Source organism: Streptomyces angustmyceticus (assembly GCF_040701845.1).
Lineage (GTDB): Bacteria > Actinomycetota > Actinomycetes > Streptomycetales > Streptomycetaceae > Streptomyces > Streptomyces angustmyceticus_A.
In genome coordinates this window covers 57,672-99,039 of record NZ_JBFBHQ010000008.1, presented here as the reverse complement: position 1 = coordinate 99,039, position 41,368 = coordinate 57,672, and the positions used below count along the sequence as shown (strand labels likewise).

General features: G+C 71.8%; 32 protein-coding genes (1 of these 32 running past the window's edge). 21 read left to right on the top strand and 11 right to left on the bottom strand.

The window, feature by feature from the left end; translation table 11 throughout:
• From AB0411_RS19845 to AB0411_RS19825, 5 genes are all read left to right on the top strand, one after another.
• On the top strand, positions 1 to 881 hold an 881-nt coding region (locus tag AB0411_RS19845; RefSeq protein ID WP_366418596.1), incomplete at its 5' end, for a hypothetical protein.
• A gap of 20 nt (positions 882 to 901) precedes the next feature.
• Entirely contained in the window at positions 902 to 2,008 is a 1,107-nt protein-coding gene (rlmN, locus tag AB0411_RS19840) for a 23S rRNA (adenine(2503)-C(2))-methyltransferase RlmN (protein WP_159469665.1), read from the top strand.
• A gap of 256 nt (positions 2,009 to 2,264) precedes the next feature.
• On the top strand, positions 2,265 to 3,341 hold the full coding sequence (locus tag AB0411_RS19835; protein WP_366418595.1) for a thiamine ABC transporter substrate-binding protein: 1,077 nt from the start codon (positions 2,265 to 2,267) through the stop codon (positions 3,339 to 3,341).
• A 38-nt stretch (positions 3,342 to 3,379) separates the two neighbouring features.
• Entirely contained in the window at positions 3,380 to 5,047 is a 1,668-nt protein-coding gene (locus AB0411_RS19830) for an ABC transporter permease (RefSeq protein WP_366418724.1), read from the top strand.
• Positions 5,048 to 6,121 carry an ABC transporter ATP-binding protein gene (locus AB0411_RS19825; RefSeq protein ID WP_366418594.1) on the top strand — a complete coding sequence of 358 codons (1,074 nt, stop codon included), beginning with the start codon at positions 5,048 to 5,050 and terminating at the stop codon, positions 6,119 to 6,121.
• Between the two features lie 182 nt (positions 6,122 to 6,303).
• Here AB0411_RS19825 and AB0411_RS19820 read toward each other — a convergent pair whose 3' ends face one another.
• The 3 genes from AB0411_RS19820 to AB0411_RS19810 all read right to left on the bottom strand — a co-directional run bounded on the left by AB0411_RS19820 (position 6,304) and on the right by AB0411_RS19810 (position 8,985).
• Positions 6,304 to 7,233, bottom strand: coding sequence for a hypothetical protein (locus AB0411_RS19820; RefSeq protein ID WP_366418593.1), 930 nt, complete (start codon positions 7,231 to 7,233; stop codon positions 6,304 to 6,306).
• 176 nt (positions 7,234 to 7,409) lie between these two features.
• The gene (locus tag AB0411_RS19815) at positions 7,410 to 8,576 is read right to left on the bottom strand and encodes an LOG family protein (protein WP_366418592.1); all 1,167 of its coding nucleotides are present in this window, start codon (positions 8,574 to 8,576) and stop codon (positions 7,410 to 7,412) included.
• Position 8,577: 1 nt separating this feature from the next.
• Positions 8,578 to 8,985, bottom strand: a complete 408-nt coding sequence (locus tag AB0411_RS19810; protein WP_366418591.1) for a MarR family winged helix-turn-helix transcriptional regulator — start codon at positions 8,983 to 8,985, stop codon at positions 8,578 to 8,580.
• 117 nt (positions 8,986 to 9,102) lie between these two features.
• On the opposite strand from AB0411_RS19810, the gene AB0411_RS19805 reads away from it, so the two are divergent.
• Positions 9,103 to 9,543, top strand: a complete 441-nt coding sequence (locus AB0411_RS19805; protein WP_366418590.1) for a RidA family protein — start codon at positions 9,103 to 9,105, stop codon at positions 9,541 to 9,543.
• Positions 9,544 to 9,936: 393 nt separating this feature from the next.
• On the opposite strand, the gene AB0411_RS19800 is transcribed toward AB0411_RS19805, so the two are convergent.
• The 4 genes from AB0411_RS19800 to AB0411_RS19785 form a co-directional block, all read right to left on the bottom strand.
• Positions 9,937 to 11,100: a hypothetical protein gene (locus tag AB0411_RS19800; RefSeq protein WP_366418589.1), complete on the bottom strand. Its 1,164-nt coding sequence runs from the start codon at positions 11,098 to 11,100 to the stop codon at positions 9,937 to 9,939.
• A complete protein-coding gene (locus AB0411_RS19795; RefSeq protein WP_366418588.1) occupies positions 11,082 to 11,822 on the bottom strand; it encodes an ABC transporter ATP-binding protein in 741 nt (246 codons plus the stop codon). The genes AB0411_RS19800 and AB0411_RS19795 overlap by 19 nt, the downstream gene beginning before the upstream one ends.
• 214 nt (positions 11,823 to 12,036) lie before the next feature.
• Positions 12,037 to 13,398, bottom strand: a complete 1,362-nt coding sequence (locus tag AB0411_RS19790; protein ID WP_366418587.1) for an aspartate aminotransferase family protein — start codon at positions 13,396 to 13,398, stop codon at positions 12,037 to 12,039.
• A 2-nt stretch (positions 13,399 to 13,400) separates the two neighbouring features.
• Positions 13,401 to 13,874 (bottom strand): Lrp/AsnC family transcriptional regulator, encoded by a 474-nt coding sequence (locus AB0411_RS19785; protein ID WP_018087114.1) that lies wholly within the window; start codon positions 13,872 to 13,874, stop codon positions 13,401 to 13,403.
• 179 nt (positions 13,875 to 14,053) lie between these two features.
• Between AB0411_RS19785 and AB0411_RS19780 the strand changes: the two genes are divergently transcribed.
• Together AB0411_RS19780 and AB0411_RS19775 are read left to right on the top strand one after the other, a co-directional pair.
• Positions 14,054 to 15,508: a gamma-aminobutyraldehyde dehydrogenase gene (locus AB0411_RS19780; RefSeq protein ID WP_366418586.1), complete on the top strand. Its 1,455-nt coding sequence runs from the start codon at positions 14,054 to 14,056 to the stop codon at positions 15,506 to 15,508.
• 142 nt (positions 15,509 to 15,650) lie between these two features.
• Positions 15,651 to 16,832, top strand: coding sequence for a polyamine ABC transporter substrate-binding protein (locus tag AB0411_RS19775; RefSeq protein ID WP_366418585.1), 1,182 nt, complete (start codon positions 15,651 to 15,653; stop codon positions 16,830 to 16,832).
• A gap of 110 nt (positions 16,833 to 16,942) precedes the next feature.
• On the opposite strand, the gene AB0411_RS19770 is transcribed toward AB0411_RS19775, so the two are convergent.
• The gene (locus tag AB0411_RS19770; protein ID WP_366418584.1) at positions 16,943 to 17,965 is read right to left on the bottom strand and encodes an adenosine deaminase; all 1,023 of its coding nucleotides are present in this window, start codon (positions 17,963 to 17,965) and stop codon (positions 16,943 to 16,945) included.
• 113 nt (positions 17,966 to 18,078) lie between these two features.
• A complete protein-coding gene (locus AB0411_RS19765) occupies positions 18,079 to 18,702 on the bottom strand; it encodes an NADAR family protein (protein ID WP_366418583.1) in 624 nt (207 codons plus the stop codon).
• Positions 18,703 to 18,903: 201 nt separating this feature from the next.
• On the opposite strand from AB0411_RS19765, the gene AB0411_RS19760 reads away from it, so the two are divergent.
• From AB0411_RS19760 to AB0411_RS19735, 6 genes are all read left to right on the top strand, one after another.
• A complete protein-coding gene (locus AB0411_RS19760) occupies positions 18,904 to 20,421 on the top strand; it encodes a gamma-aminobutyraldehyde dehydrogenase (RefSeq protein WP_366418582.1) in 1,518 nt (505 codons plus the stop codon).
• 103 nt (positions 20,422 to 20,524) lie between these two features.
• The gene (locus AB0411_RS19755) at positions 20,525 to 21,772 is read left to right on the top strand and encodes an ABC transporter substrate-binding protein (protein WP_366418581.1); all 1,248 of its coding nucleotides are present in this window, start codon (positions 20,525 to 20,527) and stop codon (positions 21,770 to 21,772) included.
• Positions 21,773 to 21,830: 58 nt separating this feature from the next.
• Entirely contained in the window at positions 21,831 to 22,994 is a 1,164-nt protein-coding gene (locus tag AB0411_RS19750) for an ABC transporter ATP-binding protein (protein ID WP_366418580.1), read from the top strand.
• Positions 22,991 to 23,929 carry an ABC transporter permease gene (locus AB0411_RS19745; protein WP_366418579.1) on the top strand — a complete coding sequence of 313 codons (939 nt, stop codon included), beginning with the start codon at positions 22,991 to 22,993 and terminating at the stop codon, positions 23,927 to 23,929. Before AB0411_RS19750 ends, AB0411_RS19745 begins: the two co-directional genes overlap by 4 nt.
• Positions 23,929 to 24,777: an ABC transporter permease gene (locus AB0411_RS19740; RefSeq protein ID WP_086718798.1), complete on the top strand. Its 849-nt coding sequence runs from the start codon at positions 23,929 to 23,931 to the stop codon at positions 24,775 to 24,777. The genes AB0411_RS19745 and AB0411_RS19740 overlap by 1 nt, the downstream gene beginning before the upstream one ends.
• 5 nt (positions 24,778 to 24,782) lie before the next feature.
• On the top strand, positions 24,783 to 26,201 hold the full coding sequence (locus AB0411_RS19735; protein ID WP_403149639.1) for an NAD(P)/FAD-dependent oxidoreductase: 1,419 nt from the start codon (positions 24,783 to 24,785) through the stop codon (positions 26,199 to 26,201).
• Positions 26,202 to 26,412: 211 nt separating this feature from the next.
• On the opposite strand, the gene AB0411_RS19730 is transcribed toward AB0411_RS19735, so the two are convergent.
• Both AB0411_RS19730 and gabT read right to left on the bottom strand, forming a co-directional pair.
• Positions 26,413 to 27,213, bottom strand: coding sequence for a phosphatase PAP2 family protein (locus AB0411_RS19730; RefSeq protein ID WP_366418578.1), 801 nt, complete (start codon positions 27,211 to 27,213; stop codon positions 26,413 to 26,415).
• Positions 27,214 to 27,930: 717 nt separating this feature from the next.
• On the bottom strand, positions 27,931 to 29,280 hold the full coding sequence (gene gabT, locus AB0411_RS19725; protein ID WP_366418577.1) for a 4-aminobutyrate--2-oxoglutarate transaminase: 1,350 nt from the start codon (positions 29,278 to 29,280) through the stop codon (positions 27,931 to 27,933).
• A 278-nt stretch (positions 29,281 to 29,558) separates the two neighbouring features.
• On the opposite strand from gabT, the gene AB0411_RS19720 reads away from it, so the two are divergent.
• The 7 genes from AB0411_RS19720 to ispG all read left to right on the top strand — a co-directional run.
• The gene (locus AB0411_RS19720; RefSeq protein WP_366418576.1) at positions 29,559 to 31,775 is read left to right on the top strand and encodes an ATP-binding protein; all 2,217 of its coding nucleotides are present in this window, start codon (positions 29,559 to 29,561) and stop codon (positions 31,773 to 31,775) included.
• Between the two features lie 327 nt (positions 31,776 to 32,102).
• Entirely contained in the window at positions 32,103 to 33,749 is a 1,647-nt protein-coding gene (locus tag AB0411_RS19715; RefSeq protein ID WP_366418575.1) for a PucR family transcriptional regulator, read from the top strand.
• Between the two features lie 340 nt (positions 33,750 to 34,089).
• Entirely contained in the window at positions 34,090 to 35,550 is a 1,461-nt protein-coding gene (locus AB0411_RS19710; RefSeq protein WP_366418574.1) for an aldehyde dehydrogenase family protein, read from the top strand.
• Between the two features lie 504 nt (positions 35,551 to 36,054).
• The gene (locus AB0411_RS19705) at positions 36,055 to 37,974 is read left to right on the top strand and encodes an acyl-CoA dehydrogenase family protein (RefSeq protein WP_366418573.1); all 1,920 of its coding nucleotides are present in this window, start codon (positions 36,055 to 36,057) and stop codon (positions 37,972 to 37,974) included.
• 145 nt (positions 37,975 to 38,119) lie between these two features.
• Positions 38,120 to 39,394: a 1-deoxy-D-xylulose-5-phosphate reductoisomerase gene (gene dxr, locus AB0411_RS19700; protein ID WP_366418572.1), complete on the top strand. Its 1,275-nt coding sequence runs from the start codon at positions 38,120 to 38,122 to the stop codon at positions 39,392 to 39,394.
• A complete protein-coding gene (locus AB0411_RS19695; RefSeq protein WP_366418571.1) occupies positions 39,391 to 40,692 on the top strand; it encodes a M50 family metallopeptidase in 1,302 nt (433 codons plus the stop codon). The genes dxr and AB0411_RS19695 overlap by 4 nt, the downstream gene beginning before the upstream one ends.
• A gap of 173 nt (positions 40,693 to 40,865) precedes the next feature.
• Positions 40,866 to 41,368 carry the 5' end (the start) of a flavodoxin-dependent (E)-4-hydroxy-3-methylbut-2-enyl-diphosphate synthase gene (ispG, locus tag AB0411_RS19690; protein WP_366418570.1) on the top strand. 655 nt of this gene lie beyond the right edge of the window, so only the first 503 of its 1,158 coding nucleotides appear in the window; its start codon is at positions 40,866 to 40,868; its stop codon lies beyond the right edge, outside the window.

The window sequence follows — 41,368 nt, the reverse complement described above, 5'->3', positions numbered from 1 at the left end:
CGGGCGGTGCCGTGGTGCTGGGCGGAGCGGTGGTGCTGGGCGGTGCCGTGGTGCTGGGCGGAGCGGTGGTGCTGGGCGGTGCCGTGGTGCTGGGCGGTGCCGTGGTGCTGGGCGGAGCGGTGGTGCTGGGCGGTGCCGTGGTGCTGGGCGGAGCGGTGGTGCTGGGCGGAGCGGTGGTGCTGGGCGGTGCCGTGGTGCTCGGCGGAGCCGTGCCCCCGCCCGGAGTGGTACCGGCGCCGGTCGTCGTGGTGGCGCCCGTCGTCGTGGCACCCGTCGTGACGCTGGCGCCGGTCGTGGTCGTGGTGGCGCCTGTGGTCGTGGCACCCGTCGTGACGCTGGCGCCGGTCGTGGTGCTGGTCGCGCCCGTGGTCGTGGCGCCGGTCGTGCTCCCGCCGCCGACCCCGCCACCGAAGCCGCAGAGCCTCGGGTTCCTGACGAGCCTGCCGGTCCTGACGTTCACCAGGAGGACCCTGCCCGAGCTGTCGCGGATGAACTTGCAGATGATGTTCGGCCTCGTGTCCGGCTTTGTTGTCGCACTCTTCGTCGTCTGCGGTGCCGCCGCCACGTCCATCACGCCTGCCGTGCCGGCCATGACCGCGGCCAGGAGGGACGCTCCGATCACGCGGGGAAGATGCTTCCGGATGCCCGTCGCCATGATGCCTCCTCGAGGGAATTGCTACGTACCCCCAGCCTGGGAAACCGGCCATGACCGAGGCGTTGATCCGGCGCGACCCCGGCGTGACGCTGCTCGGGAGGGCCCGATGAACCGAGCGCATAGTGGGAGGGGCAGGGCACGGCGGACCAGGGGCCAACAGACAGGACGCGGGACCACAGGGGGTGACTGCCCGCTCACCGGCTCCGACCAGGGCGCCCCAAGATGATCTGCCACACTGGACGCACCATGCCTGCACCCGGAGAACTCACTTTCGTCGCGCCGCGCGGGGCCAAGAAGCCCCCGCGGCACCTTGCCGATCTCAGCCCCGTCGAGCGTCGTGAAGCGGTGGCCGCGATCGGGGAGAAGCCGTTTCGCGCCAAGCAGCTGTCGCAGCACTACTTCGCCCGCTATGCGCACGACCCGGCGCAGTGGACCGACATCCCAGCGGCGGCGCGCGAGAAGCTGGCGACCGAGCTGCTGCCGGATCTGATGAAGGTCGTCCGGCACATCTCGTGCGACGACGACACCACGCGCAAGACCCTGTGGAAGCTGCACGACGGCACGCTCGTCGAGTCCGTGCTGATGCGCTACCCGGACCGGGTCACCATGTGCATCTCCTCGCAGGCCGGCTGCGGGATGAACTGCCCGTTCTGCGCCACCGGCCAGGCGGGCCTGGACCGCAACCTCTCGACCGCCGAGATCGTGCACCAGATCGTCGACGGGATGCGTGCGCTGCGCGACGGCGAGGTGCCGGGCGGTCCCGCGCGGCTGTCCAACATCGTCTTCATGGGGATGGGCGAGCCGCTCGCCAACTACAAGCGGGTGGTCGGCGCGATCCGGCGGCTGACGGACCCCGAGCCGGACGGGCTGGGCCTGTCCCAGCGGGGCATCACCGTCTCCACCGTCGGCCTGGTCCCGGCGATGCTGCGGTTCGCCGACGAGGGCTTCAAGTGCCGGCTGGCCGTGTCGCTGCATGCGCCCGACGACGAGCTGCGCGACACCCTGGTGCCCGTCAACACGCGCTGGAAGGTGCGCGAGGTGCTGGACGCGGCCTGGGAGTACGCCGAGAAGTCCGGGCGGCGGATCTCGATCGAGTACGCGCTGATCCGGGACATCAACGACCAGGCGTGGCGCGGTGACCTGCTGGGACGGCTGCTGAAGGGCAAGCGGGTCCATGTGAACCTGATTCCGCTGAATCCGACGCCCGGTTCGAAGTGGACCGCGTCGCGCCCCGAGGACGAGCGGGCGTTCGTCCAGGCCATCGAGGCGCACGGCGTGCCCGTGACCGTCCGTGACACCCGCGGCCAGGAGATCGACGGCGCCTGCGGGCAGCTCGCGGCCTCGGAACGCTGACCGCCCGCTGGTACCGTGTGATCGAACAAATGCACATTCCGACAGGGGAGCGCCACAGCGCTGAGAGTGCGGAAGCGCCGTAGTCCTACGGTGCCCGCAGACCCTTGAACCTCGCCCGGGTCATTCCGGGTAGGAAGTTCGGTCGTCACTCATGCTGTTGCGCCCTGCCCGAAGTCCCCTCACCGCGCCGTCCGGCGCGGTGGGCCGCGGACACCGGGCAGGGCCGCGTCTCTTCCTGGCCAGCCAGGAGGAATCAGTGAGCACCATCAGCAGGATCACCGTCACGGCGCTCGCCGCCGCGGTCGGCATGTCCGCGCTCGCCGCATGCGGGGACCCGGGCGGCGGGGCCGCGGACGCCAAGACCGTCACGCTCGTCAGCCATGACTCGTTCAACATCTCCCGGTCCGTCCAGGCCGCCTTCGAGAAGGAGAGCGGCTACAAGGTCAAGATCCTCAGGGGCGGGGACGCCGGCAAGGCCGTGAACCAGGCGATCCTGTCCAAGGGCAACCCCCAGGGCGATGTCTTCTTCGGCATCGACAACACCCTGCTCTCCCGCGGCCTGCACGAGGGCCTCTTCAGCCCGTACCGCGCCAAGGGGCTGGACAAGGTGCCCGCGGCGCTGCAGCTCGACAAGGGCGAACACCGCGTCACCCCGCTGGACTACGGCGACATCTGCGTCAACTACGACCGCGACTACTTCGCCCGGCACAAGACCGCGCCGCCGAAGAGCTTCGCCGACCTGCTCAAGCCCCGGTACAAGGGACTGCTCGTCACGGAGAACCCCGCCACCTCCTCCCCGGGGCTCGCCTTCCAGCTCGGCACCATCGCCACCTACGGGGAGCACGGCTGGCAGGGCTACTGGAAGAAGCTCAAGGCCAACGGCGTCGAGGTCGTCGACGGCTGGGAACAGGCCTACAACGACCGGTTCTCGGGCTCCGCGGCCGGCAAGGGCAAGGGCGACAAGCCCCTGGTGGTCTCCTACGCCTCCAGCCCGCCCGCCGAGGTGCTGGGCAAGAAGCCCGCGCCGAAGGAGGCACCCACCGGGGTCGCGACCGGCACCTGCTTCCGCCAGATCGAATTCGGCGGCCTGCTCAAGGGCGCGAGGAACGTCAAGGGCGGCAAGGCGCTGCTGGACTTCCTGGCCGGCCGGGAGTTCCAGGAGGACGTACCGCTGCAGATGTTCGTCAACCCGGCGCGTGCGGACGCCAAGGTGCCGGAGCTGTTCACCAAGTACGGCACCACGATCGGCAAGCCCACGACGCTGCCGCCCGAGACGATCACCAAGAACCGCGAACAGTGGATCAAGCAGTGGTCCTCGCTCGTTCTGAAGTAGCCCGCACCCGGCGCCTCGTGCCCGTACGGGGAACGGCGGTGCGGCTCGGCCTGATGGCGGTGCCGCTCGCCTTCTTCGCGTTGTTCTTCGCCTATCCCGTCGTGGCGATCGTCGGACGGGGGCTCAAGGACGGCGGGCAGTGGCAGCTCGGCCGGTTCGGCGCCGTGCTCGGTGACCCGGACATCGCCCATGTGCTGTGGTTCACCGTCTGGCAGGCGGCGGCCTCCACGGGTCTGACCCTGCTGATCGCGCTGCCCGGCGCGTATGTGTTCGCGCGCTTCGCCTTCCCCGGCAAGCAGTTGTTGCGGGCGGTGGTGGCGGTGCCGTTCGTGCTGCCGACCGTCGTCGTCGGCTCGGCCTTCCTGGCGCTGGTCGGGCGCGGCGGGCTGCTGGACGAGCTGTGGGGCCTGCGCCTGGACACCTCGGTGTGGGCGATCCTGCTGGCGCACGTGTTCTTCAACTACGCGGTGGTCGTACGGACCGTCGGCGGGCTCTGGGCCCAGCTCGACCCGCGTCAGGAGGAGGCCGCGCGGATGCTGGGCGCCGGGCGGTTCGAGGCCTGGCGGCGGGTGACGCTGCCGGCGCTGGGGCCCGCCGTCGCGGCCGCCGCGCTGATGGTCTTCCTCTTCACCTTCACGTCCTTCGGGGCGGTGCAGATCCTGGGCGGGCCCACCTTCGCGACGCTGGAGGTGGAGATCTACCGGCAGACCGCGGAGTTCCTCGATCTGCCCACGGCCGCCGTCCTCACCATGGTCCAATTCGCCGCGGTGCTGGGCGTGCTGGCCCTGCACGCCCTGGCCGTGCGCCGCCGGGAGAGCGCCCTGCGGCTGGTGCCCGCCGCGCAGACCGCGCACCGGCCGCGCGGCCGCGGCCAGTGGGCGCTGCTGTGGGGGACGCTCGGCGTCATCACCGTCCTGCTCATCGTGCCGCTCGCGGTGCTCGTGGAGCGGTCCTTCGACGGACCGGACGGCTACGGAGCGGGCTTCTACACCTCGCTGCGGTCCGCCGCCACCGCCGACAGCACCTTCGCCGTCGCACCCCTGGACGCCCTGGGGAACTCCCTCGCCTACGGGGCGGCGGCCACGGCGATCGCGCTGGTGGTGGGCGGGCTGGCGGCCGCCGCGCTGACCCTCCCCCGGCTCCGGCGGGGGCCGTCGGGGCGGACGGCCTGCGTCAGCCGGTTCGTCCGCGGCTTCGACGCGCTGCTCATGCTGCCCCTCGGGGTGTCCGCGGTGACCGTCGGCTTCGGATTCCTGATCAGCCTCGACACGCCCCCGCTCGACCTGCGCGCCTCATGGTGGCTGGTGCCGCTCGCCCAGGCGCTGGTGGGTGTGCCGTTCGTGGTCCGGACGATGCTGCCGGTCCTGCGGGCGGTCGACGGACGGCTGCGGGAGGCGGCCGCCGTGCTCGGCGCCTCGCCGTGGCGGGTGTGGCGCGAGGTCGACCTGCCGATGGTGCGGCGGGCCCTGCTGATCGCCGCGGGCTTCGCCTTCGCCGTCTCGCTCGGCGAGTTCGGCGCGACGGTCTTCATCGCGCGGCCGGACCAGCCGACCCTGCCGGTCGCCGTGGCACGCCTGCTGGGGCGTGCGGGAGAGCTCAACTACGGGCAGGCGATGGCTTTGTCGACCATCTTGATGGTGGTGTGCGCCGCCGCCCTGCTGATACTGGAGCGCCTGCGCCCCCTCGACCACTCCGGGGAGTTCTAGATGACGGCACGGGCCGGGACCACTGCGCAGGAACTGCTGCGGCTGGGCGGGGTGACCGTCCGCTTCGGCACGGCGGGGCGCCCCGCGCTGGACGCGGTCGACCTGGACGTCGCCGCGCACGAGATCGTGTGCGTCCTGGGGCCGAGCGGCAGCGGCAAGTCCACCCTGCTGAGGGTGGTCGCAGGACTCCAACGGGCCGACGCGGGGACGGTGTTGCTGGAGGGCCGGGACCAGTCCGGGGTGCCCGCGCACCGGCGAGGGGTCGGCCTGATGTTCCAGGACCACCAGCTCTTCCCCCAGCGGGACGTCGAGGGGAACGTCGCCTTCGGGCTGCGGATGCGGCGTGCCGCACGCGGGGAGCGGGAGCGGACGGTCGCCGAACTCCTCGACCTCGTCGGCCTGCCGGGCGCCCAGGGGCGCGCCGTGGCCTCGCTGTCCGGCGGCGAACAGCAGCGGGTCGCGCTGGCCCGTGCGCTGGCCCCCCGCCCCCGCCTGCTGATGCTGGACGAGCCCCTCGGGCAGCTCGACCGCGGGCTGCGCGAACGGCTGGTCGTCGAACTCCGCCGGCTCTTCCGCGAATTGGGCACCACCGTATTGGCGGTCACCCACGACCAGGGCGAGGCCTTCGCGCTCGCCGACCGGGTCGTGGTGATGCAGGACGGCCGGATCGCGCAGACCGGCACCCCGCTGGAGGTCTGGCAGCGGCCCGCCACCGAATTCGTCGCCCGCTTCCTCGGCTTCGACAACGTGGTCGGAGCGACGGTGCAGGGCGAGGCCGCCGCCACCCCCTGGGGCAAGGTGCCGGTCCCGGACGGCACTGCGGACGGACCGTGCCGCCTGCTCGTCCGCCCGGCCGGGGTGCGGCTGACCGCCGCCCCGGAGGGCCTGCCCTGCACGGTCGCGGCCCGCACCTTCCGCGGCACCCATGTCGCGCTGCTGCTCCGGCCGGCCGCCGGACCGCAGGTGGAGGCGGCCTGCGCACTGCGGGACGCGCCGGAGGTGGGGGAGCGGGTGGGCATCGCCTTCGCGGCCCAGGAGGTGGTGGTGCTGGACGCGCCGGAATCGGCGGAATGAGTGTGGCGGGTGTGAGTGTGACGCGTGGGGTCGGCTGAGCGGGCCGGGTGAAGCGGGCTGAGCGGGCCGGGTGGGGTCGGCCGAGCAGCGTGTCGGCTGAGCAGCGTGTCGGCTGAGCAGCGTGTCGGCCGGGCACGCGGAGAGGGGCCGGGCCGGTCCCGCCTCCCCGCGTCCCTAGGGCCTCAGCGGGCCGCCACCTCCGTCTTCGCCTCACCCGTCCCCGGCGCAGCGGCCTCCGCCCCCGGTTCCGGCTCGCCGAACCAGGCGACCGCGACGGCGCCCGCCACGGCCACCACGAACCCGAGGGCGGCGACCCAGGCGAACCCCGGGCGGGAGGAGTCGCCCAGCCACAGCACCCCGAGAATGCCCGGGACCACCGTCTCGCCGACCACCAGCGCCGCGGTGGCACCGTTCACCGACCCGATCTGCAGGGCGACGGTGTGCAGGTACATGCCGCCGATGCCCGCGACGAGAATCGCGTACAGGGCGGGGTCGCCCAGCAGCGTCGGCAGGTGGAAGGGGTCCACGCCGTTCAGCACCCGTACGCCGACACCGAGCGCGCCGAAACCCAGCCCGGAGAGCAGGCCCGCGAGGATCGCGGCCCGGCCGCCGAGCAGCCGCACGATCAGCGTGCCGCCGCCGATGAGCACGACGGACGCGACGAGCAGCCACCAGTGGGCGGCGATCGGCGTGTGGCCGCTGCCTTCCGGCCCGGCGGCCGTCGCCAGCAGCACCAGCGCCCCGCAGACCACGGCGATCGAACTCCACTCGGCCCGGGAGAGCCGGATGCCGAGCAGCTTGATGCTCAGTACGGCGGTGATCACGAGGTTGGCGCTGATCACGGTCTGGGAGAGGAACAGCGGCAGCAGCCGGGCGGCCAGCGCGCCGAGCGCGAACCCTATGAAGTCCAGCCCGGTGCCGACCATGAACTCCCAGGTAACGGCGGCCTTCGCGGTCGACGACAGGCTGGGGCCGCCGTGCTGGGTGACCCCGGTCGTGGAGGCCTCGGCCGCCTCCCTGCGGGCGGATTTGCGCGAGCCCACCGCCTGCAGGACCGATCCCGTGCCGTAGCAGGCCGACGCCGCCACGGCCGTGAGAAGACCGATGATCACCAAGAGCTCCGTTCGACCGCTGTCCACACCATGTGTTCTGTGTCCGGCCTGGCAGACGCGCATTTCAGGACGGGAGTTGCCTCCCCGGGCGAATCCACCGTCCGTTCGGGGGAGGCGGAGCCGGGGCACTGACGCGACGCGGGCGGGTCACGGGGCAAAGGCCCGTCGGCGCCGGGTCAGGAAACGCTCTCGGAGCGGAGCCGGGCCAGTGCCTCCGGAGCTTCGTCCACCGAGTCGACCAGGGCGATCCTGGCCGCCATGGGGCGGTCCGCCGCGAGCGCCTGGAGCAGCGGCCAGGTGGGGAGCCGCTCGGTCCAGTGCGCGCGGTTCACCAGCACCATCGGGGTCGGCTCGCCCCGGGACTGGTAGTAGTTGGGCGTCGCGTTGTCGAAGATCTCCTGGACGGTTCCGGCCGCGCCCGGGAGGAACACCACGCCGGCGTTGGAACGCGCCAGCAGACCGTCCTCGCGCACCGCGTTGACGAAGTACTTGGCTATGTGGGACGCGAAGACGTTCGGCGGCTCATGGCCGTAGAACCAGGTGGGGATGCCTGCCGAGGCCCCGCCGCCCGGATGGCTCCGCCGGATGTCGAAGGCGGCCCGCGCCCACTCGGTGACCGACTCGGAGAAGTGCGGTGCCTTGGCGAGGCGTTCCAGCGCCCCGTCGAGCATCTCGTCCTCGAAGGGCGCGGCGTACGCCCCGAGGTTCGCCGCCTCCATCGCGCCGGGGCCGCCGCCGGTCGCGACGGTCAGGCCGCTGCGGGTGAGCCGGCGCCCGAGCCGGGCCGCGCCCGCGTAGTCCGCGGATTCGCGCCGCAGGGCGTGGCCGCCCATGATGCCCACCACCTGCGCACCGGCGAGGTGTTCGCCGAGGGCGTCCGAGACGGCGTCGTCGTGGATGCTGCGCAGCATCGAGGCGAAGATGTCGCCGTCCGACTTGGTCTCCTGGTACCAGTGGTAGGCGCGGGCGTCCGGGGTGGCGTCGTAGCCGGCCTCGGCCAGCCCCTCGAAGAGCTCGTCCGGGCCGTACAGGCTGCCGCGGTAGGGGTCGAACGGCAGGTCAGGCACGGGCGGGAAGACGAGGGAGCCGCCGGCCCGTATCTTGGCGGCGGCGTCCGGCTCCATGACGCAGCCGAGGAAGACGGACTCCGTGGTGTCCGTGCTGAGCAGCGCGAACGTACGATCCGTCAGATCGACCGACTGGACGCGGTGTCCGGCGAGGCTGCCCGCGGCGACCACCCGGTCGAACTCCGGCAGGGACTCGATCTCGTGGTCGCGGTTGTCGTCGTGGGCCGGGAAGCGGCGGGACGCTGAGGACTTTGAATTCGACTGCACGTCCGTCATGTTAGGACCGCAGCGATGCCACCAGAGGACCGAGGTGCCCGTCCGCCGCCGCGGCGTCGAGAGCGGCGCGCAGGGCACCGTCGTAGGTCGGGCGCGCCTGTTCGTGGACGTCCCGGCCCTGATCCGTGATCACGCTGTAGACCCCGCGCCGGTCGTCGGGGCACAGGTCGCGGCGGGTCAGACCGGACGACTCCAGGCGGGAGGCCAGCCGGCTCACGGAGCTCTGGTTGAGGCCGATGAGGTCGGCGAGTTCCTGCATGCGCAGCTCGCCGTCGTCCGCCCGGGCCAGCCGGGCGAGCGCGCGGTACTCGGACAGGCCGATGCCGTGGTGTTGCTGCAGGGCCTTCGCCAGCTCCTGCTCGACGCGTGTGTGCAGTGCCCCGAGCCGGTCCCAGTGCTCCGCGTCCATCGCCCTCCGCCTTCTTCTGCCGTGTACCGACGGGCTCTTGACAGCAGCGTACATGCAGCGGAAACTAATGCATGCGCATGCAAGTGATGTAGGTGCATGGAACCAAGGGGGAGAAGCATGACGACGACGATGCCGGCGCCCGCGGACGTCACGGCCGGGACGCAGGACCGGCCGGAGATCGAACGGATCGCCACCGCACCGGACTGGTACGAGCCGTACCGGATCTCGCAGGCCATCAGGGCGGGCGGACTGATCCATGTCTCGGGGCAGGCCGGAATCGACGAGCAGGGGCGGACGGTCTCCGACGACTTCCTGACGCAGGGGCGGCAGGCGTTCGCGAACGTCGAGCGCGTGCTCGCGGCGGCGGGCGCCTCGCTCGCGGACGTGGTGAAAGTGGGCATCTTCGTGACGGACATGGCTGCCGACCTCGGTCATGTCCTCACCCTGCGCGGGGAGTTCCTGTCCGAGCCCTACCCCGCGGACACCCTCCTGGAAGTGTCGTCCCTGGCCCAGCCGGACTGGCGGATAGAGGTCGAGGTCACGGCTCTGGCCCGCTGAGGGGCCAGGGGCGCCTTCCGAGTGGGATGGGGCTCCGGCTTTCGGGCCGGATGGGGCGCCGCATGCCCGGTGGGGTGGGGTATCGCTTACCGGGCCGGGCCGGGCGGGGCGTTGGCTAACCCGCCGGATAGGGCATCGCGCGGTGTCCGTGCGTCCGTTCGGCTCTGGGCTGCGGTGTGTTGCCGGGCCGTGCGGGAGGCCGGGGCTCGGTCGGCCCTGCTCGACCCGGCCCGGCCCGACCTGGCCCAGCTCAGCCCGGCCCGGATGCGGTGGGCCGGCCGGGCCGGGCCGCGGCGAGAGGGGCGGTGCGGACGGAGGCGGGGCGGCGCCGGGGCCGTCGCGCCCCGGCGCGCCGGTTCTCCCCGGCTCTCCCCAGACCTCCTCCCCGTCCCCTCAGTGCACGAGCGGAAGCGTGGCCATCTCCGCGACGGTCCAGGTCAGAGGTGCCAGGACGATCACCAGAGCCAGGGCGCGCAGGGCCGCTGCCCGGTAGAGGACGGAGGCGGAGGCACCCAGGCGGCGGAGGGCGGCCGTGGTGTGGGCGCGGGCCGAGCGGGATTCCAGTGCGGCGGTGAGTGCGCTGGCGGTGACGCAGGCGAGGACGACCGCCGCGCCGACGGCGGTGAGCGGTCCGAACGGACGGGAGGCCGAGGCCTCGTACACCTTCATGGCGGCGTACGCGGCGGACCCGACCGCGCACAGGACGCCGAGCGGGCGGCCGAGACGGTGCGACTCCTCCTGCAGTACCCGCCCGGACAGCAGGCGCAGTGCGCCGGGCCGGCCGGCGCAGAGGAGCCGGCCGCACAGGTGCACCAGACCGGGCCCGGCCAGCACCAGGCCGAAGGCCGACAGCGCCCAGCCGGCCAGCACTCCCGGCGGGCTGCCGACCAGCCGGCCGGGGAGCGGCAGCAGCCCGCCGTGGGCGCCGGGGACGCGGCTGGTGTACGCCTCGATGGCCAGGCCGGCGGCGGTCAGGGCGATGCCCCACGGGAGACCGGACGGCGGGGCGATCCGGGGGCGGCTCTCGGTCTCGGCGTCGCCGGCCTCGTGGCGGGGGCGCAGCGCGACGGCGGTCGCCACCGCCGCGGTCAGCGGCACGGTCGCCAGCAGCAGGAGGGTGCCGACGAGCGGCAGCGGATGGCCGGTGCCGAGCAGGTCGGCGTCGAAGCGGACGGCGGACGGACCGCCGAGCTCGCCGCGGAGACGGAGGAAGGCCAGCAGTGCGGCGAGGACACCGAGCAGACAGGTCAGCGTGGTGGAGACGGTGGCGAGCAGGGTGAGACGGAGCGGGCCCAGACCGGCCGCGGTCATACCGCGCTGGAGGCGGGCGGCGGGATCCGTCCGGGCCGTGGACACCGCGAACTGGGCGGTGGCGGCGAGCGGGGCGGTGCACCACAGCAGGCGTACCAGTGACTCGTCGGCCGCGGACGGGTGACCGGCGGCGTGGCCGATGGTGGAGAGCAGCAGGAAGCCGGTGCCGGCCGCGGCGAGGGAGACGCCGAGGCGGCGCAGCAGGACGAGGGGGTGGGAGCCGCGGGCTAGACGGAGAGCGAGCACGCTGCCCTGCTTTCCTCATCGGAGGAACCGGCGGCCTCGGGCGCGGCGCTGGACTGGCGGCCGTCGAGGAGAGTCAGGGACCGGTCGGCGAGCGTGGCGATGTCCGGGTCGTGGGTCGCCAGCACGACGGTGATCTGGTGCGAGCGGGCCGCGGTGGTGAGGGTGCGCAGCACCTGGGTGCCGTCGGAGCGGTGCAGCGGCGCGGTCGGTTCGTCGGCGAACAGCACCTGGGGGGTGGTGGCGAGGGCGCGGGCGATGGCGATGCGCTGGCGCTGGGACTGGTCGAGCTGGGCGGGGCGGCGCCGCGCGCACATGCCGACGTCGAGGCGGTCCAGCCATTCGACGGCGGTGTGCTTGGCGGCGCGGGTGCCGGTGCCGCGGAGCAGGAGGGGGAGGGCGGCGTTCTCCCACGCGGTGAGTTCGGGAACGAGGTGCGGCTCGGTGTCGATCCAGCCGAACCGGTCCAGGCGCAGCCGTTCACGGCTGGGGGAGGAGAGCGTGTGCACGGGGGAGCTGTTGAACCAGACCTCGCCCTCGGACGGGACCAGTTGACCGGACAGACATTTGAGGAGGGTGGTCTTGCCACTGCCACGCGGGCCGGTGACGGCGAGGATCTCGCCTTCGCGGACGCCGACGGAGACTCCGGCGAGGGCCGAGGTGCCGCCGTGCGTGTGGTGCAGGCCGCGGGCCCAGAGAACGTCGTTGTCAGGCGGGGCCACCATCTGCGCACCTCTTGTTGTAGGCGTCGAATCGTTCCCCCGACCGGGTGAACGACCATGGAGGGTATCGGTCACTAGCACGGTAAGGACTGGTGACCCCCGGTATTCGTGGCTTGGCAGCACAACGGCCCAGATTCACTCGTATGGCTTGAAACGAGTGAATCCGAGCCGTTGGATCTTCAGTTGTGAACGAGTGCACCAGCCGGTGCCCCGGGGATCAGAGCTTGGTCCAGGCCTCGGTGAGGACGGAGCGCAGGATCTGCTCGATCTCGTCGAAGACCGGCTGGTCCGCGATCAGCGGCGGGGCCAGCTGGATGACCGGGTCGCCACGGTCGTCGGCGCGGCAGTAGAGGCCGTTGTCGTACAGCGCCTTGGAGAGGAAGCCGTACAGGACGCGCTCGGTCTCCTCCTCGTTGAAGGACTCCTTGGTGGCCTTGTCCTTGACGAGCTCGATGCCGTAGAAGAAGCCGTTGCCGCGGACGTCGCCGACGATCGGCAGGTCGTGCAGCTTCTGCAGGGTGTTGAGGAAGTTGCCCTCGTTGTCGAGGACGTGCTTGTTGAGGCCCTCGCGCTCGAAGATGTCGAGGTTGGCGACACCGACGGCCGCGGAGACCGGGTGGCCGCCGAAGGTGTAGCCGTGCAGGAAGGTGTTGTCGCCCTTGTAGAACGGCTCGGCCAGGCGGTCCGAGATGATGCAGGCGCCGATCGGGGAGTAGCCCGAGGTCATGCCCTTGGCGCAGGTGATCATGTCCGGGACGTAGCCGAACTTCTCGCAGCCGAACATCGTGCCGAGGCGGCCGAAGGCGCAGATGACCTCGTCGGAGACGAGCAGCACGTCGTACTGGTCGCAGATCTCGCGGACCCGCTGGAAGTAGCCGGGGGGCGGCGGGAAGCAGCCGCCGGCGTTCTGCACCGGCTCCAGGAAGACCGCGGCGACGGTCTCGGGGCCCTCGAAGAGGATCTGCTGCTCGATCTGGTCGGCGGCCCAGCGGCCGAAGGCCTCGGGGTCGTCGCCGTGGATCGGGGCGCGGTAGATGTTGGTGTTCGGGACCTTGTGCGCACCGGGGACCAGCGGCTCGAAGGGGGCCTTCAGGCCGGGCAGGCCGGTGATGGACAGGGCGCCCTGCGGGGTGCCGTGGTAGGCGACGGCCCGGGATATCACCTTGTGCTTCATCGGCTTGCCGGTGAGCTTGAAGTACTGCTTGGCCAGCTTCCAGGCGGTCTCGACGGCCTCGCCGCCACCGGTGGTGAAGAAGACCTTGTTGAGGTCGCCCGGCGCGTGGTGGGCCAGACGCTCGGCAAGCTCCACGGCCTTGGGGTGGGCGTAGGACCACACGGGGAAGAAGGCCAGCTCCTGCGCCTGCTTGTAGGCGGTCTCGGCGAGCTCGACCCGGCCGTGGCCGGCGTTGACCACGAAGAGGCCGGCGAGGCCGTCGATGTAGCGCTTGCCCTTGTCGTCGTAGATGTTGGTGCCCTCACCGCGCACGATCGTGGGCACGGGGGCATTCTCGTACGACGACATGCGGGTGAAGTGCATCCACAGGTGGTCGTATGCCGTCTTGGAGAGGTCGCCGCTCATTGCTATCTCGTTCCCCAGGTGTAGGTCTGCTTGCGGAGCTTGAGGTACACGAAGCTCTCGGTGGATCGGACGCCGGGAAGCGTGCGGATCCGCTTGTTGATCATTTCCAGAAGGTGGTCGTCGTCCTCGCAGACGATCTCGATGATGAGATCGAAGGAGCCTGCCGTCATGACGACGTACTCGACCTCTTCCATGGTCGTCAGGGCGTCGGCCACGGGATCGAGGTCGCCTTCGACGTTGATGCCGACCATTGCCTGCCGACGGAAACCGACCGTGAGGGGGTCGGTGACCGCGACGATCTGCATCACGCCTTGATCGAGCAGTTTCTGTACGCGCTGGCGTACCGCCGCTTCGGACAGGCCGACGGCCTTGCCGATGGCGGCGTACGGACGGCGCCCGTCCTCCTGGAGCTGCTCGATGATCGCCAGGGAGACGGAGTCGATCGACGGGGTGCCGTTTCTGTCACGAGTGGCCACGTCGTTCACTGTGCACGAGCCTCGTCTGTCTTGCAACCCCAAATCGATGAAATTAGTCGTGTTGCGATCGAGATTCCACTGATTCCGTTGTTCCTGAGTGGCGGGTGTGTTGAAAACGTGGGTTCCATGGCTAGGGTGGATGTCCACACCACCGGATATCTGACTGAAGGGGGCGCACAGTGACCACCGCACTGCGTCGTCTGCGCAACTACATCGACGGGGAGTTCCGGGACGCCGCCGACGGGCGGACCACGGAGGTGGTCAATCCCGCGACGGGTGAGGCGTACGCCACCGCCCCTCTCTCGGCCGCCGCCGACGTGGACGCGGCCATGGCTGCCGCCGAAGCCGCCTTCCCCGCCTGGCGCGACCTGATCCCGGCCGAGCGCCAGAAGGTCCTGCTCAAGATCGCCGACCGTTTCGAGGAGCGGGCGGAGGAGCTGATCGCCGCCGAGTCCGAGAACTGCGGCAAGCCGGTCGCGCTCGTACGCTCCGAGGAAATCCCGCCGATGGTGGACCAGATCCGCTTCTTCGCGGGTGCCGCCCGGATGCTGGAGGGCCGCGCGTCCGGCGAGTACATGGAGGGCTTCACCTCCATCATCCGCCGCGAGCCGGTCGGCGTCTGCGCCCAGGTCGCGCCGTGGAACTACCCGATGATGATGGCCGTGTGGAAGTTCGCCCCGGCGCTGGCGGCGGGCAACACCGTCGTCATCAAGCCGTCCGACACCACCCCGGCCTCCACGGTGCTGATCGCCGACATCATCGGCAGCGTGCTGGACGAACTGGGCCACTCCCGCGGCGTGTTCAACGTCATCTGCGGTGACCGCGAGACCGGCCGCCTGATGGTCGAGCACAAGGTCCCCGCGATGGCCTCGATCACCGGCTCGGTGCGGGCCGGCATGCAGGTCGCCGAGTCCGCCTCCAAGGACCTCAAGCGGGTCCACCTGGAGCTGGGCGGCAAGGCGCCGGTCGTCGTCTTCGAGGACACCGACATCCCCAAGGCCGTCGAGGACATCTCGGTGGCCGGCTACTTCAACGCCGGCCAGGACTGCACGGCCGCCACCCGCGTCCTCGTCCACGAGTCCATCCACGACGAGTTCGTCGCCGCGCTGGCCAAGGCCGCCGCGGAGACCAAGACCGGCGCGGTCGACGACGAGGACGTGCTCTACGGCCCGCTGAACAACGCCAACCAGCTCAAGCAGGTCAAGGGCTTCATCGAGCGGCTGCCCGCGCACGCCAAGATCGAGGCCGGCGGCGAACAGGTCGGCGACAAGGGCTACTTCTTCGCCCCGACCGTCATCTCGGGCCTCAAGCAGGACGACGAGATCGTCCAGCAGGAGGTCTTCGGCCCGGTCATCACCGTCCAGTCCTTCGCGGACGAGAAGCAGGCGGTCCAGTGGGCCAACGGCGTCGAGTACGCCCTCGCCTCCTCGGTGTGGACCAAGGACCACGCCCGCGCCATGCGGATGTCCAAGACCCTCGACTTCGGCTGTGTGTGGATCAACACCCACATCCCGCTGGTCGCCGAGATGCCGCACGGCGGATTCAAGAAGTCCGGCTACGGCAAGGACCTTTCGGCCTACGGCTTCGACGACTACACCCGCATCAAGCACGTGATGACCTCGCTGGACGGCTGATCCGGCGGCCCGGACGGCTGGTCCGGGGACAGCTGCACCGTCGGGCGCCACGGAACGCTCGACACACCGTCGCGGGCGGAGGCCCGGCAATGGACGCTCTGTCTCTTGCCGCCTCCGCCCGCGGCACGTGAGAGTGCTCGCCATGGCTGATCTTTCGCGGCGTGCGCTGCTCCGAGGTGTGGGCGGAATCGGTGTGACGGGGGCGCTGGCCGCCATGCCCGGCTGCGGGGTGCCGCCCGCCTACGTCAAGGAGGCGGACCGCGGGGGAGCGGACCGGTCCGCGCGGGACCACCGGCTCGTCTTCGCGAACTGGCCGCTCTACATCGACGTCGACGACCGCCACAAGCAGCGCCGGCCCACCCTCGACGCCTTCCAGCGGCGCACCGGGATCTCCGTCACGTACACCGAGGAGATCAACGACAACGACGAGTTCTTCGGCAAGATCAGCCCGTCGTTGATGAACCATCAGAGCACCGGCCGGGACCTGATCGTCATCAGCGACTGGATGTGCGCCCGGTTCGTACGGCTGGGATGGGTCCAGAAGATGGACCGGGCGGCTCAGCCGCATGTCGCCGCGCACCTCGACCCGCTGCTGCGCACCCCGCACTTCGACCCGGGCCGCACCCACTCCGTGCCCTGGCAGTCCGGGATCACCGGCATCGCCTACAACCGCAAGAAGCTCGGCCGGGAGATCAAGCACACCTCCGACCTGTGGAAGGACGATCTGCGCGGCCGGGTCACGCTGCTCTCCGGGCTCGACGAATCGTTCGCGCTGCTGATGCAGGGCGAGGGCGTGGACATCACCCGCTGGACCGCCGACGACTTCCACCGCATGATCGACCGGGTGCGCGGCCTCGTGCACAAGGGCCACATCAGGCGGTTCACCGGCAACGACTACATCAAGGACCTGGACTCCGGCGACGTGCTCGCCGCGCAGGCCTACTCGGGCGATGTGATCCAGCTCCAGGCGGACAACCCGGACATCGAGTTCGTGGTGCCGCAGGAGGGCGCCGAGCTCTGGGCGGAGAGCCTGCTGATCCCCAACCTCGCCGAGCACAAGCGCAACGCCGAGCGGCTGATCGACTACTACTACCGGCCGGAGGTCGCCGCGGAGCTGGCCGCCTGGGTCAACTACGTCTGCCCCGTACCGGCCGCGCGCGAGGTGCTGGCCTCCTCCAAGGACAAGGAACGCGCCGCGCTCGCCGAGGACCCGCTGATCTTCCCCGATGACGCGATGCGCAAGCGGCTGGCCATCGCCCGCGACATCACCTCCAAGGAGCGACCCGAACTCGCCAAGGAGTGGAACGCGATGGTGGGGCTGTAGGGGAGGGAAGCGCCCCCTGCCGTTCCGCCTGCCGCCCCGCCCGCCGTCCCGCCCTTCGGTGCGGGCCGGCGGGGCGGTGGCGGGCGGTCACGGCCCGGGAGTCGTGATGGCTAGCCGCGCCAGGCGGCCGTGTAGGTGTCGATCTCTGCCGTCAGGCGGGTCTTGGCGGCGGGGTCCATGAAGGAGGCGGTGACGGCGTTCTTGGCGAGGCCGGCCACCCCTTCGGCGTCCAGGCCCAACAGGCGGGCGGCGACGCCGTATTCGGTGTTGAGGTCCGTGCCGAACATCGGCGGGTCGTCGCTGTTGATCGTGACCAGCAGGCCCGCGTCGACCATCTCCTTGAGCGGGTGCTCCTCCAGGGTGCGCACCGCGCGGGTGGCGATGTTGGAGGTGGGGCACACCTCCAGCGGGATGCGGTGCTCGGCGAGATGGGCGAGCAGCGCGGGGTCCTGGGCGGCGCTGGTGCCATGACCGATGCGCTCGGCGCGCAGTTCGGTGAGGGCGTCCCAGATGGTGCCGGGGCCGGTGGTCTCCCCGGCGTGCGGCACGGAGTGCAGGCCGGCGGCGAGGGCGCGGTCGAAGTACGGCTTGAACTGCGGGCGCGGGACGCCGATCTCGGGGCCGCCGAGCCCGAACGAGACCAGGCCCTCGGGCTGCAGGTCACAGGCGATACGGGCGGTCTCCTCGGCGGCCTGCAGCCCGGCCTCGCCCGGGATGTCGAAGCACCAGCGCAGCACCACGCCCAGCTCGGCCTCCGCGGCCTTGCGGGCGTCCTCGATCGCCTCGACGTACGCCGCGTCGGGGATGCCGCGGCTGGTCGAGCTGAAGGGGGTGACGGTCAGCTCGGCGTAGCGGATCTGCTGCCGGGCCATGTCCCGGGCGACCTCGTACGTCAGCAGCCGGACGTCCTCGGCGTCGCGGATCAGGTCCACGACGGAGAGGTAGACCTCGATGAAGTGCGCGAAGTCGCGGAAGGTGAAGTAGTCGACCAGCGCTTCGGGGTCGGTGGGGACGGCGGAGTCGGGGTGCCGCGCCGCGAGTTCGGCGACGATACGCGGTGAGGCCGATCCGACGTGGTGGACGTGCAGCTCCGCCTTGGGCAGGTCCGCAATGAAGGCATCGAGACCGGACAACGGTTCCTCCTGTCAATGAGTGCGCGCGGTGCGCGGAGGGGCTCGGTCATGCTAAGCGGGGCGGGGGCGGCCGTGGGGCGCAGGTCCGCCCACCGGCCCGGGCCCGGACCGGCCTACGGCTCCCGCCCGTCCCGTTCCCGCAGGGTCTGCCGCGCCGCCATCAGCGCGAAGCCCAGCAGATTCAGGCCCCGCCAGCGGGCGGGGTCCGCTGCGCGCTCGTCATCGGCGGCCAGGCCGATGCCCCATATCCGGTCCACCGGGCTGGCCTCCACCAGCACCCGGGAGTTCGTGCCCAGCAGGAACTCCCGCAGGGCGGCGTCCTGGCCGAATTTGTGGACGCTGCCCTCGACGACCAGGGCGAAGCGGTGCTGCCGCCATATCTCCTCGTCGAAGCCGCGGACCCGGCGCCCGGCGTCCTTGGCCTGCCGGGGATGCCGCGCCGCGAGGACGTGCCGCTCCGCCTCCGCGTCGGAGAACAGCCGGGCCTTGCCGGCCATCATCCAGTGTTCGGCGGTGGCGTAGCGGACCCCGCCGACGGTGAAGGGGGAGGGCCACCACTGGCTGAAGCAGCTCACGCCGAGGCTGCCGTCGCGCCGGGGGCCGTGACCCCAGAAAGGGACATACCTGACGCGCCGGCCGGCGGCGGCCGCGCGCCGGAGTTCCTCGACCGAACGCGGCCCGTCCGCGGCGTGCCCGGCCGCCTCCCCCGTGGTGATCCCCGCGCTGTCGTGCATCATGCCGGGATTCTGTCAGCGGGCACTGACAACGTGTCGGGGCTGATACCGCGAGAATCGCAGAATTCGTCGCGTAACCAAAAGGCAACAACGGAATCCCTTGTTGAGACCCTTCTACTCTGTCAAGATCAGCCATCGATTCCGGAAATAGCTACGCCAGGCAGTGCCGCTGAGCGGCCTCGGTGCCCGGCGGAGGAGAGCACCATGGATCACCGATTCGATGCCACCGAGCGGTTCGCCGAGGGCGCCCAATTCATCGCAGGCAGTCTCCGCAGCGGCAGTTCCGGCCGCACCCAGGCCGTCGTGGACCCGGCGACAGGCGAGACGGTGTACTCCTACGAACTCGCGGGTACGGCGGATGTGGACGCCGCCGTACAGGCCGCGGAGCAGGCCTTTCCCGAGTGGGGCGGCGCCACGCCCGGTGAGCGCTCCGACACCCTGCACCGCTTCGCGGCCGCGCTCGCCGAGGACGCCGCCGATCTCGCCGCCGCCGAATCGCTGAACTGCGGAAAGCCGATCAAGCTCAGCGAGGAGTTCGACGTACCGGGTTCGATCGACAACGCCGCGTTCTTCGCGGGTGCCGCCCGTCATCTGGAGGGCAAGGCGGCCGGCGAATACAGCCCCGATCACACCTCGGTCATCCGCCGCGAGCCCATCGGCGTCGTCGGCTCCATCGCGCCGTGGAACTATCCGCTGCAGATGGCCGCCTGGAAGGTGCTGCCGGCCATCGCCGCGGGCAACACCATCGTCCTCAAGCCCGCCGAGATCACCCCCTTCACCTCGCTGCTGTTCGCGCAGGCCGCACAGCGTGCCGGGCTGCCCGACGGCGTCCTCAACATCGTCTCCGGGGCGGGCCGGGACGCCGGTGAGCACCTGGTGGGCCACCGCTCCGTGGCGATGACCTCCTTCACCGGCTCGACCGGCGTCGGCAAGCGCGTCGCCGAGATCGCCACCGGCACCGTCAAGCGGCTGCACCTCGAACTCGGCGGCAAGGCCCCCTTCGTGGTCTTCGACGACGCGGACCTGGAGGCCGCCGTCCACGGCGCGGTCGCCGGCTCGCTGATCAACACCGGCCAGGACTGCACCGCCGCCACCCGCGCCTACGTCCAGCGCCCGCTCTACGACGCCTTCGTCAGCGGCGTCGCCGACCTGATGGCGACCGTACGGCTCGGCGACCCCTTCGACCCCGCCACCGACCTGGGCCCGCTGATCTCCCACACGCAGCGCGACCGGGTGGCCGGCTTCGTGGACCGGGCGCGCGGCTACGCCACCGTCGTCACCGGCGGCGAGGCACCCCGGGGCGAGCTGGCCAAGGGCGCCTACTACCGGCCCACGCTGATCGCCGGGGCCGCGCAGGACAGCGAGATCGTGCAGTCCGAGATCTTCGGCCCGGTGCTGGTCGTGCTGCCCTTCGACAGCGACGACGAGGGCATCGCGCTGGCCAACGACACCCCCTACGGGCTCGCCGCCTCCGCCTGGAGCCGGGACGTCTACCGCACCGGGCGCGCCACCCGCGAGATCCACGCGGGCTGCGTCTGGGTCAACGACCACATCCCGATCATCAGCGAGATGCCGCACGGCGGGGCCAAGGCCTCGGGCTTCGGCAAGGACATGTCGGCCTACTCCTTCGAGGAGTACACCCAGGTCAAGCACGTCATGTACGACAACACCGCGGTGGCCCGCAAGGACTGGCACCGCACGGTCTTCGGGGACCGCCCGTAAGGGACGCCCCGCCGGGCCCCCGGGCCCCTCTCCTGCGGCCGGCGCCGCGGGCCTCGTCACCACCGGCCGCGCGCCGGGCTCATCCCCTGAAAGGGCACCGCGCATGGAGCACCACGAGCAGCCCGAACCCCTGTCCCCGGCAGAACTCATCGCCATGCGCCGCAGTGCGACGAACGGCCGGCTCGCCATGACCCGCCGCTCGCTGCTGCGCGCGGGCGGCGCCATGGCGGCCACGATCGGCGGCCTCGGCGCCCTGGCGTCCTGCGGGATCCCGCCCGCGGGCCGTACGGACGCCGGCCGCTCCCAGGACCATTCCACGGCGGAGAAGCGCCTCAGCTTCTCCAACTGGACCGAGTACATGGACGTCAGCGAGGACGGCAAGCACCGGCCGACCCTGGAGCGCTTCACCCGGCGCACCGGCATCGCCGTCAAATACACCGAGGACATCAACGACAACGACGAGTTCTTCGGCAAGATCCAGGCCCAGCTGGCGGCCGGCCAGGACACCGGCCGCGATCTGATCGTGCTCACCGACTGGATGTGCGCACGGATGATCTCCCTCGGCTGGATCCAGCAGCTGGACCCGGCCAACCTGCCGCACGCCTACGCCAACCTCTCGGCCCAGTACCGCGACCCCGCCTGGGACCCGGGCCGCGCGCACTCCTACGTGTGGCAGGGCATCCCGGCGCTCATCGCGTACAACAAGAAGGCCACCGGCGGGAAGAAGGTCGACTCCGTCAGCCAGCTGCTGGAGGACCCGCAGCTCAAGGGCCGGGTCGGCTTCCTCTCCGAGATGCGCGACAGCGTCGGCCTGACGCTGCTGGACATGGGCAAGCGGCCCGAGGACGTCACCGCGGACGACTACGACGCGGCCCTCGCCCGGCTCCAGAAGGGCGTCGACTCCAAGCAGATACGCCGCTTCACCGGCAACGACTACACCACGGACCTGGACAAGGGCGATCTGGCCGCCTGTGTGGCCTGGGCGGGCGACATCGTCCAGCTCCAGAACGACAACCCGGACATCGCCTACGCCATCCCCAAGTCCGGCTACATGACGTCCACCGACAACCTCATGGTGCCGAACAAGGCCCGCCACAAGCAGAACGCCGAACGGCTCATCGACTACTTCTACGAGCCGAAGGCGGCGGCCCGGCTCGCGGCGTACATCAACTACGCCTGCCCCGTCGACGGGGTGCGCGAGGAGCTTGCCAAGATCGACAAGAAGGCGGCGGAGAACCCGCTGATCCTGCCGGACAAGGAGATGGCCGCCCGCTCCCACTCCTTCCGCGCCCTGAGCGCCAAGGAGAACAAGGAGTTCGCCCAGAAGTTCTCCGACCTCACCGGCGCCTGACCCCCACCTCCCTGGCCCGCCCGAGCCGCTTCGCCCTCCGACCCCCGGGACGACCGACATGACCCACTCCGCGACCCCCCAGAGCAGTGGCGGCGACGTCCGCCTCCACGGGATAAGCAAGACCTACGGCTCCTTCACCGCCGTCCATCCGCTCGACCTGACCGTCCCCGCGGGCTCCTTCTTCGCGCTGCTGGGCGCCTCGGGCTGCGGCAAGACCACCACCCTGCGCATGATCGCCGGACTGGAGGAGCCCACCACCGGCACCGTCGAACTGTCGGGCCGCGACGTCACCGTCCTGCCGCCCTACAAGCGGCAGGTCAACACCGTCTTCCAGAACTACGCGCTCTTCCCGCACCTGGACATCTACGAGAACGTCGCCTTCGGGCTGCGCCGCCGCGGCATCAAGTCCGTCAAGAAGCAGGTCGAGGAGATGCTCGACCTCGTCCAGCTCGGCCCGATGGCCCGCCGCAAGCCGCAGCAGCTCTCCGGCGGCCAGCAGCAGCGCGTCGCGGTCGCCCGCGCACTGATCAACCACCCGCAGGTACTGCTCCTCGACGAGCCGCTGGGCGCCCTCGACCTCAAGCTGCGCCGCCAGATGCAGTTGGAGCTCAAGCGCATCCAGACCGAGGTCGGCATCACCTTCGTGCACGTCACCCACGACCAGGAGGAGGCCATGACGATGGCCGACACCGTGGCCGTGATGAACGGCGGCCGGGTCGAACAGCTCGGCGCCCCCGCCGACCTCTACGAGAACCCCGCCACCACCTTCGTCGCCAACTTCCTGGGCACCTCCAACCTCATCGAGGCCGAGGTCGTCGAGGCCGGCGGCGAGGAACTGCTGCTCAAGGCCGGTGACGCCAAGCTCCGGCTGCCCGCGGGACGGTGCAGCGCCCCGGCCCGCACCGGCGAGAAGGTGCTCGCCGGCGTCCGGCCCGAGAAGGTGGCCCTGGCGCACGCCGACGACGCCGGGTCCATCGCCGACGGCCGCAACCGCCTGCCCGCGCGCATCAAGGACGCCAGCTTCATCGGCGTCTCCACCCAGTACGTGATCGAGGCCCCGGGCCTGGGCGAACTCGCCGTCTACGAGCAGAACATCGAGCGCGACGGGCGCCTGGTCCCCGGCGCCGAGGTCGTCCTGCACTGGAGCCCGGCGCACACCTTCGGACTGGACGCCGCCCAGGACCGGCAGGCCGGCGCGGACCTCGACGAGGAGGCCGCGTGACCACGACCGAGACACCCGCGCCACCGGACGGGCAGACCGAGGCCGCGGCCACCGCCCTGCGCAAGACCCCCGCCCGCAAGCGCCTCGTCCCCTACTGGCTGCTGCTCCCCGGCATCCTGTGGCTGATCGTCTTCTTCGCCGCCCCGCTCGTCTACCAGGCGTCGACCTCGATCCAGACCGGCTCCCTCGAAGAGGGCTTCAAGGTCACCTGGCACTTCGCGACGTACTGGGACGCGCTCGGCGAGTACTGGCCGCAGTTCGTGCGCTCCGTGCTCTACGCCGCCACCGCCACCGTGCTCTGCCTGCTCCTGGGCTACCCGCTGGCCTACCTCATCGCCTTCAAGGCCGGGCGCTGGCGGAACGTCGTGATGATCCTGGTCATCGCCCCGTTCTTCACCAGCTTCCTGATCCGTACGCTCGCCTGGAAGACGATCCTGGCCGACGGCGGTCCGGTCGTCGGCGTCCTGAACTCGCTGCACGTCCTGGACGTCACCAGCTGGCTGGGCGTCACCGAAGGGCAGCGGGTGCTCGCCACCCCGCTCGCCGTGGTCTGCGGACTGACCTACAACTTCCTGCCGTTCATGGTCCTGCCGCTCTACACCTCGCTGGAGCGCATCGACCCGCGCCTCCACGAGGCCGCCGGCGACCTCTACGCCCGCCCGTCCACCACCTTCCGCCGGGTGACCTTCCCGCTGTCCATGCCGGGCGTCGTCGCGGGCACCCTGCTCACCTTCATCCCGGCCGCCGGCGACTACATCAACGCCGAACTGCTGGGCTCCACCGACCAGAAGATGATCGGCAACGTCATCCAGTCGCAGTTCCTGCGGGTCCTGGACTACCCGACCGCCGCCGCCCTCTCCTTCCTCCTCATGGCGGCCATCCTCGCCATGGTCACGATCTACATCCGCAAGTCCGGGACGGAGGACCTGGTCTGATGGCCGTCCACGAGACCACCGAAGCCACCGCGGCCCGCACCCCGAACCGTGGCCTGCGCTGGCTGCGCCGCAACATCGTCACCCTCGCCGGCCTGTGCACGCTGGGCTATCTGGTCCTGCCGAACCTCGTGGTGATGGTCTTCTCCTTCAACAAGCCCAACGGCCGCTTCAACTACCAGTGGCAGCGCTTCTCCACGGACGCCTGGAGCGATCCGTGCGGCGTCGCCGACCTGTGCGGTTCGCTCGGCCTGAGCCTGCAGCTCGCGCTCTGGGCCACCCTCGGCGCGACCGTCCTCGGCACCATGATCGCGTTCGCGCTGGCCCGCTACCGCTTCCGCGCCCGCGCCGGCGTCAACACCCTGATCTTCCTGCCGATGGCGATGCCCGAGGTCGTCATGGCCGCCTCGCTGGCCACCCTCTTCCTCAACATGGGCATCCAGTTCGGCTTCTGGACGATCCTCATCGCCCACATCATGTTCTGCCTGAGCTTCGTGGTCACCGCCGTCAAGGCCCGGGTGATGAGCATGGACCCACGGCTGGAACAGGCCGCCCAGGACCTCTACGCCTCACCCGTCCAGACCTTCCTGCGGGTGACGCTGCCGATCGCCGCCCCCGGCATCGCGTCCGGCGCCCTGCTGTCGTTCGCCCTGTCCTTCGACGACTTCATCATCACCAACTTCAACGCCGGCTCCACCGTCACCTTCCCCATGTTCGTCTGGGGATCGGCACAGCGGGGCACGCCCGTTCAGATCAATGTCATCGGCACGGCGATGTTCCTGATCGCCGTGGCATGCGTAGTCGTCGGCCAGCTGGCCGGTGCCCGCCGCAAGAGGAGCAAGAGGAGCTGAGAACCATGGCACGAGCTGCCATGACCCCGTCCGCCGCGCATGCGCTCGCGGACGCCGAACCCACCCCCTTCTGGCTGGCCGACAAGGACCGCCCGGCCGCCCGGCCCGCCCTCGTCGGCGACGAGACCTGCGACCTGCTCGTCGTCGGCGGCGGCTACTCGGGGCTGTGGACCGCGCTGATCGCCAAGGAACGCGACCCCCAGCGCGATGTCGTCCTCATCGAAGGCGCCGAGATCGGCTGGGCGGCCTCCGGGCGCAACGGCGGCTTCTGCGCCGCCTCCCTCACCCACGGCCTCGGCAACGGCCTGGCCCGCTGGCCCGAGGAGCTGGCCACCCTCGAAGCGCTCGGCATCCGCAACCTCGACGCCATCGAGGAGGCCGTCGCCCGCTACGGCATCGACTGCGCCTTCGAGCGCACCGGCGAGATCGACATCGCCACCGAGCCCCACCAGGTCGCCGAACTCGAGGAGTTCGCCGAGGACGCCGCGGGCCTCGGCCTCGACCGGCACACCTTCCTCGACCAGGACGCCCTGCGCGCCGAGGTCGACTCGCCGACCTTCCGCGCCGGCCTCTGGGACCGCGACGGCGTCGCCATGCTCAACCCGGCCCGCCTCGCCTGGGGCCTGAAGCAGGCCTGCCTCGGCCTCGGCGTCCGCATCTACGAGCGCACCCGCGCCACCGCCCTCGCCTCCGAGGGCCTGGGCATGGCCGTCCGCACCCCCTACGGCCGGGTCTTCGCCCGCCATGTCGCGCTCGGCACCAACGCCTTCCCGTCGCTGGTCAAGCGGGTCCGCCCGTACATCGTCCCGGTCTACGACCACGCCCTGATGACGGAGCCGCTCTCCGACGAGCAGCTCGCCGCCATCGGCTGGAAGAACCGCCAGGGCCTCTCGGACTCCAACAACCACTTCCACTACTTCCGCATCACCGAGGACAACCGCATCCTGTGGGGCGGCTACGACATCGTCTACCGCTACGGCGGCGGGATCCGTGCCGAATTCGACCACCACCCCGCCACGTACGAGAAGCTCGCCCGGCACTTCTTCCGCTGCTTCCCGCAGTTGGAGGGCCTGCGCTTCACCCACACCTGGGGCGGCGCCATCGACACCTGCTCCCGCTTCTCGGCCTTCTTCGGCACCGCCCACGCCGGCCGGGTCGCCTACGCCGCCGGCTACACCGGCCTCGGCGTCGGCGCCACCCGCTTCGGCGCCGAGGTGATGCTCGACCTGCTCACGGGCGAGCGCACCGAGCGCACGGAGCTGGAAATGGTCCGCAGCAAGCCACTGCCCTTCCCGCCCGAGCCACTGCGCTGGGCCGGCATCGGCATCACCCAGTGGTCCATGACCCGGGCCGACACCCACGGCGGCCGCCGCAACCTGTGGCTGAAGGCCATGGACAAGGTGGGGCTGGGGTTCGACAGCTGAGGTGAGACGGGGGCGGGCGACGGGGGTGCCCGCTCCTTCGCGTGCGGCAGGGTGGCCGGTGGGCCGCGGGCGGGCCTCGCCCGCTCCCCCGTACGGCCGGTGGGCCGCGGGCCTCGTCCGCCTCCGCGCGGGCGGCCGTCCTCCGGCGCGCCGCCTGGCCCCTGCCTCCCCCTTGCGCGCGGGACGCCGGGCGGGCCCGCCGCGGCCGGGCTCAGGCCCCGTCCGCCCCCGCCTCGCCGGTCGTCCTCCGGCGCGCCGCTCGGCCCCCGCCCCCGACGGACCACCGGCCGCACACCGCGCACCACACGGCGAGCAGCACCCCGGCCAGGCACCAGCTGCCGAGCACGTCCAACGGCCAGTGATAGCCCCGGCGCACCAGGCCGAGGCCGACGCCCGTATTGAGCAGCACGACCGCGGCGGTGAGGGCGACCGTGGTGGCAGTGGCAGTGGCAGTGGCAGTGGCAGTGGCAGTGGCAGTGGCAGTGGCAGTGGCAGTGGCAGTGGCCGTGCCCGCCGGAGCGTACGGACGGGCGGTCGTGCCGTCGCCGGTTCGCGTCCCCCGTAGGCCGCGGACCAGCAGCAGCCCGGCCACGCCGTACGCCACGGCCGCCGTGGCGCCATGCCCCGACGGGTAGAAGGCGGCCGCGTCACCGGCCATCTGCGGCGGTCCCGGGCGCGCGATCCAGAGCTTGAGCGGGACGACCAGCGCGGGAACCGCGGCCAGTGCGAGGCCGGCGGCGAGCGGCGGCAGCCACCAGCGCACCGGAGCGGGCCCACGGGCCGGGCCCTCGCCGTCCCGGCCGCCGCCCCGTGACCCGCGTTGTCCCTGCCACCCCAGCCATCCCGTCCACACCATCACCACCACCAGTACCGGCAGTGCCACCGCCGTATTGCCGAGATCGGCGAAGAACTCGGCGGCCCCGGAGGGAACGCTTCCGGCGGCAAGGGCGCGGCCGAGCCGTTCATCGAGGGCGCGCAGCGGACCGTGACCGGCCACCTGCCAGGTGAGCACGGCGAAGAGCAACGCGCTGAACAGCCCGGCGGTCAGAGGTGAGAAGAGGGAGAAACCGCGACCCGACGGGTCCGCGGAGCCCGGAAAAAAGGTCGGCCGCCTCGGAACAGGGGGGGTGGTTCCGAGGCGGCCGCGCTGACCGGTGTTCCGCGCGCCCCGGGGGGTATGGGGCGGGCGGACATCCGATCGGTGAGGATTCCCGGAGCCCCCTTTGCCAGGGGTCCCGGTGTTGTGCGCGAGGGCACGGCCTGATCGGAACCGGGGAAGCGCCGACCGGGCGTCGCCCGCAGTCCCCTGCGAGCGGGGTGTTTCTCTCATCTGCAGGAACCGTACGGCACGGCGGGCGCACCCGACAGTCGCATTACCCGGCCGCCATCGGCCCCGCACATCTTCTTCACGCCATGCCTCCAGTTACGCACGTCCGCACGGAAATGAACGCGAAAATGAGTACAGAACGGACAGAAAACAGGCGGAGTGAGGACGGGGGAGGGGCAGGGGCGGGAGGGGACGGCCGGGGGCGGGGCGCGGAGCGGAGCGCGTCCTCGGGCACCGACGCCGAGGGCCGCCACGGGCACGAAAGGGCACGGCCCGGGACACGACGTCTGCCGTGTCCCGGGCCGTGCCGGGGTTCTGCCCGCGCCGGTGCTCAGGCCGAGAGCACCTGTGCGCAGCACCCGGGCGGATCGCCCTGCGCGGCGCGCCCGGGGTGCGGGTCGCTCAGAGCGCGGCGAAGGCGCCCTCGAGGATGTCCAGACCCTCGTTGAGCAGGTCCTCGCCGATGACCAGCGGCGGCAGGAAGCGCAGCACGTTGCCGTACGTACCGGTGGTCAGGACCAGCAGGCCCTCCTGGTGGCAGGCCTTGGCCAGCGCGGCGGTGGCCTCCGGGTTCGGCTCCTTGGAGCCGGACTTGACCAGCTCGATCGCGATCATCGCGCCGCGGCCGCGGACCTCGCCGATGACGTCGTACTTCTCGGCGATGGCGTGCAGGCGGGCCGTCATGACCTCGCCGATCCGCCGGGCCTTGGCGTTCAGGTCCTGCTCGCGCATGGTCTCGATGGAGCCCAGCGCCGCGGCGCAGGCCACCGGGTTGCCGCCGTAGGTGCCGCCCAGGCCGCCCGCGTGCGCCGCGTCCATGATCTCGGCGCGGCCGGTGACGGCGGCCAGCGGCAGACCGCCGGCGATGCCCTTGGCCGTCGTGATCAGGTCGGGGACGATGCCCTCGTCCTCGCACGCGAACCACTGACCCGTACGGCAGAAGCCGGACTGGATCTCGTCCGCGACGAAGACGATGCCGTTCTCCTTCGCGAAGTTCGCGATGGCCGGCAGGAAGCCCTTGGCCGGCTCGATGAAGCCGCCCTCGCCGAGCACCGGCTCGATGATGATCGCCGCGACGTTCTCCGCGCCGATCTGCTTGGTGATCTGCGAGATGGCCTGGTCCGCGGCCTCCTGCGCACAGTTCTCCGGGCCGGTCAGCCAGCGGTAGGGGTAGGCCACCGGGACGCGGTAGACCTCGGGCGCGAACGGGCCGAAGCCCTGCTTGTACGGCATGTTCTTGGAGGTGAGCGCCATCGTGAGGTTCGTACGGCCGTGGTAGCCGTGGTCGAAGACGACGACCGCCTGGCGCTTGGTGTGCACGCGGGCGATCTTGACGGCGTTCTCGACGGCCTCCGCACCGGAGTTGAACAGCGCCGACTTCTTCGCGTGGTCGCCCGGCGTCAGCTCCGCCAGCTGCTCACAGACCTCGATGTACGGCTCGTACGGCGCCACCATGGCACAGGTGTGGGTGAAGGCCTGGAGCTGCGCGGTGGCCCGGCGGACGACCGCCTCCGCGCTGTTGCCCACCGAGGTCACCGCGATGCCGGAGCCGAAGTCGATCAGGGAGTTCCCGTCCACGTCCTCCAGGACACCGCCGCCCGCGCGCTTGACGAAGACGGGCAGCACGGCGCCGACGCCGGCGGCCACCGTGGCCTGCTTACGGGCCCACAGCTCCTGCGACTTCGGGCCGGGGATCGCGGTGACGACGCGACGCTCCTGGGGGAGGGCCGGGCCTCCGGACAGTTCGGTCATGGCAGTCTCCTGGAGTGGAACGGGGGAACGTACAAAGGTGTTGTTCTCGCAGGCTAGGGGCGGCCGGGCGGGTCTGGCATGTTCCGTTCGGGAGAAGTGCGCGTGTTGCGTTGTCCGCACCGGACATAGCGGCGGCCCACGGCCAGTAGATTGTGCGGCGGCGCGCCCGGCGGCCGCGGACACCAGCGCGGGCATGACAATGACACCGCGGCCGGACGACGCGGCCGCCGGCGCCATGACGCAGCAGGCCACGGCTCAAGGGGGACAAGGGGCACCGGATGGACACCGAGGGCACGCACGACGCAGAGCACACCGCTCCCCAGCCGCCGGACGGAGCGCACCGACCCGAACCCGCGGTGCCGCGCCCCGCGGCACCGCCCACGCCACCGGCCGCCGCGCCGCGCACCCCGCCACCGCCCGCCGCCCGGCCGACCGTGCCGGCCATGCCCGCCGGCCCTCCGGGCACCGCGCCCGGCGGCCCCGCGGCCCCCGAACCGCCGGTGCTCAAGTGGCTGCGCACCCCGCGCCCGGCGGCCGCACCCGGCATCTGGACCTACGGCCACCGGCCCCGTGCCGCACAGGAGCCCGACCGGGTCCCCGGACGGCAGCTGATCAGCGGCGCCGTGATCTCGTTCCTGTGCGGGTGGCTGCTGTGGTCGTTGCTGATCAACAGCTATCTCGGCGGTTACTGGCTCTGGCCGTTGCTGCTGCTCACGCCGGAATCCTGGCGGATGGCCGGCGGCAACCAAATGGCCTACGTCTGGGCCACCTACGTCTACTACGGGCTGGTGCTGGCACTCCTGGCCGTCGTCTTCGGCCGAATGGGGCGCTGGCCGGAGCTCGTCCGCCGTTCCCTGGGGCCGCTTTTCGGCCGCTTCCGCAACCGCGCCCACGCTGCCCCCAAACCCCACCCCGCCGCCGACCGGGCCCAGTGGCCCGACCTGCGGGCGCACGGTGCCGCGGACGCCGCGGACAAGCTGACCGACGAGGCGCGGGCCGGCCGGATGAACGATGTCGATGTGGCCAGGATCGAGCGTGCCTGGCGCTCGGTGCGGTCCGGCAAGAACTCCCTGGCCTCCTTCACCGACACCGTGCTGCGGCACGGCGCGGCGGCCTGTGCGCACCCGTCGGGGCGGCGTGATCTGCCCCGACGGACCGCCCACCACGATCTGCTCGCCCACCAGGTCCGGATCGGCACCGCCGCCGACCATCACCGCAACCCGTATCAGCACCGCGGCGCAGGATGTGCCCTGGACCCCGCGGTGTTGGGCACCTCGCTGCTGGCCGTGGGGCCGGCCGGCAGCGGCAAGACCACCCGGGTCGTCAAGCCGGTGGTGGAGTCGATGTGCCTGCAGGCGCTGGCCGGACAGTCCGCCGTGATCGTCGTCGGCCCGGCCGGATCCGACCTCGGCCCTGACGACGCATTCGACGTGGTGGTCAGGGTCGGCCGGCCGGACCCGGACTGCGACCTCGATCTGTACGGCGGCACCACGGATCCCGACGAGGCGGCCGGCATCCTGGCGGAGGCCCTGGTCGGCGATCTCGCGGGGCAGCTGCCGGGTGGCGACAGCCGTCGTGCCGCGACCACCCTGGCCCAGCTGCTCGGCCCCTTCCGGGCCGCCCACGACCGCTTCCCGACCGTTCCCGAGCTGCGCGAACTGCTGGACGGTGCGCCCCGGGCGATGTCCGCACTGCGCACCGCCCTGCAGGACGCCGGCGCCGACACGCTGCTGCGCGAACTGGACGCCCGCGCTCGTCAGTCGGAGCGCGCCGGTGACGTCGGGGTGCTCCTCGCCGACCGCATCGCCCTCCTGGACCGGCCCGCCTTCGCCGCCTTCTTCGATCCGACGGGCGGCACCCGCCAGGTCTCCCTGCGCGCCCTGGACCATCCGCTGCGGGTCCGTATCGAACTGCCCGAGCGCGGCCATGCGGAGGCGTCGCGGATCCTGGCCCGGCTGGTGCTGGCGCAGTTCACCGAGTGCGCGGTGGCCCGCGGCGACCGCTCGCTGTTCGCCTGTCTGGTGCTCGACGAGGCCGCCCACACGATCACGGCGGAGGCGCTGCGCGGGCTGCAGCGGCTGCGCTCGGCGAATGCCGGAGCGGTGCTGACGCTGCGCTCCCTGGACGACGTCCCCGACGCGCTGCGCGGCACGCTGCTCGGCACGGTCGGCTGCCGGATGGCGTTCGCCGGCGTGACGACGTGGGACGGTGCCCGGTTCGCCGAGGTGTGGGGCAAGGAGTGGGTGGAGACCCGCGATGTCACCGACCGTCAGATCATCGCGGAGGGCGCCGCGATGAAGGCGTTCCACATCTTCCGCCATCTGGTCACCGGCAAGGCGGCCACCGCCAAGGCCGTCACCGTGCGCACCGTGGAGCGGGAGCGCTGGTCGGCGTCCGATCTCGCCAATTCGGTGCCGCCCGGGCATGCCGTGCTGTCCGTGACCTCGGTGGCCGGGGAGCATGCGCCGCCGGTGCTGGTGGACCTGCGGTCCTGAGGGGGCCGACCGGGGGCGACGGGGACGATGACGGGGCGCCCGGCATGACACTTGCCGTGGCGGGCCCGCCGTCCCCTCCGGGGGCGTGTTGCGGGGAGGCGGGCGGATGTGGCCGGACCGGCGCTCCCCCGGATTCGTCCGCTGAGGCAGAATCGACAGTGGCCGTTCATACGAGGCGGCGTAAAAAATCGGTCAGTGGCCGGTCAGCGGCAGTCGTCGACGGTCGTCGGTGGTCGTTGGCTGGTCATCGGCCGGTCGTCGATCGGCCGGTCGGTGGCCGGTTGCCGTCCGGTCGTCCCTCGCAGTCGTCGACGTCATGAAGGTCCCATGCCGCACACCCTCGCTTCCCTGGTCAACCACACCGCGCTCAAGCTGACCGTGCTCGCGGGCGAGGGGCGTCTCGACGTGCCGGTGCGCTGGGCGCACGCCAGCGAGCTGATCGATCCGGTGCCCTACATGGAGGGCGGGGAACTGCTGCTGATCACCGCGCTCAAGCTGGACGCGGAGGACGCGGAGGCGACGCGCAGGTATGTGCGGCGGGTCGCGGAGGCAGGGGTCGTCGGGCTGGGGTTCGCGGTCGGGGTCAATTACGAGGGCGTGCCGCAGGCCCTGGTCGACGCGGCCGGGGAGCAGGGGCTGCCGCTGCTCGGGGTGCCCCGCAGGACCCCGTTCATCGCGATCAGCAAGGCGGTCTCGGCCGCTGTCGCCGCCGACCAGTACCGCGCGGTGACCGCCGGGTTCGAGGCGCAGCGGGAGCTGACCCGGGCGGCGCTGAGCGCTGAGGGGCCGGCCGAGCTGCTGGCCCGGCTCGCGGCGCATCTGGACGGCTGGGCCGCGCTCTACGACGCGTCGGGCGCGGTGGTGGCCGCCGCCCCGGACTGGGCGGCCCGCCGCGCGGCCCGGCTCGGCGACGACGTCGGGCGGCTGCGCGAGCGGCCCGCCCCCGCCAGCTCGGTCGTCAGCGACACGGACGGCGACGACCGCGTCGAACTGCAGTCGCTGGGCACCGGACGCCGGGCCCGCGGTGTGCTCGCGGTCGGCACCGGCGCGCCGCTGGGCACGGCCGAGCGCTATGCCGTGCACTCCGCGGTCGCGCTGCTCACCCTGACCACCGAGCGGTCCCGGGCGCTGCAGGACGCCGAGCAGCGGCTCGGTGCCGCGGTGCTCAAGATGCTGCTCGCGGGGGAGCCGGACCATGCCCGGGCGGTGGCGGGCCGGCTCTACGGCGGGCTGCTGGACGCACCGTTCCGGATGGTGGTCGCGGAGCCGGTGGCCGGCGAGGAGCAGACCTCCCCGGCGTCCGCGGGTGCCGGGGAGTCGGGGGTTCTCGACGGGCTGGCCGACGCGATGGACTCCGCGGCCGCGCGGACCGGCGAGGCGGTACTGGCCGTGCCGGACGGCGGCCGGCTGATCGTGCTGGTCGCGGACGGCGGGTCGGCCGCGGAGGCCTGTGCCGCGTACGCCGCCGAGGCCGATGCCCGCGCCGGTGCCCGGCCGCGCTCGGGCGGCCGGGCGGGGCGGGCCGAGGCGGGCCACGGCGAGGGCGTGGCCGTCGGGCTGTCGGCGCCGACCGGGCCGATGGCCGCCGCGAACGCCTACCGCCAGGCCGAACAGGCCCTGTCGGTGGCCCGCCGCCGAGGCCGAGCGCTGGTCGAGCACGAGGACGTGGCGGCCGGCTCCGTGCTGCCGCTGCTCGCCGACGACGCCGTCCGAGCCTTCGCGGACGGGCTGCTGCGGGCGCTGCGGGAGCACGACGCCCGGGGCCGCGGCGATCTGGTGGCCTCGCTGCGCGCCTGGCTCGCCCGGCACGGCCAGTGGGACGCGGCCGCCGCCGACCTGGGCGTGCACCGCCACACCCTGCGCTACCGGATGCGGCGGGTGGAGGAGATCCTGGGCCGCTCGCTGGACGACGCGGATGTCCGGATGGAGCTGTGGCTGGCCCTCAAGGCGACGTCGGGGGGACAGGGGGAGTAGGGCCGTCCCCCGGGCGCCGCGCCCCGGGCGCCGCGCCCCGGGCGCCGCGCCCCGGGCGCCGGGCCCTGGGGGCCGGGGCCGTCCCCAGGAGGTGAGCCGCCGCCCCTCCGCCGGCAGGCGCCCGCCCCCTCCGTCACCCCACCCCCCGGTGCTCGGAGGCCCCCGCCACCACGGTCCCTTCGCTCCCCTCCACCGCGGAGAGACCGCCCCACCGATTTCTACGCTTCGGACAAACGCCACGGCGCCGCCGCACCCCTACCGTGGATCCCGAGTCAAAACCGCAGAGCCGCTCGCTGAGCCATGCGCATCACCCACCACTTCTGAAGGGCCGGGTTCCACTGTGCCGATCCCCACTGATGCAGCCCCCACCGCCTTTTGGCTCGCCGGCCGCGAGGCCACCGGCGAGGCCACCTTCGACGTCACCTCTCCCTGGGACGGACGCCTCGTCGGCACGGTGAGCGTCCCCACCGAGGCCCAGGTCGAGGAGGCCGTCGCCGCCTCCGTCGCGGTCCAGGACGAGCTCGCCGCCACCCCGGCGCACGTCCGGGCCGCCGCACTGGACCATGTGCACCGCCGGCTGGTGGAGCGCACGGAGGAGATCGCCCGGCTGATCTCCGCGGAGAACGGCAAGCCCATGAAGTGGGCGCGCGGCGAGGTCGGCCGGGCCGTCTCCGTGTTCCGTTTCGCCGCCGAGGAGGCCCGCCGCTTCAACGGCGGCGAGGCGCAGCGCCTGGACACCGACGCGGGCGGCGCCGGCCGGCTCGCCCTGACCCGCCGCTTCCCGCGCGGCACGGTCCTGGGCATCGCCCCGTTCAACTTCCCGCTGAACCTCTGCGCCCACAAGATCGCCCCGGCCATCGCGGCCGGCGCCCCGATCATCCTCAAGCCGGCGCCGGCCACCCCGCTCTCCGGCCTGATCCTCGGTGAGCTGCTGGCCGAGACCGAGCTGCCGGCCGGTTCCTGGTCGATCCTCCCGGTGCCCAACGACCGGATGCCGGCGCTGGTCCAGGACGAGCGGCTGCCGGTCGTCTCCTTCACCGGCTCCGAGAAGGTCGGCTACGCCATCCTCGACTCGGTGCCGCGCAAGCACTGCACCCTGGAGCTCGGCGGCAACGGCGCGGCCGTCGTGCTGCCGGACTACTCCTCCGAGGCGGACCTGGACTGGGCGGCGCAGCGCATCGCCACCTTCTCCAACTACCAGGGCGGCCAGTCCTGCATCTCGGTGCAGCGGGTGATCGCCGACGCCTCCGTCTACGACCGCCTGGTGCCCAAGATCGTGGCGGCCGTCGAGGCGCAGGTCACCGGCGACCCGTCGGACGACGCGACCGAGGTCGGCCCGCTGGTCGACGAGAACGCGGCCAAGCGCGTCGAGTCCTGGGTGGACGAGGCCGTGGAGCGCGGCGCGAAGCTGCTCGCGGGCGGCAAGCGCGACGGCGCCTCCTACGCGCCGACGGTGCTGGCGGACGTGCCCGCCGACGCCACCCTCGCCTGCGAAGAGGTCTTCGGCCCGGTGCTCACCCTCAAGAAGGTCGACGGGGAGGCGGAGGCCTTCGCGGCCGTCAACGACTCCAAGTTCGGCCTCCAGGCAGGCGTGTTCACCCATGACGTGCAGACCGCCTTCCGCGCCCACCGCGCGCTGGAGGTCGGCGGCGTGATCGTCGGCGATGTGCCGTCCTACCGCGCCGACCAGATGCCGTACGGCGGCGTCAAGCAGTCGGGTGTGGGCCGCGAGGGCGTGCGGTTCGCGATGGACGACTACACCTACGAGCGGGTGCTGGTCCTCACCGGCCTCGCGCTGTAACCTCCGCCCGACCCGGTCCGGACCGGTGGACAGCGACGGCCGCCCCTTGGGCCGTATCACCAACCGGACCCCGGCCGGCGCACCCCCCGGCGCCGGCCCCCGACGCGGCGCGCTCCGGCACCCTGTTCCCGGAGCGCGCCGCGTCCCCCGTTTCCGGCATCACCTCTCCCGCCATGCCGGATCTTGACGTTAAGCGGCCCTGCCCCCTTGCTTCCTCCTGTCTGAGGGGGAGCCGTGGCCGTCCTCCGGGGGAGGAACGGGGGCCGTCCGTACTACCAGCGCGGTATGCCGCACCCCCCGAACGGCGGAGGTCGGCGAGCGGCCCCGGACCCGCGCCGGGGGGTATGTCCCGCTTGGCGTGGAGTGGTCTTCCGCGCGGCCATCTCCCGCCGCCTCCCGTGGTGCAACCCGTGCGGATCGGGTAACTCTCACAAGTAGCGCTGTCCAGCGGCCGACCGGCCCGCCGGCGCTGAACTCCCGATCCCGCGGCGAGGTGAGCTCCTGATGACCGCTCCATCCATCCGCAACGTTTCCGAGCGCGAAGCACGCCAGGTCGCCGAGGCGGCCCGCGAGCAGGACTGGCGCAAGCCCAGCTTCGCCAAGGAACTGTTCCTGGGGCGTTTCCGGCTCGACCTCATCCATCCGCACCCGACCCCCGCGGTCGACGACGTGCGCCGCGGCGAGAAGTTCCTCGCCACCCTGCGCGACTTCTGCGAGACCGAGATCGACGCCGCCCGGATCGAGCGCGAGGGGCAGATTCCGGACGAGACCGTGCAGGGGCTCAAGGAACTCGGCGCCTTCGGCATGAAGATCGACCCGAAGTACGGCGGTCTGGGGCTCACCCAGGTCTACTACAACCGGGCCCTGGCCCTGGTCGGCACGGCCAGCCCCGCCATCGGCGCGCTGCTCTCCGCGCACCAGTCGATCGGCGTGCCGCAGCCCCTGAAGCTGTTCGGCACCAAGGAGCAGAAGGAGACCTTCCTGCCGCGCTGTGCCCGTACGGACATCTCGGCGTTCCTGCTGACCGAGCCCGACGTCGGCTCGGACCCGGCCCGGCTGGCGACCATGGCCGTCCCGGACGGCACCGACTACGTCCTCGACGGGGTCAAGCTGTGGACCACCAACGGCGTGGTCGCCGACCTGCTGGTGGTGATGGCACGGGTCCCCGCCTCCGAGGGCCACAAGGGCGGCATCACGGCCTTCGTCGTGGAGGCCGACTCACCCGGCATCACGGTCGAGAACCGCAACGCCTTCATGGGCCTGCGCGGCCTGGAGAACGGGGTGACCCGCTTCCACCAGGTGCGCGTCCCCGCCGCCAACCGCATCGGCCCCGAGGGCGCCGGCCTGAAGATCGCCCTCACCACCCTCAACACCGGCCGGCTCTCGCTGCCCGCGATGTGCGTCGGCTCCGGCAAGTGGTGTCTGAAGATCGCCCGCGAGTGGTCCGCGGCCCGCGAACAGTGGGGCCGGCCGGTCGCCCGGCACGAAGCCGTCGGCGCCAAGATCTCCTTCATCGCCGCCACCACCTTCGCCCTCGAAGCGGTCGTCGACCTCTCCTCGCAGATGGCCGACGAGAACCGCAACGACATCCGCATCGAGGCCGCCCTCGCCAAGCTCTACGGCTCGGAGATGGGCTGGCTGATGGCCGACGAACTCGTCCAGATCCGCGGCGGCCGCGGCTACGAGACCGCCGACTCGCTCGCCGCCCGCGGCGAACGCGCCGTCCCCACCGAGCAGATGCTCCGCGACATGCGCATCAACCGGATCTTCGAGGGCTCCACGGAGATCATGCACCTGCTGATCGCCCGGGAGGCCGTGGACGCCCACCTGTCGGTCGCCGGAGACCTGATCGACCCCGACAAGTCCCTCGCCGACAAGGGCCGGGCGGCGGCCAAGGCCGGCGGGTTCTACGCCCGCTGGCTGCCCAAGCTCGTCGCCGGACCGGGCCAGCTCCCGCGCACCTACCAGGAGTTCGGCGAGCTGGCCGGACACCTGCGGTACGTCGAGCGGACCTCCCGCAAGCTCGCCCGCTCCACCTTCTACGCGATGTCCCGCTGGCAGGGCCGGATGGAGACCAAGCAGGGCTTCCTCGGCCGGATCGTGGACATCGGCGCCGAGCTCTTCGCGATGAGCGCCGCCTGCGTCCGCGCCGAGTACCTGACCGAGACCGGTGACCACGGCCGCGAGGCGCAGCAACTGGCCGACGTGTTCTGCCGGCAGGCGCGGATCCGCGTCGAGGAGCTGTTCGGCCGGCTGTGGACCAACACCGACGAGCTGGACCGCAAGGTCGTCGACGGGGTCCTCGACGGCAGCTACACCTGGCTGGAGGAGGGCATGATCGACCCCAGCGGCGACGGCCCCTGGATCGCCGACGCCACCCCCGGCCCGAGCAGGACGGACAACGTCCGCCGCCCCATCCGCTGAGCGGCCGCGCCCGCCCGCGCCCCGGGGCCGGTCCCCACCCGGACCGGCCCCGGGGCGCGCGGTACGCCACGGCCGGGGCCCGCACGATCCGCAGGACCCGCCCTAGGTGTCCGTGGCCCCCCGGCGACCGGCCACAATGGACCACATGACGGACTCCCTCGCCCACCCGCATCTGCGTTTCGAGCCGGCCGCCGGCGGCCCCGACGGCCCGAGCGGCCCCCGTTCCCTCGTCATCCTCGGCTCGACCGGGTCGATCGGCACCCAGGCGATCGACATCGTGCTGCGCAACCCCGACCGGTTCCGGGTGACCGGGCTCTCCGCGGCCGGCGGCCGGGTCGAGCTGCTCGCCGATCAGGCGCACCAGCTGCGGGTGAGCGCCGTGGCCGTGGCGCGCGAGGACGTGGTGCCCGCGCTGCGCACCGCGCTGGCCGACCGCTACGGCACGGGCGAGCCGCTGCCCGAGATCCTGGCCGGCCCCGACGCGGCCACCGAACTCGCCGCCTCCCCCTGCCACACCGTCCTCAACGGCATCACCGGCTCCATCGGGCTCGCCCCGACCCTGGCCGCCCTGAAGGCGGGCCGGGTGCTGGCCCTCGCCAACAAGGAGTCGCTGATCGTCGGCGGCCCGCTGGTCAAGGCCGTCGCCGCGCCGGGCCAGATCATCCCCGTCGACTCCGAGCACTCCGCGCTCTTCCAGGCACTGGCCGGCGGCGAGCGCGCCGAGGTCCGCAAGCTCGTCGTCACCGCCTCCGGCGGCCCGTTCCGCGGCCGTACGAAGCAGGAGCTGGCGGCGGTCACGCCCGAGCAGGCGCTGGCCCACCCCACCTGGTCGATGGGCCCGGTCGTCACCATCAACTCGGCGACCCTCGTCAACAAGGGCCTGGAGGTCATCGAGGCGCATCTGCTCTTCGACGTCCCCTTCGACCGCATCGAGGTCGCCGTCCACCCGCAGTCCTACATCCACTCGATGGTGGAGTTCACCGACGGCTCCACCCTCGCCCAGGCCAGCCCGCCCGACATGCGGATGCCGATCGCGCTGGGCATCGGCTGGCCCGAGCGGGTCCCGGACGCCGCACCGGGCGTGGACTGGACGAAGGCGCAGACCTGGGAGTTCTTCCCGCTGGACGAGGAGGCCTTCCCGTCCGTCCCGCTGGCCCGCCACGTCGGTGATCTGGGCGGCACCGCCCCCGCCGTCTTCAACGCGGCGAACGAGGAATGCGTCGACGCGTTCCTCGGGGGCGGGCTGCCGTTCACAGGGATTGTGGATACCGTCGCCGCAGTGGTCTGCGAACACGGGACTCCGGCCGGGGGAACTTCCCTGACGGTCGCGGACGTCCTGGAGGCGGAGGCCTGGGCGCGCGCCCGCGCCCGCGAACTGGCCGCCCGTGCGGCACGGACACCTTCGGAGGCTCGCGCATGACGACCTGGATGACCATCCTCGGCATAGTCGTCTTCGTCGTCGGCCTGCTGTTCTCCATTGCCTGGCACGAGCTCGGCCACCTCTCCACGGCCAAGCTGTTCGGAATCCGCGTGCCGCAGTACATGGTGGGCTTCGGGCCGACGATCTTCTCCCGCAAGAAGGGCGACACCGAGTACGGCATCAAGGCCGTTCCGCTCGGCGGCTACATCCGCATGATCGGGATGTTCCCGCCCGGCGACGACGGAAAGCTCCAGGCCCGCTCCACCTCGCCGTTCCGCGGGATGATCGAGGACGCCCGCTCGGCGGCCTTCGAGGAGCTGCAGCCCGGTGACGAGAAGCGGCTCTTCTACACCCGCAAGCCCTGGAAGCGCGTCATCGTGATGTTCGCCGGGCCGTTCATGAACCTGATCCTGGCGGTCGTGATCTTCATGAGCGTGCTGATGGGCTTCGGCATCAACACCCAGACGACCTCGGTCGGCTCCGTCTCGGACTGTGTGATCTCGGCCGCCGCCAAGACCGACAAGTGCCCGCACGGTGCCAAGGACTCCCCGGCGAAGGCCGCGGGCCTGCGGGCCGGCGACAAGATCGTCTCGTTCAACGGCCACGCCGTCCCGGACTGGGGCGCCCTGCAGCAGCAGATCCGCGACACCACCGGACCCGCGACGCTCGTCGTCGAACGCCACGGCGCGCGCAAGACCCTGCAGGCCGACCTGATCGAGAACAAGGTCGCCAAGACCGACGGACACGGCGGCTATGTCCCCGGCCAGTTCGTCACCGCCGGATTCCTCGGCTTCACGCCCGCCAGCGGCGTCGTCCAGCAGTCCTTCGGCCAGTCCGTCGACCGCATGGGCAACATGGTCGAGCAGGGCGTCTCCTCGCTGATAAACCTGCCCGCGAAGGTCCCGGACCTGTGGGACGCGGCCTTCAACGGCGGCGAGCGCAAGCAGGACTCCCCGATGGGCGTGGTCGGCGCGGCCCGGGTCGGCGGCGAGGTCTTCTCCCTGCACATCCCGCCGGAGCAGCGGGTGGCGACCATGCTCTTCCTGGTCGCCGGCTTCAACCTCTCGCTGTTCCTGTTCAACATGCTGCCGCTGCTGCCGCTGGACGGCGGACACATCGCCGGCGCCCTGTGGGAGTCGATCCGGCGGGCCTTCGCCAAGATCGTCCGGCGCCCGGACCCCGGTCCCTTCGACGTGGCCAAGCTGATGCCGGTCGCCTACGTCGTCGCCGGGATCTTCATCTGCTTCACGCTGCTGGTGCTCGTCGCCGACGTGGTGAATCCGGTGAAGCTGACCTAGAAAGCACGTTTGGCGGCGGCCGGACACCTCCGTGGCGTTTGGAGGTGTCCGGCCGTCTCCTTTCGTGGCGCCACAGGGGCGCGATGTGCTCATAGCAACCCCCGTGCCGTAATCTCGAAGACCGGAGCCCGCCGCTGCGGGGCCTAGATCCACACCTTGGGGTTGCTCGCCAGATGACTGCTATTTCTCTGGGAATGCCGGACGTACCGACCAAGCTTGCCGACCGCCGGGTCAGCCGCAAGATCCAGGTCGGCCCGGTCGCCGTGGGCGGAGACGCACCGGTCTCGGTGCAGTCGATGACGACCACGCGGACGTCCGACATCGGTGCCACGCTGCAGCAGATCGCCGAGCTGACGGCCTCCGGCTGCCAGATCGTCCGGGTCGCCTGCCCGACGCAGGACGACGCCGATGCGCTGCCCGTGATCGCCCGGAAGTCGCAGATTCCGGTCATCGCGGACATCCATTTCCAGCCGAAGTACGTCTTCGCCGCGATCGACGCCGGCTGCGCCGCGGTCCGCGTCAACCCCGGCAACATCAAGCAGTTCGACGACAAGGTCAAGGAGATCGCCAAGGCGGCCTCCGACGCCGGCACCCCGATCCGGATCGGCGTCAACGCCGGCTCCCTGGACCGCCGACTGCTGCAGAAGTACGGCAAGGCCACCCCCGAGGCGCTGGT

Bases quoted from the DNA above. Each gene is read 5' to 3' on its own strand.
- rlmN (WP_159469665.1), top strand. From the start codon at position 902: ATGCCTGCACCCGGAGAACTCACTTTCGTCGCGCCGCGCGGGGCCAAG.
- AB0411_RS19825 (WP_366418594.1), top strand. From the start codon at position 5,048: ATGACGGCACGGGCCGGGACCACTGCGCAGGAACTGCTGCGGCTGGGC.
- AB0411_RS19815 (WP_366418592.1), bottom strand. From the start codon at position 8,576: ATGACGGACGTGCAGTCGAATTCAAAGTCCTCAGCGTCCCGCCGCTTC.
- AB0411_RS19810 (WP_366418591.1), bottom strand. From the start codon at position 8,985: ATGGACGCGGAGCACTGGGACCGGCTCGGGGCACTGCACACACGCGTC.
- AB0411_RS19805 (WP_366418590.1), top strand. From the start codon at position 9,103: ATGACGACGACGATGCCGGCGCCCGCGGACGTCACGGCCGGGACGCAG.
- AB0411_RS19795 (WP_366418588.1), bottom strand. From the start codon at position 11,822: ATGGTGGCCCCGCCTGACAACGACGTTCTCTGGGCCCGCGGCCTGCAC.
- AB0411_RS19790 (WP_366418587.1), bottom strand. From the start codon at position 13,398: ATGAGCGGCGACCTCTCCAAGACGGCATACGACCACCTGTGGATGCAC.
- AB0411_RS19775 (WP_366418585.1), top strand. From the start codon at position 15,651: ATGGCTGATCTTTCGCGGCGTGCGCTGCTCCGAGGTGTGGGCGGAATC.
- AB0411_RS19765 (WP_366418583.1), bottom strand. From the start codon at position 18,702: ATGATGCACGACAGCGCGGGGATCACCACGGGGGAGGCGGCCGGGCAC.
- AB0411_RS19760 (WP_366418582.1), top strand. From the start codon at position 18,904: ATGGATCACCGATTCGATGCCACCGAGCGGTTCGCCGAGGGCGCCCAA.
- AB0411_RS19755 (WP_366418581.1), top strand. From the start codon at position 20,525: ATGGAGCACCACGAGCAGCCCGAACCCCTGTCCCCGGCAGAACTCATC.
- AB0411_RS19750 (WP_366418580.1), top strand. From the start codon at position 21,831: ATGACCCACTCCGCGACCCCCCAGAGCAGTGGCGGCGACGTCCGCCTC.
- AB0411_RS19740 (WP_086718798.1), top strand. From the start codon at position 23,929: ATGGCCGTCCACGAGACCACCGAAGCCACCGCGGCCCGCACCCCGAAC.
- AB0411_RS19735 (WP_403149639.1), top strand. From the start codon at position 24,783: ATGGCACGAGCTGCCATGACCCCGTCCGCCGCGCATGCGCTCGCGGAC.
- gabT (WP_366418577.1), bottom strand. From the start codon at position 29,280: ATGACCGAACTGTCCGGAGGCCCGGCCCTCCCCCAGGAGCGTCGCGTC.
- AB0411_RS19720 (WP_366418576.1), top strand. From the start codon at position 29,559: ATGGACACCGAGGGCACGCACGACGCAGAGCACACCGCTCCCCAGCCG.
- AB0411_RS19715 (WP_366418575.1), top strand. From the start codon at position 32,103: ATGCCGCACACCCTCGCTTCCCTGGTCAACCACACCGCGCTCAAGCTG.
- AB0411_RS19705 (WP_366418573.1), top strand. From the start codon at position 36,055: ATGACCGCTCCATCCATCCGCAACGTTTCCGAGCGCGAAGCACGCCAG.
- dxr (WP_366418572.1), top strand. From the start codon at position 38,120: ATGACGGACTCCCTCGCCCACCCGCATCTGCGTTTCGAGCCGGCCGCC.
- AB0411_RS19695 (WP_366418571.1), top strand. From the start codon at position 39,391: ATGACGACCTGGATGACCATCCTCGGCATAGTCGTCTTCGTCGTCGGC.